Below are 57,671 nucleotides of genomic sequence, written 5' to 3'. Positions count from 1 at the left end.
TATTGCAACGCAGAAAGAAGCTTTCTGCGTTTTTTTTATGGACAAATGTGAAATAATACGTTTCTAATCAGGAAATATATTTCTGCGCCTTTTTGCTGTTAGGAATCCAGTTCGGAAGATCTGCCGATTTTGGTTTCCTTCCATAAAAGAAATCATCCAAATGAACAGCCAAGATTCTGAATAGAGCAGAATTTTTAATTCCAAAACGAATAAAGTTGTGCAGTAAATTATTGGGATGCGAGTATGGACAACAGGCCATGCATCGGCCACAATCTGTACCCGCTTTGCACCAATAGGTAAAGCAAGATTCTGAATTAATTTGCCACCTTTTTATTCCATTTACAAGTTTTGGATCGTCGAATGATATGGATTTGCTCGGACAAACCTCGGCGCATTTTTTACATTGTAAGCAGAAATCAAGCATCGAATTGTCTTTGCTTCTTTCGTCAGTATTCAATTCAAATTCTGTGGTAACCACTCCCAATCTTACTCGCGGTCCTTCTTTTGGAGTCATTAGTAATCCCATTCTTCCAATTTCTCCTAAACCTGCGTCGCGAGCAACCAAAGGGCAAACAATTTGGTAATTCCCATCGATATGAGCTCTGGCTGAAAATCCCATGCTTCTTAAGAATTGTGCCAATTGAACAGCAATTCGTCCAGCTTCTAAATACTGTTGTGCCGATTCCATTACAATGGAGGATTGTGGTGCTGCGGCCACCATTTCCTGACTCATTTCAACAGTAAAGGCAATGGCATGTGAATGATAACTCTCGATAGGATCACCATATTCTTCACCTCTACCTTTATGCGAATAGAAATGATAATCTTTCAATTCAGCAATTCCTACATTTAAAACTCCAAGCTTTTTGCTCCAATCCTTTATAAAATGACTTAATTCGTCTTTTGAAATATCTGATTTTTTTGGATTGATATTACCATCTACAGCTTGATGAAATTGATCTACCGTAAAAAAGCTGGCATTGGCAGCTTTGTATGCCAATTCATTAAAGAAAATGGATTTATCAGCAGTTAATCCGGGTTCTTTTCTAAACTCATTATCCAGTTTTAATTTGTCTGGGTTTTTGGAATAATATTCATTGAACCTATCTGTGTTTTCTTTTAATTCGTTTCGTGAAAACATGATATCTCTTTCGTCAATCTGTGCTTGTGGAAAATCATCGGTAATGTTTTTCTTATTGCCAAAAGGAATAAGAAACAGGATTCCGGTAATCAAAAGATCGGCTGTAAGAATGAGAGCTACAATTTCCCAGTTGTAATGCCATGTTATCAGGTAAATAGGAGGTAGGAGTAAAGCAAGTAAAATGGCTCTGAAACCAGCCCTTTTTTCTTTTTCCTGATAAAAAACAATGGATGCGTACAGTAAACCTGCCAACAGAATAATTGAAAAAATCAGACAGGTAAGAAGTGAAATTTGGTAAATTAGGTTCATTTGATTAGGCTTAGAACCGAAAGATAAAGGATTTTTTTAGGGAATCCATTTTGCAAATCTAATTTGGATTCTTTCTCGGCACTTAAACCTTAAATTGATTAATTATATGTTTATGCATTTTAAATCACAATTTAAAAAAGAGCAAAAAATTACCCGAACCAACAAGTGTTAATTCGGGTAATATTGTATAGTAATTTTAGGGTTAGAATGCAATTCCAAAATCAAATCTGATAATATCTTATTCTCCTCAATCCCTTTTATTTTCTAGCCTCTATCAGATTCAGCCCTGCTAATTTAGAAAAATTATTTTTGAATCCAACACATTTGGATAAATCTTTATTAAAAAGATTAAAATTTTAACATTTCAAGTTCTATTTACACTTTATATACAAAAGAGTTAATGTTCATTCCCGCACCAACAGATGCAAAAACAACATAGTCGCCAGGATTTAAACTGTGACCATTTAGAGTTCCTTTTGCAATTTGATCGTAAAGAACAGGAACGGTAGCTACAGAATTGTTGCCCATTTTTTGAAGAATAATTGGCATGATATCTTCAGGTACTTCTCTTTCTTTGTACAGCCTAAATAGTCTTTTTCCAATGGCTTCGTCCATTTTTTCGTTTGCCTGGTGTATCAGGATTTTCTTAATGTCTTTGATATCCAAACCTGCTTTATCGATACTTTCCTTTACAACTCCAGGAACGTTGGTAATTGCGTATTCGTATATTTTACGACCATACATTTTAATGAAATGACTGTTGCTGTTTCCTTCAAAATCTGCATTGTCCGAAATGTCAGTTCTTAAAAAATATGCCTGGTCTTTGGTGTCGGTTCTCATTGCATGCGATAGAATTCCAGTTTCTTCTTCCGATTCACAAGCTTCCAATATGGTAGCGCCAGCTCCATCCGAATAAATCATGCTATCTCTGTCATGTGGATCACAAACACGTGATAGTGTTTCTGCACCAATAACCAAGACTCTGTTGGCATCTCCCGATTTGATGTAATAGTTGGCTTGAATCATCAACTGGACCCAACCTGGACATCCAAACAGGATATCGTAAGCAATACATTTTGGATTTTCAATTTGCAAAAGGTTTTTCACTTTTGCAGCCAAACATGGAAGTTGACTGGTTAAGGTTGAATTTGGTTTTATATCACCATAATTGTGCGCAACCAAAATATAGTCAATGCTTTCTTTATCGATATTCGAAGAGTCTAGTGCATCTTTTGCAGCCAAATATGCCAAATCGGATGCTTGCTGCTCATCAGTTGCATACTTTCTTTCCTCAATTCCTGTAATTTCACGGAATTTTTCAATTATTTCCTCGTTTGGAGTTTCAATTTTTTGTCCGTTGGGTTCAAAAAAATCATGGTTCAAAAAGTGTGAATTTTTAACTTCGATACTTGGCAGATAACTACCTGAACCTACAATTTTAGAAAATCTCTTGGTACTCATTGTCATTGTTTTTGTTTCACAAAATGCACACAAAATTAGGGGTGCAAAATATCTCCTCAAGAAACAGATTCCTAAAGTCCGAAAGATTTGTAATAAAAGTATTTATCCCTAGGGATAATAAGTTTGGTGTGGGTGCTAAGATAAAGTTTTTTTTTGAACTGCATCTGCTAAACTTTTATTTAGAAAGCAATTTCAAATTTGATACAATAAAAAAAGGAGTGATCTAAAAATCACTCCTTTACTATTCTTTTCTGATTCTATTTAAGTAGATCTTCTTTTAAATTTTTATCAGCAGGTTTATTGCAAAGCCAAATGCCAAAAAGTGCCTTTTTAAAATCCAATCCATCAATTACCTTTTTAAGTTCTCCATTTTTGTAAATCAAGCTTCCTTCAGAAGGATTGTAAACAAACTCAAAGATATCTTTCTTCTCCACACCACTTAAAAAAACAGAGAGGAAATCATTTATTCTGGACTCAATTGGTTTGGTGTTGTTTTGGGTTGAATTTTTAAATCCATCTCTTGTGGCTTTCTCCATTTTTTCAGCAGTAATTAAGCCAGAAATAATTTCAAGGCGAATGCCCATGCTTTTGTCAGCATTAATGATTTGCGATGCATCACTGGTTTTATTTTCCAAATACAATCCCATTGCATACATATCCATCCAAAGTTTAACTCTGGTGCCAGCTCCATGCAAGTTCAATTTTGTTTCTTTTACCATTATTTCCGATGGCAATTCAACTCCGCCTACTTTTGTTTGTGCAAATGAGCCAAAACAGCTAAGTATAAGTAAAAGGGTAAATAATTTCTTCATATCAATTTGGGGTTTTAAGAATAAATCAGTTTGGCATAGCAGAGGTAAAAAGTTGCCACAATGTTAACCATATAGTTTAACCAAAGTGGATATTGTCTTTTATCTGCTTTTAAATCACCGTTCACAATATAGATAAAAGTAAACAGCACGCCAAAAGCCCACATCAGCAAAAAGGGCCAGTTAAAACTATCAACATCATGTGTTTTCCAGGTTTGAACAACTTGCGGAATCACTCCAATGCTGAGGATGATATTACCAAACCAGCCCAAGGACTCGAAAAAATCGAGCTTTTTTAAGATACTCTTCATTTATAATTAGTTCATTAATTTTTGAAAATCATCACCAGTAGGATTCTGGAAGACTTTTAAATTGAATTCAGGTACAATCGCAAAAATATGATCGAAAATATCTGCCTGAATGGCTTCATAGTTTGCCCAGGCCTGATCGTTAGAAAATACATATATCTCAATTGGTAAACCCTTTTCAGACGGCTGCAACTGACGCACAAGGAAAGTCATATCTTTATGAATCTTAGGGTGATTTTGAAGATATGCTTCAATATATTTCCGGAATGTTCCAACATTTGTAAGTCTTCTTTGGTTTACAGGAATCTCCCCTTCGGGATTAGATGATTGAATTTCTTCTTTCTTTTCTTTCATATAATCCTGAATCAAATTGATTTGTTCAAATTTATTGATGTCTTCTTCGGAAAGAAAGTGAATGGATTTAACATCGATATTTAAATGCCTTTTAATTCTTCTACCTCCCGATTCTTCCATTCCTTTCCAGTTGTTAAATGATTCGGAAACCAAGGCATATGTTGGAATTGTACTGATTGTTTTATCCCAGTTTTGAACTTTTACCGTATTTAAGCTGATATCAATTACAGTTCCATCGGCTCCTTTAGAAGGCATCGTAATCCAATCGCCAATATTCACCATTTTATTGGCCGATAGTTGAATGGAAGCTACGAAACCTAAGATCGTATCTTTAAAAATCAACAGGATAACCGCCGCAAATGCTCCCATTCCGGCAATAATTGTTAACGGATTTCTATCGAATAAAACAGCGATTATTGCGATGATTCCCAATGCATAAAAGAAAATTTTTACAATTTGGATATATCCCTTAATCGGTCGTGTTTTACTAACCGGCATTGTGTTGTAAATATCATTACTGGCACTTAGAAAAGTATCCAGAAGCATAATTGCAAGAACAACCATATAAACATATGCTCCATTTTCAATGATATTACTCCATAATTGATGATCGATTAAACTTGCACTAGAATAGATAATTATTGCTGGTGCAAAATGTGAGATCTTATTAAAAACTTTGCGTTCTAGTAAGATATCGTCCCAGTGTGTTTTGGTTTTTCTTACAACCCTGGTGATAAATGCAATTAAGATCTTTTTGGCAATATAATCAGATAACCAAGCTATAAGAATTACAACAACTGCTGCAATGACTGATTGTAGTAGAGCAGCCCAATATTCTGAAATACCTTCGTTAATTAGCCAGTTCTTTAATTGAACGCCTAATAGTTCTTTCATGGTCGAATTAAATTTGTGTGTGAATTAAAAATCTAAGATATCTATTTCGATGAGGAAAAGAAAAATGTGAATCTTTTATTATTAAAAATCTTGTAATTGATGACTTATACCCATCTGTTAATTATTCGTATTTTTATCACTTCAACTTAAACAATCATAAAATGAACCTAAAACCATTACTAGTTCTGATGTTTATTGCATTAAGTACTTTTTGCAATGCACAAAATAAATTTGAAAAATACTTCGAAAATAAAACCCTTCGAATTGATTATTTGATGGGGGGTGATGCAAATTCTCAAACGGTATTTTTAAAGGAGTTAAAAGAGGAACCTCATTGGGGAGGAAGTACCGTAAATTTGATAGACAAGTTTGGATATGGAACGTTTAGATTCAAATTGTATGATGCTGAATCAGGAGAGTTGATTTATTCTAAAGGCTTTAATTCTCTTTTCCAGGAATGGCAAACTACTGATGAAGCAAAGGAATTAAAAAAAGCATTTTACCAGGTGAATGTGATGCCATATCCTAAAAATATTGCTCGTTTTGTGTTGGAGTCAAGAAAGTGGGACGGTAGCATGGAGCAAATTTGGGAGTATACCATTGATCCTAAGAATTATTTTATTGGCAGAGAAAAGCCAGTGGCAGTTCCTTATACAAAGCTTATGGGGAAGGGAAGTCCTGATAAAAGCGTGGATATCGCTTTTATTGCTGAAGGGTATACTCTTGAAGAAATGGAAAAATTTAGGGCTGATGCAAAAAGAGTTGCAGGTTACCTATTGGATGTTCCTCCCTTTGATAAGTATGCAGAAAACTTCAATATTTATGCCTTGGAATCTGCATCGGAAGAATCAGGAACTGATGTTCCGGGAGAGAATATTTATAAGAATACAGCGGTAAATACTACATTTTATACCTTCGATGTACCTCGATACTTAACGACTTTTGATATTAAAGTACTACATGATATTAGTGCAAATGTACCTTACGATCAAATTTTTGTGTTGATTAATACCGATCGTTATGGAGGAGGTGGCTTCTACAATTATTATTCAAGTTGCTCGGCTGATCACCAGTTAAGCTATGAAGTATCAAGCCATGAATTTGGACATGGATTTGTTGGCTTGGGAGATGAGTATTACAACTCAAAGGTTGCTTACGATGGCTTTTACAACCTGGAGGTTGAGCCATGGGAACCAAACATCACAACTATGGTTGATTTTAACTCGAAATGGAAAGATATGTTGGATGAATCAACACCTGTGCCAACACCACGAACACCTGAATATGAAAAAACATTGGGAGTGTATGAAGGAGGAGGCTATATGTCTAAGGGAATTTATTCGCCAGTTCAGGATTGTAAAATGAAATCGAACAATGAGAAGCACTTTTGTCCTGTTTGTGAAAGAGCAGCCGAAAAGGTGATTCTATTCCATATTGGGAAATAATTTTAGAATTACGACAGATAAGATTCTAACTTACGTAAAAACATATAAAAAAATGCGCTTCGAATTGAGGCGCATTTTTTTGTTTGGGGTAAATTATTTCAAACTATTCAGTTTCTTGTTGCTTTTTAGCTATGCTGTAAAAAATTAACAGAGCCAATCCACCAAATAAGAAGATCATTGAAAAGTAAGAAACTTCTTCGTTTAATCTTGTGAATGCATCTAGAATATTTCCAATTAAAATTCCAGCTGCAAGTCCTATTAGTACAATACCATACTTTAAACTTTCAAGTGTACTACACTTTTTTTCTCCTTGCAACAAGCTTATATCCATTCCTTTTTCGATTAAAGCTTTGCGTTCTCTGTGTCGGTGTACTAAGAAAATAATTAATGGAATTACTCCAAAAAAACCTAATACTGCAACTAATCCTGTAAGATCCATAATATGTGATTTAAAGGTTAAACTTTTAATTAATTCATTATTTATAAACTAAAATCGCTTATTGATTTTTGCTTTCAACTTTATGACGCCACCTTTTTTAAATCGGTTACAAAATATTTTAAGAAAGTTTTAACGTGATAAATTATTTGGATGAAAATCATTAGTTTAACTTGCATGTGTTGAGTGTGAAAAAAGAAATATTGAACTTATTTTCTCTAGTCTGTAACCGAACCGAATACTTGTGCGTCTAAGTTACAGATGATTCAATTAAACCATTTAACTTTCGCTGTGAGCTTAATGCGAAACAGAGAAATATTAAATTGAAATGCCGATATATAATGAGTTAGGTATTAGGAACAAATAGCTTTTACGAATTAATAATCGGTATAAAAAGTTTAAATTTTGATTTTGAAGCAACATTTTTCGACAAAGAACTGTCTTTTTAATTGATGAGATTTTGTTGAGAGTTGAAAGTTTGATTTAATATGGCATTAAAAAGAGATAGCTATTATATTGCGAAAATAAAGGAAGGTGATCCTGGTGCATATGCTGTTCTTGTTGATAAATACAAGAAAATGGCTTTTAATGTGGCTTTGCAGTTAATGGGAAGTAGAGAAGATGCCGAAGAGGTTGCTCAAGATGCTTTCCTAAAGGCTTATCAAGCATTGGATACCTATAAAGGAGATGCCAAATTTTCAACTTGGGTGTATAGAATCATCTACAATACAGCAATATCTAGATTGAGAAAAAAAAAGCTTGATGTAAGCTCGATTGATGAAGATTATTCAGCATCTGTAAATATTAAATCGACTCAATCGGCATTGCAAGAACTTCGTTCAGATGAAAGGAAAAAGTACCTAACGAAGGCTTTGCAACAGATGAATGCTGAAGACAGGACATTATTAACTCTATTTTATCTGGAAGAAAATTCGGTAGAAGAAGTTTGTGAAGTTACCGGATTAAGCCAGTCAAACGTGAAAGTAAAGCTGCATCGTGCGAGAAAAAAATTGTATTCCCAATTGGAAACAATTTTACACGGAGAGCTAAAAACAATATTATAGATCTTTGAAACAAGAAAACCATGAACAAGCAAGAAGATATCTATAAAGACGAATTCATTAAAAAATTAATGAAGGATGTGGAGTTGGAAGAACCATCAGAGGGGTTTACCAACAAGGTAATGGATGATGTGATGCAAGATTGGTTGGCAAAGCCAATTGAAGTAAAACAAACAAGATCAAGAAAGCAATGGTTAGGAATTATTGGCTTAATAGTAGTATTGGCAATAATATTACTGGGAACCGATGTAAGAACCTTGGTTAGTGATTTGGAGCATCCATTTTTTACACAACTGGATAAATTATTTTTAACGCCAATTAATCAATTGTTGAATGGAGTTTTTGTTAGCTTGTCGAAGGTTCCTGTAATTGTTTACATTGTAGTAGTTGCCATGGCTTCTTTGGCAGCCTTTGATAAAATTATGAATAAATATATTCACTTTAGATAAGTTCAAACACAGCCGGTGCCAACCGGATTTTCAATAATTTTTTTGACGATAAGCTGCTCTTCATGCGAAGGGCAGTTTTTTTATGCGCAAAATTATTCAACACCAGCAATTAAAAAACCCATTCCGATTGGAATGGGTTCGTATATTTTTAATTAAAAAGGAAGATCGTCTTCTTCTGGAGCAGGTGGTACATCATCTGCAGTAAATTCCGGCATTTCAGGAATTGCTGCTTCAGCTTGTACTTTCTCAATTCTCCAAGCTTCCAAATTAGAGAAGTAGTTTACTCTTCCATCTTTTTCCCATTTGCGACCGCGAATGTTAAAAGAAACTTTAATTTCTTCATTCAAAGAAATTGGTTCCAAAAGGTCACATCTGTCTTGAGTTAATTGGAATTTAATGAAATCGTTCCATTCTGAATTTCTTTCATTTTCTACTTCAATTACAAACTCTCTTTTTTTAAAGCGATCGCTAATTTGTTGAGTGTCATCTTTAACGATTACTTTTCCGTTGATTTCAAAATTCATCTGTATCTAATTATCTTTTAGGAATTACTCTTTAATGATTACAACTTTTTCGATTTTGTCGCCAGCACGGATGTCATCAATCACATCAAGACCTTCAACAACTTTACCAAAACAAGTATGGTTTCTGTCTAAGTGAGAAGTGTTGTCACGGTTGTGGCAAATGAAAAATTGCGATCCACCTGTGTTTCTACCAGCGTGTGCCATAGAAAGAACTCCTCTGTCGTGATATTGGTTGTCTCCATCCAACTCACAGTCGATTGAATAACCTGGTCCGCCAGCACCAGTTCCATCAGGGCAACCACCTTGAATAACAAAGCTAGGAATTACACGGTGGAAATTTAGTCCGTCGTAAAATCCGGATTCCGATAGGTTTACAAAATTTTCAACAGTTTTTGGAGCGTCTTTCTCGTAGAATTCTACTTTCATCACTCCTTTTTCGGTATGAATTTCAGCGTACATGACTATTTATTTTATTGGTTATTATACAGTTTTATTAGTTTTCAAAAGGTGAAAACAAGATTTTAAATTTACAACATCGTCTTGGTAGTTGCAAAAGTATGCAAATCTAAAAAAAAGATATGGGCTTAAAAAATTGTCAACCTGAGATATGAATCCGTAAGTGGAAATGTAAGTCAAGTTTTTTTAGAAATAGTTGATGCCAATTACCATTCAAAATACGTCTTTAGAGCGTTTCACTTCTAATCCCGAATTTCGGGATTGAAAATGTGTTGGTATTATACCTGCACACTTTAATATTTAAATGGTATAAGAGCCAAAAAACCCCTTTCGATTTTCATCAAAAGGGGCTCTGTTTTTAATATATTGTCCTGAAACTACAGGTCAATTATTTTTTAGGTTCTGCTGGTGTTACAATTTCCAAAAGTTCAACTTCGAAAATCAAAGTTTCGTTTGGACCAATAGCTCCACCTGCACCACGAGGACCATAAGCCAATTTAGCAGGAATGAACAATTCGTACTTAGAACCAACAGGCATTAACTGAAGTGCTTCAGTCCAACCTTTAATTACGCGGTTTGCAGCAAAAGTAGCAGGCTTGTTGGTTTTGTAAGAAGAATCAAACTCTTTACCGTCGATAGTTGTTCCACGGTAGTGAACTTTTACCTGATCAGTAGCAGCTGGTTTTTCACCAGTTCCTTCTGAAATTACTCGGTATTGTAAGCCGCTAGCTGTAGTTACTACACCTTCTTTTTTAGCATTCTCAGATAAGAATTTTTCACCTTTAGCGATATTTTCTTCACCAACTTTTGCCTGAAGATCTCTCATGTAAGTGTTGATTACAGATCCGCTTTCACGCAATTCAATTTTCAAAGAATCTTCATCAATCACATCATAAATACCAGCAAGAATAGCTGCTTCGTTAAATTCAGTGATATTGCTCTTCTTAAGGTTTGTTCCGAAGTTAATACCAATAGCGTAACTAACAGAATCAATTTGATTATTTAAGGCAACATCCTTGTTCCCATTTTGGTTACAAGAAACAAGGGTCATAGCACCTAATCCAAGTGCAAGAGACAATGCTTTTAGTTTCATTTTGCGTTCTATTTTGGTTTATTATTATACGATTTCTAACAACTCAACTTCAAAAATAAGAGTTGTGTGAGGACCGATTAAGTTACCAGCACCTTGAGCACCGTAAGCCAAATCAGAAGGAACATATAATTTCCATTTCGATCCAACAGGCATTAATTGAAGAGCTTCAACCCATCCTGCAATCACACCATTCACTGGGAATGTAGCAGGCTCACCTCTGTTAACAGAGCTATCGAAAACTGTTCCATCAATCAAAGTACCATGGTAGTGACATTTTACGCTATCAGTACCTTTTGGTAAATCACCATTACCTTCTGTAATGATTTCATACTGAAGACCACTTTCAAGAGCAGTTACACCTTCTTTTTTAGCATTTTCAGCTAAGAATTTTTTTCCAGCTTCGATTGCTGCACCAGCTTGCTCTTCTTGAACTTTGGTAAAGAATTCTTGAAGGATTTGGTTTGCTTCTTCTGGAGAAAGTTCTGGCATTTTACCATTGAACGCAGCATCAAGTGCTTCCATGAATGGCTCAGTGCTAATGGTTTTTACTCCTGATGTAATTAGGTTGCTTGCGATGCTTAATCCAAGGCAATAAGATACCTTATCTTGTTCTTCTGTGTACTTCATTTTATATAATTATTTGTTATTTTCTTTTTGATTTATGATTAATGTGATCATAAAGATCGACTAAGGTAAGGCTTTTCCTTCACATATGCGAAACTGCACATGAATTTAAGTTTTTTTTACAGTTGTTCGTTTGCTTTTGCTGATTCAAAATCATCAATGCGGGTGGCACGAAGCATTTGTCTTTTACCTGGAGGTCCGGGAAGTCGTTTTACCTGAAAACCGGCAGCACGTAAGGCTCTTTTTACAATTCCCTTGGTACAATAGGTAGTTAGTATGGCTTCTGAATTGGCTGCATGATAGATTTTTTCAAAAATATCCTGGCTCCATAGGTCCGGTTGCACATCAGGTGCAAAGGCATCGAAGTATACCAAATCATATTTTGATGAAAACATGTATTCAATTAAATCTCCTTGCAATTTGCGCAATGTAAAGTTTTCATTGATTTGAACATCTGTATTCCACTCGCAGGAATGCAGCCTTTGAAACATTTCGCAAGATGCTTCATCAGATGGATCAGCATAATTCAGATCCTGAACCAATTCTTTTTCCAGGGGATAAAGTTCTATGGAATGGTAAATTACCTTTCTATTAAGCTTTTCTGCTTCCTTTACCGTTAAAAAACAATTTAATCCCGTTCCAAAACCAATTTCCAGAATGTGTAATGGATCCTGCTGTGAGAAATGAAATCCTGCGTTCAGGAAAATATGCATCGATTCCTGCCTGGCCCCATGGGTAGAGTGATAATGCTCATCCAAATCGGGCATATAGAATGTATGAGAACCATCCTCAGTTACTTTAAGCTCCCTTTTTAATTTTTTCATCCGTTTAATTTTTCATCTTTTAACGGGTTAATTACAATTGATGTTTGGCGCAATCTGCTTGGTAAAAGCCGAATCCAGAACTTTTGAAATGGTAATGGATAATCATTTTCAGGATGCTTGTGAAGCAATATCAAAAACCAGAAAAAGAGAATACTTCCCTTTAAAATACTTGACAATGTCACGCCCCACCATACGCCGGTTACCTGTACATATTCAGAGGATATCCAGCCCTGAAACAATGGCAATAAATCTAATAAAGTATAACTAAACAGAAATGCAAAAGGAATGCGAAGTACATTACCAATAATCCCCACAATAGCTGGAGGAATTGCTCGACCCACTCCATTGAATGCTCCTGTAGCTGTAATTTCAATGCTCATGAATACCTGAGAAAAACTCAGGATGATGAGGTAGACAATACCCAACTGAACAACCCCTTGCTCACTTTCTTTCATGAACAATCCAAAAATTGGTTCACCCAAAAACAAGAATAATGCAGTACTAATTAATCCTATAAAACCTGCAATGGCAAGGGTAATGAAAAATCCTTTTTGAATGCGATCCCATTTGCCCGCTCCATAGTTCTGACCGGTAAAAGTTCCAAGAGCTGTTGAGAAACCCAAAGCTGTCATCCAGGAAAGGGCTTCAATTTGTGCTCCTATGGATTGAACTGCAAATGGGACTTCATTTCCTTCTGCAATATTGTTTAGAACTCTTGCAAGAATCATGGCTAGAAATGCAAAACAAACCGACTGTAGTGCCACAGGCCCTCCAACTTTAAATATCGGTTGCAAGTATTGATGCTGCAATTTGCCAATGTAGTTTTTAACGGATAATGGATTTTGCCTGATGTACAGGTTGTAAATGAATATTATAAACACTGTGAACTGAGAACCAACTGTTGCAATGGCGGCTCCTTTGGCTCCCATAGCGGGAATATCGCCCCAGCCAAATATCAAAATCGGATCGAGAATGATGTTCATGATCAATCCAATTGTATTGACAATGAAAGGTGTTCGGGTGTTCCCAATTCCATTGTAAATTCCCGAGATGCTAATATTTGAGAAGGTAAATGGCATACCAAAAGCAACAAATCTTAGGTAGTCAACTGCAGTTTGATTTACAAAATCACTTTCGATATTGAAGGTGCTGATAATTGGATGGGCAAAAATCCATACAATGGCAGCAAATGCAGTTGACAACAGCAATGACAAACTAAAAGCATTCTTCACAAAAGATCTGGCATCATCCATGTTTTTTCTGCCAATGGATTGTGAGATACCAACTTCGGCTCCAATTTTGGTAATATACATTAAGGATGTACCAAACCAAACCAGGTATAGAGCCATTCCAACTGCACTAACCGTTTCCTTTCCAACATGCCCCAGCCAGGCCATATCCGTCATGTTATAGGCCATTTGCACAAACGAAGTAGCAATAATTGGAATTGCCAATTTTACAATTTGTGTAAAGATATTTCCTGAAGTAAGATCTTTGATTTTATTCACTTTCTGTTGACTTGCTTGTATAATTTGAAATTGGACGTAAAATTACAAAAATGACAGCGATTATTTTTTGATTGCCTCATGATTATTCAAATATTTGCAGAGGAAATATGGACGAGATTCGAAAGATAATTCACATTGATATGGATGCCTTTTTTGCTTCGGTGGAGCAAAGGGATAATCCTGAATTGCGCAATAAACCCATAGCTGTTGGAGGTGATGGAGATAGGGGAGTTGTTGCAGCTGCAAGTTACGAAGCACGGAAGTTTGGAGTGCGCTCTGCTATGCCTTCAAAAATTGCAAAAAAGCGCTGTCCACACTTGATTTTTGTTCGTGGGCGTCATGATCGTTACAAGGAGGTGTCCAATCAAATTATGAGCATTTTTTATGAGTATACCGATTTGGTTGAACCGCTTTCTATCGATGAGGCGTTTTTGGATGTTACCCACAACAAGAAGAATCTGCCTTCGGCTACATTAATTGCCCAGGAGATAAAAGCACGTATTAAAGAGGAGACTGATTTGACCGCTTCAGCGGGAATATCGGTAAATAAATTTCTGGCTAAAATTGCTTCGGATGTAAACAAGCCCGATGGATTGTTTGTGATTCCACCCAAGGATATCGAGAGTTTTATCAACGATTTGCAAATTGACAAATTTTATGGAGTTGGTAAGGTTACAGCTGATAAAATGCACAAAATTGGTATTTTTAGGGGAAAAGATTTAAAAGAGAGAAGTCTTTTGGATTTGAGCAGATTGTTTGGAAAGAATGGAGCCTATTATTACAATATTGCCAGGGGGATTGATGACAGACCTGTAAACCCAAATCGAATCAGGAAATCGGTTGGAACCGAACATACCTATCGAAATGATTTAATCGATACACAGGAGATTAAAAAAGACCTGAAGAAAACGACTGAATCGTTGGTTCGAAGATTGGAAAAAAGTGGATTTAGGGGCAGAACCTTAACTTTAAAACTAAAATATAGTAACTTCGAGCAGGAAACAAGAAGCAGAACGCTTTTGCCGGTACTTGAAGGTGAAGAAATGATTCAAAAACTTGCAGAAGAGCTCTTGGATCAGGAACAGCTGAAAACAAGCATTCGTCTAATCGGATTATCTGTTTCGAACAGAATTGACGAATCGGAACCTATGCAGCTTACAATTGATTTTTAATCGGGTCAATTCAATTGATTTTTATTGAAAATCATACCACAATAAACCATTTTATAAATGTATCAGAGAATATTTATTCTGATTGATGTTTAATACCATTCTTGCATGATATCATGTAAAGAGAGTATTATGCCAATTGTAGTATTAAATGTGAACTGATATTGTCGATTATTTGCAGATGATAATTGAATATTTATAATTTTACCGGTCAATAAAAGACTAAAGTGTATTTTATTTTTAACATGAGAAGAAATTTAATCAAATCACTCTTTATTGTTTTGATTGCTGCAGGCTTAAGTTCCTGTGCGGGCAGTTCGAAGCAAACTACCGATAAGGTAGAATCACATTACACTATTAATGCTGATCTGGATCAGATATCAGCAAAGGATACCAGCTTAACCAACCTGATCAATCTGTATAAACACCAGTTGGATGGGGAAATGAATACCATTATTTCGGTGGCCGAAATGGATATGGTAACGGGTAAACCAGAAGGTTTATTATCCAACTACCTTGTCGATGCCATGTTCGAAATTGGTAACGATTTTTGCAAAGAGAAGCAATTAAAGCATGGGGTTGATGTGGCTTTGTTGAATATGGGAGGAATTAGAACCTCATTATCGAAGGGAGAAATATCTACCGGAAGGGTATACGAGATGTTGCCTTTTAAGAACAAGTTGGTGATTGTTGGAATGGAAGGAAAACAGCTAATAGAATTGTTTCAACGCGTTGCTTACTTTGGTGGCGAAGGCATAAGTGGAGCGAAAATGGGCATTAAAGACAGAAAAGCGATAAACATTCTTGTGGATGGAATGCCAGTTGAGCCTACGAAAATATATCATGTAATGAGTGTTGACTACCTGGTTAATGGTGGTGGCGGATTTACTGCCTTCGAAAAGCGCAAAACATTTCGACATATGCACCGATTGTTGCGTTCGGAAATCATTAAACACATGAGCGAGAAGCACAAAAAAGGAGAAAAAGTATCGGCTAAACTAGATGGGAGGATTTACAATGTGGAATAGAAGAGAATTTATTACAAAATTGGGTTTAACCGGGGCATTTATAAGCAGTGGATTGTTTACCAAATCACTTTTTGCAGCTTCGAACAGCAAGCATAAAATTACCTTATTGCATACAAATGATTTGCATTCGCGCATTGAACCATTTCCAAAAAAAGATCCAAAATATGGTGGATTGGGAGGTTTTGCCCGACTAAATGCTTTGGTGAAAAAGGTAAGAAGAGAAGAGGAGCATGTCTTGCTATTGGATTGTGGTGATGTTTATCAGGGAACGCCATATTTTAACTTCTTTAAAGGAGAGGCAGAATACAAATTGATGTCGAAAATTGGTTACGATGCCGGTAATATTGGAAACCACGAGTTCGACAATGGTATTAAGGGGATTACTTCGCAGATAAAGAACCGTAATTTTCCTTTGCTAAATGCCAATTACGATTTTAGCGGTACCGATTTGGAAGGCAAAATTCCTCCTTATCAGATTTTCGAAAAGGGAGAACTTAAGATTGGTGTTTTTGGTCTTGGTGTTGATCTTACTGCTTATGTAGAACCTCAAAACCGCGAAACCATTACCTATATCGATCCGGTGGATGTAGCTAAGGATATGGTTCGAATCCTGAAAGACGAGAACAATTGCGATTTGGTAGTTTGTCTTTCGCACATGGGACATACCAGCAATATTGGTGAAGATTGCGATATGGAATTTGCCAAGCATACACGTGGTGTTGATGTGATTTTAGGCGGTCACTCACATACCTTATTGGAGAAACCAGAACGAGTGAACAACCTGGATGGGGAAGAGGTAATTATCAACCAGGTTGGTTGGGCCGGAATTGCCTTGGGAAGAATCGATTTTTATATCGATAAGAAAAAGCAAAGCAAATTGGCAAATTCACAATTAATGAGAGTAGAGGGGAATTTAGTCTAATACCGATTGGTATTTAATGTTGAAAATCATCGGGAGATTGATTATTTCACCCTTTTCCCTGTCGGGATTTTGTTCACATTAAACTCAATTTTCAATTGTGTTCACGAGCTTCGCTCCGCTACGGTTCCCTAAAAGGAAAAAATCAACTTGAAATGGTATAAAATTATTACTTTAGATACTTTGACTATCAGATCGTATGAAAAAATTTGAGTTAAATAAATCGAATTGGGCCGAAACAGAAGGTTGGCTATCCATTGCAGGAAATATTGTACTCTTTATTTTAAAATATTGGGCCGGATTGCTTACAGGATCCATTGCCATTATTGCGGATGCCTGGCATACCTTGTCTGATAGTTTAAGCTCTGTTATTGTATTAATAGGGGCGAAAATTTCTAAAAAACCTGCCGACGATGATCATCCTTTCGGACACGGCAGGGCCGATTTAATTAGTGCCTTTATCATTGGGATTCTATTGCTGTTGGTGGCTTTCGATTTTGTATTAGAATCCTATCATACCTTAAGAGATGGTGAATCGTCGCAGTTTGGAACCATTGCCATTGTGGTAATGATTATTTCCGTTGTGGTGAAGGAAGCCCTTGCGCAGTTTGCCTTTTACGGTGCTCGCAAAACCAATTCGAAAGTGCTAAAGGCCGATGGCTGGCACCATCGTAGCGATGCCATATCATCATTTGTGATTTTGGCCGGTATTTTTGTTGGGAAATATTTTTGGTGGATTGATGGTGCACTGGGGATGATTGTTGCCTTTATGATTGGCTATGCAGCCTACGAAATTATCAGGGATTCCATTCATTCCATATTGGGAGAAAGCCCCGATCAGAAATTACTGGACGACTTGAAGAAAACTTGCGAGGAGATCTATCCACATGCCATCGATCCGCATCATTTTCACGTCCACTCTTATGGCGACCATACCGAGGTTACCTTCCATATCAAGCTGCCACACGATATGTCCATAAAAACCGGGCACGATATTTCCACTGAAATCGAGAAGGAAATCAAAAGAAAATATGGATTTGCGGCTACCATTCATATTGAGCCTCGGGATCATGTTTAAATAGGATTCAATTGTATTCCTCATCCCCTGTCGGGACCTTCTCTTTGAGGAGAAGGAAAACAACAAACAGACCAGATTCCAAGAATTCAGCAGCGGCTAGCTCCCTCTCCTTGAGGAGAGGGTTGGGGTGAGGTCAGTCTGCACAAAAAAAGTAACTCTGAAGACTTTATCTTTAACCTCAGGCGATGCCTGAGGCTGTGTTAAACTGCCACTTCGTGGCGTGATTATCATTATAGGTGTTTCCTTCTAATCCCGAGAATCGGGAAGAAGAATAGGATGAGGTGAATCTCTTTGTGTCCTTTGTGAAACACCTTAGTGGTTTAACTTTTTACCCTTACTTCGCCACCTCTTTTTGTACAGCAAGCGCTTTTTCCTTCTTCGCTTTCGAGAAAAACACCGCAGTTACTGCACCACCAATTACCAATACTGCACCAATTAGCGAGTAAAGCGTCATGCTTTCGGGCTGTATCCAACTTACCTGCAAATAGGTAAGAACCGACATGGTGATGAGGGTAATAATTGGATTAAGCGTTACAATAATGCTAACCTTGTAGGCCTCGGTATACTTAAATGCAAGGGCGATAGATCCGTAAGCAACCAAGGTGTTGATACCAAGAAATACCACAATGGCCCAGGTTTTAAAATCCAATCCCTGGAAAGCAGAAAAATCGGCCATAGGCGTATAAATCAAAGCCGGAATACCATACAGTACCATATTCAGCACCTGTGCAGGATGTTGCTGCACCAGTTTCTTCTGCAAAACGGCATACAGTACCCATGTTACGGCAGCCAGCTCAACCCAGAAAAAGCCAAGGTTAAAAGCATCGGTATCGTGAATGAAAGTTTGCAATTGGGTGCGATAGAACAGGAACAAACCAAGGCCGGCAATTCCGAAACCGACCATCTGTTTTAGGTTCAGTTTTTCTTTAAAGAATAGAACTCCTGCCAGCGCCAGCATAATGGGGCCACTTTGTATAATAATTTGTGCATTGCTCGGACTGGTATAATTCAATCCTTTTAAGAAACCAATATAGTTTACGCCCAAGCCAATTGCTGCAATAATGAGCAAAAGAGGCGGGCGTTTGATGATGTTCAACTGCTTTCGGTCGGTTACCAGGTAGTAGATGAACAAGACCAAAAAGGCAAAAGAGAATCGGAACCATACAATGCTGATGGGATCGATATCCTTAAGGGCCACTTTAAGGAAAATGGGAAGAAAACCCCATAAAAATGCAGTGACCATAGCGTAAAGCACGCCCTTGTAATTACTTGCAGAAGCAATTGAGTTCATTGTTATTCTTATTTAGAATGAATAAAATCGAACAAATGTAGGTAAAAAAACGATTTGAACCACCTTTGTGTTTGTAGTTTATCCTATTTATCATTTAAAAAAACACATATCGTAAATAGTTTTACCACAAAGGTAAATGAAGGAAATCACGAAGTAACACAAAGCATTCCTTAGTGTTACTTTGTGCTCTTTGTGGTTAAATATGTTTGCGAGAAACTATGGCAACTGAAAGCTCACAAATCCCAATGCCTTCCATACCTCTACCACTTGATTCAGGCTTACTTCGAAGGATAGGTATTCTTTGTTATCAGAGTTCAATAACAGTTGATTGTTGTCGAAATCTTTCACCACGCGTTTGTACACAATACCATCATCGGTAGTCACCACAATATGGCTGGTGTTGTCCTTAATCAATTCCCAATCTTGCAAATACTCGCAAATAATGTACGACCCTGCAGGTACTGGCAGCATACTTTCTCCTTCAATTTGGAATGCACGGTAGGTTTTGTTTTCCGATAATTCGGCAAATGGCATTCTAAAGTTTGGCAGCTCGCTAATGAACTCAGCATCCGAGTAGCCATTTAAATATCCGGCTGCAGCTTTAACAGGAACCAGGGAAATCATTTCGTCGTTCTTCTCATCCACCAAAATGGGAAGAATTCTCAGGTTTTCTCCTTTTGTGTCTTGCTTCTTTTCCTTCTCTGCTTGCTCAATATCCGATTTCACCAACTCATCAAGATTGCGGTTGAAGTAATCGGAGTATTTTAAAAGTGTAGATATTTTGGGAGTACTTCTTCTTTGTTCGTAAGAGCTGATTGATGAGGCTCCAATTCCTATGCGAGCAGAAAGTCTGCTTTGCGATAGTCTTTTTCTAATTCGTAAATGTTTAAGGTTCTTATTTAGATTTTTCATGAAATTTCTGTGTGTAAATTTTGAGAACAGCAAAAGTAGTGCTTTGAAGCTTTCCTACAGCGATTTTATGGCATTAAAGCATTTAAAAATTGATATGATGAGCTTTAATCAGGACAAAAACTTGTATTTTGTGTAGGCAAAAATTTAAACACACACTATGAACACAATAAAAGTAAATTCACCATTTGATGGCAGTTTGATCAAGGAGATTCCTTTGCTCAACAGTCAAGAGGTGGAAGAGAAAATAGCAAATGCATACGCTCTTTTTCAGGATAAATCGAGATGGTTAAAACCTTATGAACGTATTGCGATTTTGGAGAAAACCAAGGCCATTATGCAAACGCGAGTAGAGGAATTGACCAAAATAGCCGCTGCCGAGGGAGGTAAGCCATATCAGGATAGCAAGGTTGAGATTTTGCGAGCTATAAATGGAGTGCAGCTTGCAATAGAGCATATTGGGCAAATGAAAGGTGAGCAGATCCCTATGGGAACTACTGCGGCATCGATAAACCGTTGGGGATTTACCATGCGCGAACCCATTGGTGTGGTTTTGAGTATTAGTGCATTTAATCATCCGTTGAATCTTGCGGTTCACCAGGTAATTCCGGCTTTTGCAGTAGGTTGTCCTGTGTTAATTAAACCTGCCACAAGTACACCAATGTCGGCAATCGAATTGGTGAACATGATGAAGGAAGCAGGTTTGCCAGCTGATTGGGCCGAGGTAGTGGTTTGCGACAGAAACAATGCAGAAAATTTGGTGAAGGATGAGCGAGTGAATTATCTGTCTTTTATTGGTTCTGCAGAGGTGGGTTGGAGCTTGCGTTCGAAATTGGCTGCAGGAACACGATGTGCCTTGGAGCATGGAGGATCGGCACCTGTTATTGTAGAATCGGATGCCAATATGGAGGAGGCGATTCCAGCTTTGGCCAAAGGTGGATTTTATCATGCAGGCCAGGTTTGTGTGTCGGTACAGCGCGTTTTTGTTCAGGAAAGAGTTGTAGATCAGTTCTGCGATCAATTGGTTAATATTGCTAAAAACTTGAAAGTGGGAGATCCTTTGGATCCTCAAACAGAAGTAGGACCACTAATCGAAACTTACGAGGTTGACCGTGTTGACCAGTGGGTAAAAGAGGCAGTAGCTGATGGAGCCAAATTGTTATGCGGAGGGAATAAGATTTCCGATACTTGCTATGAACCAACGGTGTTGCTGAATGCTTGTCAAACTTCTAAAGTATCGAAATTGGAGGTGTTCGGACCTGTAATTTGTGTTTACAGCTATAATGACATGCAAGAGGCAATTGATTTGTCGAATTCATTGCCATTGGCATTTCAGTCGGCAGTATTTACCTCTGATATCGATAAAGCTTTGAATGCGGTAAATCAGTTCAATGCTGCAACGGTAACCGTTAATGATCATACTGCTTTTCGTGTGGATTGGATGCCATTTGGAGGAAGAGATGCTTCAGGAATTGGGGTTGGTGGAATTCCTTATTCAATGCACGAAATGACAAGAGAAAAATTGATGGTAATCAAATCAAGTAAGATTTAGGAGTGTGGGTTAAATCGCATTTTGAAATTATTTAAAGATTTAATGCGTTAATCAATTTTCCTACCAGTTAGTAATAGTTTATGGAGAATATTATGATGGTATCTTTCATCATAACATGTACTATTCCGAGTTTGATAATTTAAAAGTAATCTCTGAGAACTAAGATTATTGTATGTTTTGGAGAAAATGAATTCTAAGGTTAAATTAGTGTTAATCCATCATTATATGTTGAGTAATGAGTGAAAACACCTAGGTAAATTGGGTGAAAAAGTGCGTAAGCAAATACATCTCCTAATTAAATTATACTATCTTTGTGTGTTATTGGATAAACTGATAAAAGTCATTATATTAATGACACCTTATCTGATTTATTGAAATAAGATTAAAATTTGTACTATGGCAAATAAACCTGTAACCATTAAGGACATTGCAGAAAAATTAAACATTTCTGTTTCAACTGTATCCCGAGCTTTAAAAAACAATCCTGAAATCAGTTTGCAAACAAGAGAGGCTGTTCAGAAATTGGCTAAAGAGTTGAAGTACCAACCAAATCCATTGGCTGTTGCTTTAAAAACTCAAAAGTCGAATACTATTGGGGTTGTTGTGCCACAGATTGTAAGTTCTTTTTACGCATCGGTTGTAAAAGGAATTGAACAGGTTGCTGACGAATTTGGATACCAGGTATTCGTGAGTTCTTCGAATGAAAAAATGGAAAAAGAAGAGAAGAACGTAAACGGATTTCTAAATATGAGAATGGATGGAATTATCCTTTCTTTATCACGTGCGACAAATACATACGATCATATTCATAAAATTCAGGATATGGGCGTGCCGATGGTGCTTTTCGATAGAACATCAAAGGAACTTGAGGTTTCAAAAGTTGTGGCCGATGATGCTGCAGCAGCTCATGCAGCAGTAACTCACCTTATTGAAGGGGGAGCCAAGAGAATTGCATTTTTAACAGGTCCCGAATATATGCTTTTTGGTAGAAACCGTATGAGAGGTTACAAAAAGGCTTTGAAAGAGAAGGGCATGGAAATAGATGAAACTTTGATTTCAAGATGTGATTTTACAGTTGAAGATGCCAAGAATGCTTCATTGGAGCTTTTAAAGCGTTCGAACCGACCAGATGCTTTCTTTGCAATTAACGATGAATTGGCAATTGGAGCAATGACTGCGGCAAAAGAATTGGGTCTTAAGATTCCGGAAGAAGTTGCTGTTGTAGGATTTTCAAATAGCCGTCGTTCACGTTATATGGAGCCATCTATGTCGACTATGGATCAAAATCCTAAGCAAGTTGGGCGAGAGGCTGCAAAGCTTTTGTTTGACCAAATGGAAGATAAGCCAGGAGCTAAGGATGTGAAAGAAGTTGTAGTTCATGCTGACTTGTTGGTAAGAACATCCAGTGAGAGATAAAATACAGTAAATGATATAAAAAAAAATCCTGCCAATTGGCAGGATTTTTTGTTTTATATATTCTGAGGTTTTAAAAATCTTTCTCTTGTTGCTTTACCAATTCTTTGGTTGATAATAAACCGCAGGCTGCGAAAATGTCCAAACCTCTTGATCTACGAATTGTAGTTGTAATTCCCTTTTTATTCAATTGATCTTTGAAAAATTCAATGGTTTGATCATCGGATCCATCCAAAGGAGTGTTTGGAATAGGATGGAAGCGAATCAAGTTGATTCGGCATTTGATACCATCCAAAATTCTACAAAGTTCCTTTACATGTTGCGCAGTATCGTTAATCCCCTTGAACATGATGTACTCGAATGAAACTCTTCTTTGTCTGCCAAAATCGAATTCCTTAATGATTTTTAGTACATCCTTAATGGGGTAAACATTTTGTACTGGCATTAATTTCTTTCTCTCATCGTCGAAGGGAGAGTGCAAACTAACTGCAAGATGACATTCGCTATTATCCAGAAACTCAACCATTCCTGGAATGATACCAATGGTGGATACGGTAATTCTTCTTGGGCTCATCGCCATGCCGTAATCCGATGTTAATATTTCAAGAGACTTTAGAACTTCAGGAACATTATCAAGAGGTTCGCCCATGCCCATGTATACGATATTGGTAAGCTTCTCTCTTTCTGGTAGGCTTCGAATTTGATTAATGATTTCACCACTCGACAATTGTCCTTGGAATCCTTGTTTACCTGTCATGCAAAACAAACATCCCATTTTACATCCAACCTGCGATGATACACATAAAGTGTTTCTGTCGTTATCCGGAATATAAGCCGTTTCAATAAATTTATTCTCGTGGTTGGTTGGGTAAAGGTATTTTTTTGTGCCATCAACCGACTCTTGTACTTTGGTTGATGCAGTTGTACCAAAGTCGTACTTTTCCTTTAAGGCAGTTCTTGCCTTTAAAGATAAGTTGGTCATCTGATCGATTTCCGTTACATCTTTTTTGTACAACCAATCGGCAATTTGTTTGGCAGTAAACTTTGGCAGCCCCAAATCTTTAACTACTTGAGTTAATTCATTCAAACTTTTTCCTAATAGAATCTCTTTCCCCATTCTTCAGTATTAATCAGATTAAAAGTAGATCTCAGCCACAATTTTATTGTATTCAACTCCTCGGTTGATTAGCAAATCGCGAACTTCAACTACCATTTCAGGGCTACCACATAAAAAGAATCTACATTTTTTTGGGAGCTCTGGAATATCCTGCAAATATCGGGTTAATCTTCCACTATACAAACCATCACCAGATTCTTGTGAGCAACAGCGAATATAATTTTCACCCATTTCTGGTAGGAATTCATTTTCAAAGTAGAATGAATGAGAATGTCTGCCACCATGAATAAGTGTTTTGTTTTCTTTTAATCCTGATCGGAACATAGATGAAAAGGGGGCAATTCCTGTTCCTGATGCAATCCACCATGCAGGAGATGAGTCATCAATAAAATCACCATCGGGATCAGTAACAAATAGTTCTGTTCCAGGTTTTATCTCACTTAGTCTTGGGGTAAGCCATCCATCATCTTTCAGGTTATACAGGATGTTTACTTCATCATCCTGAATGCCACTTGCAATGGTGTATAACCTGGGAGTTACGCTTAAATCGGTTGTCAAACCAAGGTATTGTCCTGCTTTAAAATCTTTAATTTTCTTGAATTTTAATACATAAACGCCTGGCGATATTTCATTGTTTTCAAGAATACTAGTAGTGTGAAGTTTGTTCTTTTGATCTGTATTTGAATTCATATGTTACATTTTGAGAGGGCAAATATAGTAATTAATTTATAAAGATTCTAAATAGTGAAATTGATTTTACAAGTCATAGCCATTGACTGTAACTAAGTTTGCTTCATAAGCGTCATAATATAGTATTTGAATTTACGCATTCATCCTAAAAAATATATAAGAAATGAAAACAAAAATTAGATTTATGCAATTGGTGGTATTGGGTTTAGCCCTGCTTTCTTCGGTGAATTTATTCTCACAAACCATATATGCAGAAGAACACAAGGTGTTCGATGGTATTGATAAACTTGAGGTAAAAGGTTCTTTTTGTGATGTCGAAATTATAGGTAGTGATAGGAGAGATGTAAAGTTCGATGGTGAAATTAAAGGGTCATCATTCAGAAATAAGAAGTTTGAGATAAAATATGATGTATCTGGAGATAAACTGATGGTTTGGATTGATTCACCATTTTCATTTAGTGGAAGAATTGAATCTAAATTGCAGTTTAAGGTTCCGGCTGATATTAAAGTGCAGGTAAAAAATTCATCGGGCGATGTTTATTGTGAAGGCCTTGTTGCTAAATACACTTCCATACATGCTAGTTCGGGAGATATTGGTATGCAAAATATAAAAGGCGATTTAGAATTGGAGACTTCTTCTGGTGAAATTTCCGTAAAAAATCACATCGGTAATTTGGACATGAAGTCTACTTCGGGTGACCAGGAAATTAAGGAGGTAATTGGGAATATCTCAACGCAGGCTTCTTCAGGAGACTTGGAGTTTAAATACATTGAAGGAGATATTTCTTCGAGAACTACTTCGGGAGATATTGAAATTGATAATCTTATTGGAAGATTAAAGAATGTATCGAGCTCAGGTAGTATGGAGATTGATAACTCAAAAGTGTACCTGCATTTAACTGCTAGTTCCGGCGATATTGAAGGGAATAATTTGTTATTGGTTGGAGAAGCATTCTTTTATACTACTTCAGGTAATATTGATTTGAAGTTAAGAAATGATCCTGACCAATTGAGTTTTGATTTGTTGGCATCGTCGGGAAATTTAAGAGCTGGTAATAGAAAAGCAGACAAGAAGCTTTATTTGAGAAATGGGGAGATTTGGATACATGGAAAGAGTAGCTCGGGAGATCAATCTTATTATTAAAGTATTTAAAGAGGACAATTAGTCCTCTTTTTTTGTTCGTTTGCGAACATTAGATGTGATGCTATCGGACACTTTTGCTGTGAGGAATTTAATAGATATTTTCTTAAGTGTCACATATACAGGGTAAAGGGGTTTTTGGCCCGCAGCTTGTAATTACCTATGCGAAATCATTTATAATGGTTTCCCAAAAATTGGGAGTGGTGTCCCGGGATTTTGGTTTTAATAGCATAATTAATTGGTTTTCTTTGATTAAGGGTCCTTTTTAAGGCCCTTTTTCTTTTTTATATCCCTAATCGTTTATTTCCCTGGATTTTTTGAGAGTATTAGAATCAAAAATGAATACTTTTAAAAAAAATTATAAAAGAGTTGTTTGTTTGTAAAAATAAATTGTAATTTTACCCTCAGATTACAAATCAATAATAGAAGGAAAACGTTTGAGACCACAATTTCTATATGAAAAGAACCTGCAAGGGGTAGCTAATTCTGTAAAAAGAAAACAGGAACAGTATCGTAAAATTGTTCGTCACCTATATTATAATGGTGCCGCATCAATTGCCGAAATTGTTAAAGCTGTTAAAATAAGTCAACCATTGGTAGCATCATTGGTAGATGATTTAATGAGCTATGGAATGTTGTTGGATAAAGGTGTTGGAGAATCAATAGGAGGTCGTCGTCCAAATTTATTTTGTCTAAACTCCGAATATCAATATGTAATTGGTGTAGATATCAATTTGCATACTTTGAATTTGGCTGTGTTTGATTTATCGAACAAACAAATATTTAGGGAAGAGATAAAGTATTTTGATCTGGAGAATAGTGAAGATTACTTAAATTCTTTGGTAGATAAGATTGAGTCAATGATTTCCCAATTGGGAATATCAAGAGAAAAATTTCTAGCTGTGGGAATTTCAATTCCAGGTTTGGTTGATGCCAAGCAAGGATTAAGCCATACACATCTTTCGGTAGCTGAAAATGGTTTGGCTCGTGTTTTAGGAGATAGGCTAGGCATAAATGTGTTGCTAGACAATGATGCCCGAACTATGGCCTTGGGAGAGAAAGCGTTTGGTAAAGCAATTGACAAGGAAAATGTACTGTGCTTAAATTTAAGTAATGGTATTGGTCTTGGAATGATTTTGAATGGTGAACTTCATTCTGGTAAAAACGGTTTTGCAGGGGAGTTTGGTCATATTTTAATTGATCCGGAAGGCAAGCTTTGTTATTGTGGCAAAATTGGATGCCTTGAGACTTTAACTTCAGGAAAGATATTGGTAAAAAATATCAGAGAAGCTGTTGATAAGGGGCAGCCTACACTTTTAGCGAATTACAAAAAAGAAAATAAAAAAATTGATCTAAGAGCTGTGGTGGAAGCCATATTGCAGGGAGATCAGTTTGCAATAGATCAGTTGAACCAAATGTGTGAGTATTTGGGAAAAGGACTGGTTACTCTGATTCACTTGTTGAATCCGGAAATGGTAATTATTGGAGGAAAAATTGCACATGCCGGGAAGTTTGTGATTGATCCGGTTACCATGTCGATGAATAAATATGCCATGAGTAGAATTAGTTCTGAAACAGAATTGGTTTGTTCCGATTTGCTGGATGATTCAGCATTAATGGGAACAATGGCAAATGTGATGAGAAGTGTTTTAAGTTTAGATTAATAGAGAAATTATTGATTCCCGCATGGTTAAACTTTGGTTTAATATTCAATTGTAGTAGTAGTGTTCTGCGGGAATCAATTTCTTTTTATCAATGACTTAAGAATAAATATAAAAAATACAGATGGAACGAACTTGTAAGTTTTAATAGTAGCTATACGGATAGCTTACCAATTAAAATTACTTGAAGTTTCGTGTGATAATCGATACAAAAGAAAAAACTCATGAAACCAACATTATTAGTATTAGCAGCAGGAATGGGAAGTCGATATGGCGGATTGAAACAGATGGATCCGATTGGACCATCAAATGAGACCATTATAGATTATTCTATTCACGATGCAATAAAGGCAGGATTTGGAAAAATTGTATTCGTAATTCGCGAGAGTTTCGAAAAAGAATTTAAGGAATTATTCAATGCAAAGCTAGCTGGTAAGATTGATGTGGATTACGTGAATCAGGAATTATTCAAAGTTCCGGAAGGAGCAAGCTATAATCCTGAAAGAGAAAAGCCATGGGGAACCGGGCATGCTATTTTAATGGCAAAGGATTGTATTAAAGAACCTTTTGCTGTAATCAATGCCGATGATTATTATGGAGTGGAAGCTTTTCAAACCATTGCCGATTACTTGAGAAATTCAATTAGTGATCAGGAAAACTGCATGGTTGGTTATCAATTGGCGAATACAATTTCTGAGAATGGTTCGGTATCAAGAGGAGTTTGTGCTACCAATGAAAACGATCATTTGGAAACTGTAGTAGAAAGAACACATATCGAGAAGCTACCGGAAAATATTGCTTATCTGGAAGATGAGAAATGGTATCCACTTCCTGCAGATGCAACTGTATCTATGAATTTCTGGGGATTTACTCCTAAGCTTTTCGATCATTTGGATAGTCAGTTTAAAACTTTCCTTCAAGAGAAAGGTGATCAGTTGAAGTCTGAATTCTTTATTCCTTCGGTAGTAGCTGAAATTATTGAAGAAGGAGATACTCAGATTAAAGTATTGAAGTCGAATGCTCAATGGTTTGGAGTGACTTATAAAGAAGACAAGGAAAAGGCACAGAATGCAATTAATAAGTTGATTGAGAAAGGTGTTTATCCTTCAAAACTTTGGGAATAGTATTGTAAGTACATGGTTTCTGCGATGTGAGATATAACTAGTTGGAGAGAAACCATAAGCGCTAAATTATAGAAAATCATTAATTGAAAATAAATTTATTGTTATGGTGAGTACACAAACAACAGACTCTGGAACAAAGAAATTCATGATCCCACTGATTGTGGTTGGGGTGATGTTTTTTGCAATTGGTTTTGCCTTAGGAATTAATAGTTATATCGTTCCTTTATTGAATAAAACATTAGGAATCTCATCTGCAGAATCATATTTGGTTATTGCAGCAACTTTTTCTGCATTCTTAATATTTGGTTATCCAGCATCATTGGTAATTGGGAAAATCGGATATAAGAAAACAATGGCATTGTCGTTTTTGATGTTTGCTCTTGGATTCTATTTGTTTATTCCATCTGCACAAATGGAAAGTCTTCCATTGTTTTTGGTAGCTTCATTTATTAGTGGAATGGGAAATACTTTCTTACAGGCATCTGTAAATCCGTACATCACCATTTTGGGCCCAATGGAAAGTGCTGCAAAAAGAATGAGTTATATGGGGGTTGCCAATAAATTGGCTTGGCCTATTGCTCCTTTATTCCTGGCATTGGTAATTGGTAAAGAAGTAAAGGATGTTGCTCTTACCGATATTAATGTTCCTTTCTATATCATTATTGCGATTTTCATTTTATTGGGTGTATTGGCCTTGGTAGCTAAACTTCCTGAGGTTAAAGCTGCCGGAGAAGATGAAGATTCTGCTGAAGAATGTCCATATGCTGCGAATAAAACATCAGTATGGCAGTTTCCACACTTGCTTTTAGGAGTATTTGCTTTGTTCCTGTATGTAGGAGTTGAAACAGTATCTCTTGGAACCTTGGTTGATTATGCAGAGAGTTTGGGTTTAGCAAATCCTGAATATTATGCGTGGATTGCTCCGGTAGGAATGGTGATTGGTTATATCTGTGGTATCATCTTTATCCCTAAATATCTTAGTCAGGCTGCTGCACTTAAAATTTGTGCGATTGCTGCTTTGTTTGGATCTCTAATGGTTGTGTTAGTTCCTGCAGAATGGTCTATTTTCTTCATTGTATTTATGGCATTGGGATGTTCGTTGATGTGGCCTGCTCTTTGGCCTTTAGCTATGACCGACTTGGGTAAGTTTACTAAAGCAGGATCATCTTTAATGGTAATTGCAATTGTTGGTGGTGCTATTATTCCTACTCTTTATGGATTCGTGAAAGATGCTGTAGGAGGACAAAATGCATATTGGATTTGTGTGCCATGTTTCCTATACATTTTATACTACGGGATAAAAGGACATAAAGTAAGAACGAAATAAATTGAAAATAGGTGTTGTATTAAAATACACCATTTAAAGATAAATTATGAAGGATAAATTGTTTGATGTTGCTTCGAAATTCGTATTGGAAGGAAAGATCGAGGATATTAAGCCATTAGGTGAAGGATTTATTAATGATACTTTTCTGATTACTACAGAGGGAGAAGAATCACCAAATTATATACTACAAAGAAAGAATACCAACATTTTTAAGGATGTTCCCGGAATGATGGGGAATATTCAAAAAGTAACGGCTCATCTGAAAGCAAAAATTAAAGCTGCAGGTGGAGATACTAGTCGCGAAGCTATGACGATTAATGTTACTGAAGAAGGGCTTCCTTATTTTGCAGATGAGAATAATGACTATTGGACGATATGCATGTTCATTAAGGACAATATTACCTATGAAGCTGCTGATAGTCCAGAATTGGCATTTGCAGGAGGAAAAGGAATTGGAAAATTCCAGGCGATGTTGGCCGATATGAAAGAACCTTTGGTTGATATTCTTCCAGGATTTCACAATATCAGATTCCGTTTTAAGCAATGGGATGAAGTATTGGCGAATGATCCTGTAGGTAGAAAAAAAGATTTACAGAAGGAAATTGAATGGGTTGAGTCGCGTCGTGAGGAGATGTTGAAGTTTTGGGAGTTGGTTGAAAATGGAACCATTCCTACCCGTGTAACTCACAACGATACTAAAATCAACAACATTCTTTTCGATCAGGATGGAAATGATTTATGCGTTATCGATTTGGATACTGTTTTGAATAGTACAGTATTGAATGATTATGGTGATGCAATGAGATCATATACAAACACTGGTTTGGAGGATGATGAGAACCTTGATAATGTAAGCATGGATATGGAAATTTTCACAGCTTATACAAAAGGTTATTTGGGAGAAACAATTTCATTCCTAACGGAAAAAGAGTTGGAATACCTTGCTTTCTCGGCCAAGTACATTACTTACGAACAGGTGTTAAGATTCCTTATGGATTATATAGATGGAGACAATTATTACAAAGTGAAATCACCGGAACACAATCTAATTCGAACTCATGCTCAGTATAAGTTGCTTACAAGCATGGAAGAACAGTTTGAAGAGATGAACCAGGTGGTGAATCAGTATTGTCAGGAATTGTCTGCCTAAAATTGTGTGTAATAATAGCTAACTCATAGATAACAAGCCGTTTTCTCCTTGTGTGGTGGAGATTCAGCCGAAAAAGATTTATTAGAGAGAAATGGAAAAAAGATTTGAATCAAGAGTAGAGCAAGCATTCTATGAATTATCAGGAATGCAGGAAATGACAGCCCAAATTCCATATGTTACGGTTGATAATTTCCCAAAATTAGGATTGATGACCTCGCTGCGCTTTTTAGAATGGGCGGAGCAAAACCCTAATGGAGTAATTAGTTTGCCTACGGGTAAAACTCCTGAATATTTTATCAAATACACGCAGTTTTTGTTGGAAAACTGGGACAATGAGAAAGGAATTGAAATTCGTTCTCAATACGGGTTAGGCGAAATGGCTAAGCCTGATTTGAGTGGATTACAATTTGTTCAAATCGATGAGTTTTACCCGATTGATCCTCGTCAGCACAATAGTTTTTACAACTATGTGATGAAATATTATATCGAAGGATTTGGATTGAAGGAAGAGAATGCTTTGTTAATTAATTCAGAGGAAATTCCTTTGGTTGATAATAAATCATTCCTTGAGGTATTCCCGGATTACAATATCGATTTGTCGCTTCGTTACCGTGAAGCAACAAGTGAAGTAGAGAAAATGCAGCAAGATTCAATCTTCATGATTGACAATTGGTGTACACAATACGAGCAGAAGATTCGTGAAAAAGGTGGAATTGGTTTCTTCCTGGGAGGAATTGGTCCTGATGGTCACATTGCATTTAATACGCGTGGTTCGGATCACTATTCAACTACACGATTAACCAAAACCAACTTCGAAACACAAGCTGTTGCTGCTGGTGATTTGGGAGGAATCGAAGTATCGAGAAACCGATTGGTGATTACCATTGGTTTGGATACAATTACTCACGATAAAGATGCTGTTTCAATTATTTTTGCAGCTGGTGAAGCTAAGGCAGATATTGTAAAAGGTTCATTGGAAAGTAAGCCTGATGCTGTTTATCCTGCTTCTGTACTTCAACGTCAGAAAAATGGTCGTTTTTACCTGACAACCGGAGCTGCATGTAAGCTTGCCGATTCTGTAAATCAATACTACAAAGAGGGTGAGTGGACACAAACAAAAACTGAGAAAGCAGTAATCGATTTGTGTCAGAAACTTAATAAATATGGACATCACCTAACGCTTGAAGATTTAAAAGCTGATCCATATACCAGTCAAATACCTAATTTAAGTGAGGATACGGTACAGTTGGTTATCGATGCAATCCAAAATAAGCTTGAAAAAGGAATGAAAGCTGATAATGATGAGGTGGTTTATCATACAGGTCCGCATCATGATGATATCGCATTAGGTATTATGCCTTACATTAACCGTCAGGTACGTTCTGCTAGCAACGAAATTCACTTTTCGGTTTTGACTTCTGGTTTTACTGCAGTTACCAATGGATTTATCATTGGCGTTTTAAAAGAGTGTCAGAACTTTATTTCAAATGATGAAGTTCAAATGTTGGAATATCCTGATTTCTTTGAGGTAGGATATGATAAGAAATGGGACAAAGACGTTTCTCACTTCTTGAACTCAGTTGCTGAGCGTAACGAGAATGGCAAACGTAGAGGTTTGTGTCACCGTGTGATCAGATCGATCGTAGGAATTTGGAAAGTACAGGATAAGTTCCATTTAAATAAAGTAATTGCAAGTGTAATTGGCGAGCTGGAAAGTTCTTACGATGGTGGAAAGAATTCACCAGAAGTTCAGAAAATGAAGGGTATGGTTCGTGAGTTCGAAGAAGAATTGGTATGGGGACACTTCGGGGTTCCGGTAAACAATGTTCACCACTTGCGTTTAGGTTTCTATAAGGGAGATATTTTTACTGAACTTCCTGAAAAGAACAGAGATATGCTTCCGGTTTTGGAAGAATTTAGAAAATACAAGCCAACTACCATCAGTTTGGCTATGGATCCGGAAGGAAGTGGTCCTGATACTCACTACAAAGTATTGCAAGCAATTGCAGGAGCTGTTAAGGAGTGGGGAGAAGAAGAGGATCTTTCTAAATTAAGAATTATTGGATACAGAAATGTTTGGTTCAAGTATCATCCGGCAGATGCAGATTATATTGTGCCAGTATCCTTAAACTCTCTTGATGTATTGGAGAATTCATTTACCGAATGTTACATGAGTCAGGTAAATGCATCATTCCCAAGTTATGAGTACGATGGCAAGTTTAATGAGCTGACTCAAAAAGTTTGGGTACAGCAATTAAAGCAAATTCAACTCTTGTTGGGTAAAAACTTCTTCTACGAAAATGATCACCCATTGGTAAGAGCAACTCACGGATTGGTTTACATGAAAGAAATGACCGCCGAGGAGTTTGTTACGATGGCTAAAGATTTGGAAAAAGCTGTAGAAGAAAATCCGTTTTAGTACCACACACAAATACCATAGGATCGGAGGGTTTAGGCCCTTCGGTCCATTTTTTTTTATTAGGAGCCAATATCTAACTTAGGTTAATAGGTTCTTATTCATTGAAAGATGTTTTTGGGGAAAAGAAAATTGAATCGAAACTGGATTGTATCGTGGATTTTGCACAAATTTACCAGACGAAAATATTGAAGCAGGTTTTAAGTGGATTCCTTGGGTGAAACAAATTTAGAGCAGCCAGACTTTCATATTCCTTCAACTTTTGGAGTTCTTTGCCTGGAATAATTAATTGGCCCATTGGCCGAAAGAAAATATAAATAACACAATGACAGAAATAGCAATTGGAATCGACATTGGTGGGACAAATACAGTATTTGGATGTATTGACTCTAAAGGGAATACTATAGCTGAGGGAAATATTCCGACCCAAACAAAAGAGCACTTTGAGGATTATATTGAGGATTTGATTGCGGAGATAAACTCTTCGCTTGAGAATACCGAAACGGAAGTGCGTATTGTTGGTGTTGGAATTGGGGCTCCGAATGGTAGTTATAGAACCGGAACAATCGAGAATGCTGCTAACCTAAGATGGAAAGGTACACTGCCAATTGCTAAAATGGTAAATGAGAAATTAAATGTTCCGGTAAAAGTTACCAATGATGCCAATGCTGCTGCATTAGGAGAAAGAATTTTTGGTGGCGCCAAAAATATGTCTGATTTCATGGTGATTACTTTGGGAACAGGATTAGGTAGTGGAATTGTTGTTAATGGCGATTTACTATATGGATATGAAGGTTTCGCTGGAGAAGTAGGACATATCATTGTTCGCCCGGGAGGTAGAGATTGTGCTTGTGGTAGAAAAGGATGTTTGGAAACTTACGTATCAGCAACAGGTGTAAAAAGATCTGTATACAAATTATTGGCAAAGCATTTAGGGGAAAGTACTTTGCGTGATATTCCTTTTAATAACCTGAATGCAAAAATGGTTGCTGAAGCGGCTAGTGAGGGTGATTCTGTAGCATTGGAAACATTTAAATACACTGGAAAAATGCTTGGGGAAGCTTTGGCCAATGTGGCATCAGTAACAGCTCCAGAGGCTATTTTCTTGTTTGGAGGACTTGCTAAGGCAGGTGACTTGCTATTCGATCCGGTGAAAGAAGCTATGGATGAGAATATGTTGTTCCTATACAAGGACAAGGTGAAGTTGTTGCCTTCTCAATTGGGCGATGATGCTGCAATATTGGGAGCGGCAGCCTTAATTTGGAACGATGAGAAGATCGTATCATGATTTGAATCAACAAAAAACAATCAAAATACACAACGATGACTAAACTAAAACCTTTACTATTTGTACTTTTTATTGCTTTAGTATTCACATCTTGTAAAGAGCCGGTTCCAATGGATTTAGCGAAAGAAAATCTGATTCCGAAACCTGTAAAATTGGAAGCAACAGGAAGCTCTTTTGAGTGGAACAAGCATACTCAAATTCATATCCAAACAGGAAATGAGGAAGCTAAGAAAATTGCAAATCATTTGGTGGAACTGATTGCACCTGCAACAGGATTTCAACCCAAAATTAAAGAATTAAAAACGCCACTGGGCAGCCGAGGCATATCCTTAATGCTTGATGACAAATTTGAAAAGCTAGGCAAAGAAGGATACAATTTGACAATTGATCCTCGTAAAATTTCTTTACAAGCCTATAAAGCAGAAGGATTGTATAGAGGAATTCAGACCATACGTCAATTGTTGCCTGCTAAAATTGAATCTAAAAAGAAACAAGAAGGCCCTTGGTTAATTGCAAGCGGAAACATCGAAGATTATCCACAATATGGATATCGTGGTGCCATGTTGGATGTGGTTCGTCATTTTTTTGATGTTGATGAAGTGAAGCAATACATCGATTACCTGGCAGCTTATAAAATGAATGTTTTACACCTGCATTTGACAGATGATCAGGGCTGGAGATTGGAAATTAAATCATGGCCTAAGCTTACCGAAATTGGTGGAAAAACAGAAGTAGGTGGAGGCGAAGGTGGTTTCTATACGCAAGAGCAATACAAAGAGATTGTGCAGTATGCAGCTGATCGATTTATTACCATTGTACCTGAAATTGACATGCCTGGACATACCAATGCTGCTTTGGCTTCGTATGCAGAACTAAATGCTGACGGAAAGGCTCGCAAAGCATATACCGGAACTCGTGTTGGTTTTAGTACTTTGGCAACCAATAAAGAAATTACTTACAAATTTATTGATGATGTAATTCGTGAATTGGCTGCTTTAACTCCTGGTGAGTACATCCATATTGGAGGTGATGAATCACATGCAACCAAGAAGAAAGATTACATCAAGTTTATCGAGAGAGTACAAAAGATTGTACTTGCTCACAATAAAAAAGTAATGGGTTGGGCAGATATTGCCGCTGCTGAGCTTGATAAAAGTGCTGTTGCACAATTCTGGCAAACCAAGCCTAAGAACGCTTTAAAAGCCGTTGAACAGGACGTTAAAATACTAATGTCGCCAGCAACTCGTGCGTATATGGATATGCAGTATGACTCAATCTCGCCACTAGGATTGCATTGGGCAGGATACCTTGAGGTGGATAAAGCTTACAATTGGACTTTAGAAGGAAATGTGGAAGGAATCGATAAAGAGGATATTATCGGTATAGAAGCTCCTCTTTGGGCCGAAACCATCGAAACGATGGATGACATTGAATATCTAACTTTCCCTCGTTTATTGGGCTATGCTGAATTGGGTTGGTCACCTGATCAAAACAATTCCTGGGATGAATACAAAGTTCGATTGGGAAAACAAAAAACAAGATTCGAGTTTCAGGAGATCAATTACTATCAATCGAAATTGGTGCCTTGGGCCGAAGAGAAACAAGCGGAGATGAAAGAATAGTTTGTTTTAAAATATGATTTTTAAACCCAAAGTGAGGATGCTCAATCTGACCTTTGGGTTTTTTTGTGTAAAACTTGCTGCCTGTGATTTATTCAATATTCCTGGATTAAAAATCCAAAGTTCAAAAACAGTGAATTACAAATATACAGGAGCAAGATTACATTAATATTTGTAAGGCTATCCCTGATTTTTAATCAGGGATTATGGAGTTTAGAATTTTCAATTCTTAGGTTTAGTATGATAAAAAATCTGAACTCTAAATTTGTGAGTTACAAATTCAAGGGAGTTACCTATTTTGTTTAGGATTTAGATGTGATTTTAGAATAAAAAAAACGTGCTTACGTTTTTTATTTTCGTAAGCACGTTTTTTATGTCCTTTGCTAATTCGAGTTAAATAGCAGGAGCCTTTCCCGGTTTAGGAACTTCTTTTGGGATATCTACCGAGCCAATCGTGTAGGTTTTTGGGCCCAAATACAAATCAGAATTCATCATCTCATCCCAGGTAACCTCTTTGCCTGTATAGGCCGAAATTCTACCCATGATTCCTGTTAGGGTAGATTCTGCAATTTGAAATGCTTCGTTAATTGCCTGGTTGGTTCGAATAGAAGTTACCAAATCGATATGCTCCTGATCGAAAGGATTGGTTTGCAATCGGCTGATGTTTTTGCCTGTTCCTTTCTTTGGATAATCGAATGTCCATTTAATGCTTCCATCTAAATCAAAAATGCTATTCTCGCAATTGGTATATCCCTTGGTGCCCTGAATTCTGTCGGAAACCGAATTGGAGCAATCGTTAATTTGACGGCACATGCTGTGATAATGTATGTCCTTATCGTAAACAAAATCCACACTAAACATGTCGTACTGATCGCCCGTTATTCGTTGATGGCGGGCTCCAAAACCAAGGGCTTTTTCAGGATGTTTGCCAACAAACCAATTTACGGTATCCAGGTTGTGAACATGCTGTTCTACAATGTGATCGCCCGAAAGCCAGCACCAGTTTACCCAATTGCGAATCATATTTTCGAGTTCTGACCAATCAGCTCTTGGGTTGCGATGCCAAAGTTTCCCAACATTGTAGTAACTATTTGCCGATACAATCTCTCCAATTGCACCATTATTTACCTGCTTAAAGGTTTCGATATAGTCTTGCTGATGACGCTTTATGGTACCAGTTATTACCGATAATCCAAGCATTTTTGCTTTCTCTGCCGAAACCATTACCGATCGCACGCCAACCGGATCAACGGCGATAGGCTTTTCCATGAAAACATGTTTTTGTGCCTTAACACAAGCCTCGAAATGTTGCGGCCTGAAGTGAGGCGGAGTTGCCAAAATCACGATATCCAAATCACATTCCATCAGTTTTTCGAAAGAATTTATGCCAACAAAGCATTGGTCAGGCGACACTTCAACACCCTTCTTTTCTTTTATTTGCTTTCTGCAAGCATCAACACGATCCTGAAAAACATCTGCCAAGGCTGCAATTTCCAGGTTTGGACCTGCATTTAAGAAATTAATGGCAGCGCCGGTTCCACGATATCCACAACCAACCACTCCGGCTTTTAAAAGCGGACCGTCAGGAGCTGTTGGTAGCATAGGAGGAAAATCATACTCCCTTGGCTTGCCTCCATTGCAAGAGGTGAAAAGACTATTAAAACCAACAGCACCAATTATACCTGCAGCTGCTGCATTACGGATAAATTTTCTGCGACTTTGTTCGTATGATTTATTCATGACTCTTGCTTTGTTTATTAGGAAATTCACAAACTACTCTGAATCCAACATCGGTACAATCTGAATACCACCATATGCTTTTCGGAATTTGTGGATCTGTTATCATCCAGGCCTCATGCTGTGTGTGATCGATTTTATTATATGGTAGATCTTCTGCTTTGCTATTGAATGATCCACCCATGATAACATGTTCTGTTTTGCCATTGATATTGATCTCATCAGAACAAAATTCTTTTACGTTGCCAAGCATGTTGACTAGTCCAAAAGGGTTAGGTTTTACCTGATTTGGCAAAGATGTTTTCTCATTGCTGTTCCCGGACCAAATTACATATTCATTGATTTTTTCATCGGGAGATCGGAATAGGTTCACAGGAAACTTGCGTTCCTTATAGTCTTTTATCTTGCCTCCAAAGAAAAAATCTTCATTGCTATTGGCTTTGCAGGCATGAATCCACTCTTGTTTTGTTGGCAAGCGATAAGTTTTGCCGGTTTTTTGCGAAAGCCATTTGCAATAGGTGTTAGCAGCATGCCATGTCATGGTAATGGCGGGCCTTTGTCCCATTCCCCAGCCTTGCGATGGATCGCCAAAAGGAGGAGTTGCACCGCTAATGGCATCAACATCTGCATTACTTTCAGTAAGCCTTCCTTCCGATTCTGTTTCCTCAAGGAATGTTTTGTACTCATTCCACGATACCTCAATTTTCCCCATAAAGAAAGTCGCAATCCTGTCTGATTTGGGAATGGCAATCATTTCAAATGCTACATCTGTACCAGGGATTTGTTCTGTAAAATCTTCAAACTTGGTAATGATTGTTGCCACTTTAAATGCCTCTGCTATTTTATCTTTTTGCAAGAATGCTTTGTTGGCTTTGTGCATTTTTTCGCCACCATGTCCAACATCTAAATGGCAGTTGATACAATCCAGTTTGTCTTTGTTGTTCTTGTAATATAAATGCGCCTTATCACCCTTTTTCGAAAGATGAAGAGGAAACAAGTTGTCATGACAGTTGATACAGGATTCATTGTAAGTGAATTTCTTGGCATGTTTTACTTTCGATTTTTCTTCCCAATCGATTTTTGAGTGGTCGGTAAAGTAAAAAGAATACAAATCTTTAGATGCAGCTTTGATCTTCTGAGGCCAATAATTCATATGATCTTTTGGAGGAAGATGACAGTCAACACAGTGCACCACTACACCGCTTTTGTTATTGTAATGACTTGCTTGTTTCCAACTGTTATCGGCATGGGTATGAACATGACAGGAAACACAATACTCATCGGTTGATGTGTACTGATCTATTCCTTTTAAACTTGCCGTAAATGCAAACGCAAAAAGAAATACTGCCAGAATAAATAAAGGGAATTTGTGTTTTTTTAATATGGTCATTGCTAATTTTCAATGATATTGTCGGTTGTTGAATTATTTTGTTGCTTGTATTGCTTTGGAGTTAAACCATACTCTTTTTTAAAGCACTTCGAAAAATATTTGGGATCGTTAAAGCCAATCTGAAATGCAATTTCGGAAATGGTAAAGTTGTGTTTTACAAGCAAAGGAATTGCCTTTTTTAATCGGAAAGTTCGCATGAAGTCAACCAAAGTTTTATCGGTAAGTGACTGAAATTTCCTGTAAATATTAGAGTAACTCATGTTTAAGGGTTCGGCCAAATCTTCAAGACGAAAATCTGGATTATCGAAGTTTCGTTCCATTTCCACGATTACGGATTCTATAAATTTCTCATCAGGTGATTTAACTTCAATTTCCTTACTTTCAGTTAATATTTCGGCTCTGTATTGCTCAATTAATCTTAGTTGAGCTTCCAAAATGTTATTCACTTTAAGCAAAAGCTCTTTTACATTAAAAGGCTTGTTAAGGTATTCTATGGCACCAAATTGTAATCCTTCCAATTTCGATGCGGTTGCATTTTTAGTTGTAAGCAAAATAATTGGGATATGTCGGGTACTTCTTTTTTCTTTTAAATGTTTGCAAAGCGTAACACCATCCATAATTGGCATCATTACATCACTAAGAATAATGTCAATTTTAAGAGTAGTTGCCTTGTCTAATGCCTCCTGTCCATTTTGAGCAGTAATTACATTATAATGAGCTTTAAAACTATCCTCTAAGAACATTAACATTTCAAAATTGTCTTCAACAATAAGCAATGTCCTTTTGTTCTCATCAGTAATGGTTTCGGTATGCTCAGTATTTGTAGCAAGAATACTGCTTGTATTTTCAATTTTAGTTTCTACAATATCTTGTATAATGATTTCATCACTGCTGAAATGTTCTTTTCCCATTGGCAAAGCTATGGTAAATGTGGTTCCTTTGTTAATTTCAGATTCAACCTTTATCTCACCTTTGTGCAGAAGAATTAGTTCTTTGGTAAGTGCCAAACCAATTCCTGTTCCTCCTACTCTTTTTCCATCTTTTGATTGATAGAACAGGTTAAAAATATTCTCTAAATCATGCTGTGGAATTCCAATGCCGGTATCGATAACTTTTAGGAATATTTTATTGGCATTCGTTTCTTCTTTAATTGCTAGTGTGATTTTTCCATCGCGTGGTGTGAACTTAAAAGCATTGGTCAGAAGATTATAAATAATGTGTTCCAGTTTTTGATGATCGTACCATAGCATGATATTCTTTGATTCGCATTCCAGGCTTAAATCAATTTGTTTAAAACGGGCCTGTTCCATAAAGGATAGTGCAACTTTATTCAAATGATTTACCACATTGTTTTCACTTGCACGAATCTTTAGTTTTCCCATTTCCTTGTTTCGAATGGTCATTAGTTCCATTGCAATTCTGGAAAGTCGGGTTGCATTGTTTTTAATCACTTGTAAACGTTGCGATAGTAATAGATTTCCTTCTGCTCGCTCAATCATATTATCAATAGGAGACAGTATGAGAGTTAAAGGGGTTTGAATTTCGTGCGACATCTTTGCAAAGAAATTCATTTTCATTGCATAAAGTTCCTTGTTCTTTTCATTTTGAATCTCTTCCAACAATAGCTTTTGTTTTAGGCCTACCCACATAATGTAGTATCGGATAATGAAAAAACTAATTACAAAAAGAAGAAAAGCATAAATTGTATAGGCCCACCACCTTTTCCAGAGAGGAGGAAGAATTTTAATATCGATTGATTTAGCAGCAATGTTCCAGTCGTTGGGTTTTGTGCCGGCTTTTACTTCAAAGGTATAGTCTCCATAAGGAATATTAGTGTAAGTGGCTACTCTGTTTTCCCTTGTGGTGATCCAATTGTCGTTAAATCCCTTTAGACGATAAGTATAAGAATAGTTAGGGCCAAGGTGATCATTAATCACCGAAAATTGAAACGAGAATGAAGTTTGATTGTGATTAAGTTGCAATGTTTTGGTTTGCTCTATTCCATTGGCAACTTGTTCAGGAATAATTTCATCAGCATGTCGGTTCACAATCTCTATATGATTGATATACAGATTTAGGTCTTTTTTTTGCGTCTGCATGCTGTTGGGGTTAAAGTAGTTGACCCCCTCGATTCCCCCAAAGTAAATGATTCCGTCAGAATCTTGAAAAGCACTTCCTGTAAGGAATTTACCTTTAATAATGCCATTTTTCCAGGTGTAAAAATATTCTTCGCTCGATTGTAAATCAAGGTGAGAAATTCCGTTGTTCTTAGAAAGCCAAATGTTATGCTTGTCGCTTGAGATAATTGCAACGCAGCCATGTATTTGATCAGAAGAGAAATCTTTAAGAGGAACCACTTCTTTTTTGTGTATATCGAACTGCACCAATTTGGAGTAACCATTAATCAGGTACAAGAATCCATTTTGATTGGCTATACCATGGAATACACTGCTTTCAGCTATATTGTTTGATGGTGATAATTTATAAGTAATGAATCTGGAGTCTTGCAGACTAGATGACTCATCCATTAAACAAATGCCACCATTAAACATTCCTATCCAGAATTGTCCGGTTTCGTCTTCAATAAAGAATTCGGCAATACTTCCTTGTAAATCCTGGTTGTTATGCTGGAAATAAGCGATTTGTTTTTGTTTGTCATTAAAAACAAAGATTCCGATGTTACTACCTATCCAAACTCTATTTTTTTTATCGATGTAAATGGAGCGAACATCGGTTCCAACTTGACCATATTGGTTCGCAGTTTTTATTCGGATAAATTGATTGGTGTTTTTATTAAAAAAAGCCAGACCATTTAAATAAGTTCCTATCCATAAATTACCATTTTGATCTTCTGCAATGGCTTGGATGTAGTTTCCTGGAATTCCATGAGATGAATTCGTATTTGCAATGTATTGGTAAGTGGGGTCTCCCTGTGTATTAATTTTACTTAAGCCTTCTCCATCTGTTCCTAACCATAAATTACCATCTTTGGTTTTTAGTACCGATAAAATTCTGGTTGGCGATCCATCTACACTACCACAATGATAACCAACCGTATTCGATTCTGTAGGAATGATATTTATATTGCCGTAATTGGTAAACACCCAAATGTCTTTGTTATTGGTTTCACCAACTCCAATTACCGTTTTGCTTTGTAAGGAGAAAGGGTTGGTTTTTTGCTGTGTATAGCGCTTAACCTGTTTGCTTTTTGGGTTAATTTTATAAAGTCCTCCACCATCGGTCCCCATCCAAATAAAGCCATTGCTATCCTTAAAAATACGAATAATCATATTGGAAGGAACAAAATTAAGTTTCAGGTCTTTTTCTTTGTAGTCTTCATATCTTTTCGTCTTGGTGTCGTAATGAAAGAAACCATATAATTCCGTACCAATCCATAGGTTATTGTAGTTATCGGTACTAAGTACAATGGTATTAAAAGGATTGTTAAAAGGTCCTTTGATTTCCTGCAAATCTCTGGTTTTAATATTGCCTTTAAATATTCTTCCTTTGTTTGTGCCAAACCACACATTATTTCTGTTATCCTGAGAAATGGAGGTGATATTCTCGTTGGATTGAATGTTGAATTGGATTACCTTTTTGGTTCTGGTGGATTGACCAATCACCATTCCATTTTTTGATCCCATCCAAACAATTGTATCTCCAATATTTGTTGATTCCAACTGAAAATCTTCGCTGGGATTATGCACTGTTGAAGCATAATCTTGAAATTTACCTGATGGCAATAATTTTGAGATATCTCCCTTTCGAGACACGGCCCAAATGTTCTGGTTTTTCTGCTTTAACAATTTAAACAGAGAGCTTGAATGAGCTTTTTTACTAAATATTTTAGATTGAGGAATCAGCTTGAAATCGTAGCCATCATATTTTAAAAGGCCATCATATGATTCAATATAAAGATAGCCTTTTGAATCTTCAACTACATTGGTGGCATTGGTTTGTTGTCCATTGTACTTTGCTTGCAGATGAATAAAGTTGGTAGTTTCGTTAGCAAATGATGCGATGGATGTTAGGAATAACACCAATACTAAACTAATAGAATTGTATTTATTGATTCGGCACATAGTCAATCTTTCTCGTTCTTCAGGAATTATCAAAAATACGTATCCTAGTAAAGCCTGTCAAACTATATTACACACTTTTTTTACAGACTTTAAAAAAGTATTACAATGTACATCAAAAATAAAACCCTTGATAATTCAAATGCTTAAATAATAGGCAAATGCCGAAAAATCCCTCACTATTGCTTAAAATATCTACTAAAACATTGTCGAGGGGAAATATTAACCTTCTGTTTCTTGATTAAGGATTTCTCCAATGCTTCTGTATGGCCTTTAAATAGTAATCTTTTCTATCTATTACTACTTAAAGTCAAGGATGAAAAAAATTAGCAAATAGCCAGCTTTTTAAAATCTCCACCTTATCGCAGAATATTTACCCAAGAATCAAGTTAGCATTTTTCAAATTTGGGTTGATTCAATGTTGGAAGCATAATTATTAGCTAAAGACATTAAGCGAACGAATAATCCGATTACTAACTAATCAAAGAAAAATTAAGGCTTGAATCGTTTAAAAATAAAATAGGCGAGAGCCATTTATATAACCAAAAAACCTAATATTTTATGAAAACAACAAAACATGAAAGAAGTAATTATCGGAAATTTTTAAAAGTGAATCTCGACCGGATTTCATTTTTATTATTTGTGGTGGTTGCAATTGCTTTTACTGGCTGTGACAAAGATGAAACAGCAAGTTTGCCTGAGACAAAAACAGGAGAAGTTTCTGATATAACAGGAGAGGATGCTGTTGTGAGCGGAATAGTTACATCAAACGGAGGATCAAAAATTCTTGCTATGGGAATTTGTTGGGTTGCTGGAGATACTGAGCCAACTGTAGAAGACAATTTTACAGCAGCTGGTGAATTTACCAAAGATGGTATTTTAGAGGCAGATTGGGATTATTCAATTACTCTAAAGGGCTTGTCTATTAAAACGGATTATAAAGCCAGAGCCTATGCATCTAACGAAGCTGGTACCGCTTATGGAGAAACTATTTCTTTCACTTCTAAAGCTGGGAAAATTTATCATCCTCTTACAGTGGATATGATTGAAACATATACACAGGAAGGATCAGAAGGTCCTAAAGAATCTCTTGTTGATGGCAGTTTGGATACTTACTGGCATTCAGCTTGGTCAAGTGGTGTAGAACCTCTTCCTCATCATATTCAAATTACGTTTACTGAGGCTAAAAATATCGGAGGATTTGAGTTTGCAACAAGAGACAAGTATGCAAGAGGTAATAATCCAGCACAATTCGATGTGCAAACAAGTACAAATGGAACTGATTTTACCACTGTTTGGTCTTCTGAAAGATTAGATGATGTTAAGCTAAATCCTGAAATTAATAAAGTTTCATTGGATAAGAATTACTCTTCAAAATATTTTAGGATTCGAATTCTGGATACAAAAACACCTGGCCAAAACTCTACTTGTATGGCTGTGTTAAAAGTTTTTGAAGACGGAATGCTACCTTATTAATAGGAAGTTGATTTAGAACAAGTGAGAACAACACGGATAATAGTTTAATTATCTAATAAAGATTTTAAGATAATAATTATGAAATATTTGCAACAAATCGATTTTTATCGAAATAATATAAAAAATAGAATAAGGAGCAATACTGCGGGCATTCAAAAAACGATAGGCTTGTTTATTTGTATGCTGTTTTTTACAGCTATTGCTAGTGCTCAGTCTTTGGAAGTAAGAGGGAAAGTATTAGATGCAGAGACTAAGGAATCCTTACCGGGAGTTAGTATCATTGTTAAAGGGACAAGCCAAGGAGCTTCAACTAACCTCGATGGTGATTATACATTGAAAATAGATCAAGATAATGCTGTTTTGATTTTTTCATTTATTGGTTATGAATCAGTGGAAGTACCAGTGAATGGCAGATCTACAATTAATGTTAATTTAAATACTTCCACAAGTGATTTGGATGAGGTTATGGTTGTGGCATACGGTACAACAAAAAAATCAAACTTAACAGGTTCAGCAGTAGCATTGGATAGTGATGACCTAAAAGATGTTTTTGTATCGAATGTAAGTTCTATGCTTCAAGGAAAAGTTGCTGGTGTAAACGCATCGTCTCGTAGTGGTAGACCTGGCGCGAGTACAGAGATTACAATTCGTGGAAAAGGCTCTTTGTCGGGAACAACCGCTCCTCTGTGGGTAGTTGATGGCATTATAATGGGTAATTCTGACCCTGGATTTAGTCCTGCAGATATAGAGAGTATGACTATATTGAAGGATGCTTCAGCAACAGCTTTGTACGGATCTCTTGCAGCTAATGGTGTAATTCTATTGCAAACCAAGAGAGCGAAAAAAGGTGAGTCCAATATAAATGTAAATGCCACTTACGGATTTACGACATTTAATACCGGAAATTTCTCCGTGATGAATTCTCAGGAATTATATGATTATCAAAAAACTTGGAACCCTGATGTAACTGAGGATGTATTAAATACTGATACGGATTGGATGGATATTGCTACCCAAACAGGAAAGGCACAAGAGTACAATGTGAATTATTCTGGTGGTAATGAAAAGATTATGGCTTATTTGTCTGGTACCTATTATAATGAAACAGGAGCTTTAAAAGGCTACGAATACGAACGCTATTCGGCTATTGCAAACCTTGATATTAATGCAACAGATCGCCTTAAGATAAAGCTAAACTTATCTGGTGATTATAAAACAACAGATAACCAGCAACATTCTACTTATGCTATGTTTACTTACATGCCATGGGATGAAGCTTACTTGCCTGATGGCTCTGTTTTAGATCCAAGAGTGGATAGTGGAAAAGAATATTTAAGTGCAAATGATAAAGTTTGGTATGGTAGAGATGAAAACAACTACCTATATGATTTGCAATACAATTATGGAAATTCGCGCAGCAACAATCTTCGCGCAAATATTGGCTTTGATTATAAAATTAATGATTGGTTGACTTTTTCTTCCATGAATAACATTGCCATTAATAACGGACACTCTGAATGGTATACAGATCCTCGTTCTATAAGTGGACAAGCAGATAAGGGAACTTTATATGAAAGTTATAGTTTTAGCCGTACTCGTTTCACCAACCAAATGCTTCGTTTTAATAAGACTATTGGTCTGCATGTATTAAATGCGTTTGTAGCTTGGGAATATACGGATTATCATTCAGACGACGCCAACGCTAAAGGTAAGGGTATTGCTGCAGGTCTTACTGCACTTAATACTACAGCTGAAGCGGCTAGTGTAGGTGGAAGAAAATGGGAAAGTGCCAAACAGAGTATGCTTGTGAATTTACAATATGCCTATGATGATCGTTACTTGGCTACCGCTTCATTTAGCAGACAAGGTTCAAGTAGTTTCGGTCCTAACAAACAATATGGTAATTTCTGGTCAGCTAGTTTGGGTTGGAATGCACATAGCGAAGAATTCCTGCAAGGGGTAGAATGGTTAAACACATTAAAATGGTCTGCCAGTATGGGGCAGGTAGGTAATGCACCAGGAGGATTTCAATATCTTGGCTACTATGCTTTTGTAGATCAGTATAATGGAAGTAGTGCTGCTACACCTTATCAAAAAGGGAATCCTGATATTAGTTGGGAAAAAGTAACCAGCTACAATACAGCGATTAATACAAGATTATTCGATCGTATTAGCATTAACTTAGACTTGTATTATAAGAATAGTGATAACTTGTTAACTTATGTTCCGCTTCCTGCTTTAACTGGATATAACGGCATATGGATGAATGTTGGACGAGTTACCAATAAAGGATATGAGCTGTCAGTTTCTCCTGAAATTATTAAAACTTCCAGATTTAAGTGGGATATGACTTTGAATCTTGCCTACAATAAAAATAGAGTTGAGGAAATATACGACGATAAAGCATATACACGTGGTAATACCAGAATCGAAAAAGGTTATGATATGGATGCGCAATATCAACGTATATGGTATGGTGCAAATCCAGCCAATGGTGAACCTCTTTGGGAAAAGGTTACAGAAAACGAAGATGGTACCAAAACAGTTGGTTTAACTTCTGACTATACTGAAGCTACATTGCAGTTTACCGGAACCAAAGGTACTCCAACTTATACCGGAGGAATCCTTAATAAATTTACTTTCGATAATTTCACTTTATCGGCAAACATTAGTTTTGTTGAGGGGATTCATAGATACAACAGTAACAGAGAATTGTTTGACAGTGATGGTTCTTATGCCTCTTTTAATAGCATGAATTTGCATGATGGTTGGAATCGTTGGGAAAAGCCAGGAGATGTTGCGACTCATCCAAAATCATTTAATGGTGGGGTTAATGCCAATAAAAATTCATCACGCTATTTAGAAGATGCTAGTTATATCCGTTTACGGAATGTAACCTTGGCATACAACCTTCCTAAAAATGTATTAAGCCTACTTAAGCTTTCTAATGCTTCAGTTTTTGTAAGTGGTGATAATTTGATTACACTAACAGATTGGTCAGGTATGGATCCTGAAATTGGAGCTACAGGTCATGATAACACTCATGGTGCTTTATACCCTATGTCAAAGAAAATTATGCTAGGTGTAAAAGTTGGCTTTTAATAGGTGAAAATTATTAATATATAAAAAGATAAAAATGAAAAATATATATTCTTTTATTGCGATTCTATTAGCGCTTTCTATAAGCTCTTGTGATATCGAAAGAGAACCATTTCAGGACTTGTCAGATGATAAAGTATTTGCGGATGAATTAGGTATCGAAGCTGCAGCTTTAGGTACATATGCACTATTGAAAAAAAATGAATTTATGCGTCCTTACCATTTCCATGGCGAATTTGGAGGTGACAATATTGCATTAAGTGGGTCAACAACTGATCATTTATTCTATATGTACAATTATCAACATACACCAACCAATGGTCACCTGAATAGTTTGTGGTCTGGGTGCTATAAAGGTATTGTAAATGCAAATAAAGTAATCGATAAAGCAGAAAGAGGTACGCCTCGTTTGAATCACGTTATTGGTGAAATGTATTATTTACGAGCTTTCTTTTATTTTAATTTAGTAAATATCTGGGGCCGACCTTATGCTCAAAATCCAAGCCAAAATTTGGGTGTGCCAATTATTTTAGATGCTGAGCCTGATGCAGATAATTTACCTCCTCGTGCAACAGTTAAGGAGGTTTATGATCAAATTTTGAGTGATTTAACAAGTGCAGCAACTTTAATGAGCGAATTTAAAAGAATTGATGCAGAATATAATATTTATGCATCAGAACAAGCTGCCAATGCTTTATTATCGAGAGTATATTTATATATGGAAGATAATGTAAAAGCAGAAGAATATGCAACCAAAGTAATTGATTCAAAGAACTTTTCTTTATTAACTGGTTCTGATTATGAAACCTTCCCAACTATGGTGCCAGAAAAGAATTCTGAGATTATATTTGCGTGTAGAGCATTAAAAGATGAAGATGATTATGGTTGGTATGCTTTTGGTGGTATGTATGCTACAATTGACGGTGTAGGTTGGGGTGAAATGTATGCTTCTGAGTCATATAGAAATTTATTGGATCAAAATCCTTCGGATAGAAGACATAAATTTATTGATCCTCAATATGAAGATGGTGACGAATATGAGATTACTTACTCTTACGATAAATCATCACCGGTTGGTTCTAAAATGTTTCAAATGTATGCCGTTACAAATAATGGTGGCACTTGGGAATATGATTACAATGGTACAAAAACTGTTTCGGCTGAAATAGTAAATGGAAATACTAAGTATTTTATTACAGAAGGTGAAAATATTAGTGGAAAGACTTATGTGAGGTTAACTAAGAAAATGCCTGTAAGACAAGGGTATCCTAAATATTTTGTGATAAAATGTTCAAATCAGGAAGGTCAACCACAATTGTTCTCCCCAGTAATTTCACGTTTGGCAGAGATGTATTTGAATCGTGCTGAAGCTCGTGCCAAAACTGGAAATACATCAGGTGCGTTAGAAGATGTAAATGTTATTAGAGAACGTGCAAATATTGATACTTATAGTGATGTTCCAACTGGGAAAACCTTATTGGAAGTTGTACTTGAGGAGCGTCGATTAGAACTTGCTTATGAAGCTCATCGTCGTTATGATATTTTCAGAAATGGTTTAACATTGGATCGTAGATATCCGGGAACACATGATAGAGGTGCAAATCCTTTATTAACTGTTCCGGCAACAAGTCCTCGTGTTGTTGATTTTATTCCGGAAGCTCAGATTTTGGCGCAGCCAAATTTGGTGCAAAACCCTTAATTCAGTAAAAATTCTTCACGTTCAGGCTTAGTAATAGCCTGAACGTGAAGAATGTATTAATGTCCTAAGACGGTAACTGTTTTGTTTGTGTAGTAAACTTCTTTAGATACCTAGTGACTTGACCGAGGCATTTTATAGGTTTTGAAATTCATATAATTATCAAAATAATGAGAACTTTGATTAAAACTAAACAAATAGCGACTCTACTTTTTCTTCTCATGGCCTTCTTAATGGCACCATCTTGCTCATCAGATGAAATTGATGTAGTTGAGGAAAAAGAAGAACCAGAAACTCCTCCTGAGGATCCAACTACTAAGTTAATTGTATCAGTGCCTTGTGAAGGCAATAGTTGGGTTGTTGATAAACCAAAAACTACAGAAAATGTTGTTGTATCAGGAGGTATTAAGAATTGGACGAATTCAAGCGATAAGATTAGAACCTATTTTTACGCAAAAGAAAAAGGAGATATTGAACTTGGTGTTCTTGCTAAATTTGCAGGAGCAACAACACTAAAAGTAACGCTTGGAGATGAAACAAAACAAGTGGATTTTTCAGCATCAAGCAGTAATAAAAAACACTATGTTGGCTCTTTTAAAATTGATGAAATTGGTTATCATTTTGTAGAGTTGGAAGGTGTTACCAATGAAACTGGAACTTTTGGTGATATTTCTGATATTCTATTGGGTGATTCGTCTTGGAAAGATGAGATTACTTTTGTGGATTCAGAATGGTTTTATTGGGGAAGAAGGGGACCTTCTGTTCACTTAAACTATGAAGAACCAGCCAATAAAAACATTACATGGTTTTACAATGAGTTGACCGTACCTGTAGGAAAAGATCCAATCGGTTCATATTTTATGGCCAATGGTTTTTCATCCGGTTATTTTGGTATGCAAGTCAATTCAGAAACCGAAAGACGTATTCTGTTTTCGGTATGGAGTGCATACGATACCCAAGATCCAAATCAGATTCCTGCAGAATATACAGTAGAACCTCTTGGTTATGGAAAAGGTGTCACTGTTGGTGAGTTTGGGAATGAGGGATCGGGAGCTCAGAGTTATTGGGTTTATGATTGGAAACCTGGTACAACCTATAAGTTTTTATTGAAAGGAGAATCCAATGCAGACAATTCAATTGATTATACAGCTTATTTCTTTGCGCCTGAAATTGGCGACTGGAAATTGATTGCCAGTTTTAGAAGACCTTTTCCTACCGGTGAACACCTTACAAGATTGCATTCGTTTTTAGAGAATTTCGATACCAAAATGGGTGATGAAATCAGACAAGTAACTTATACCAACCAATGGGTTTATGATACGCAGGGAAGCTGGACTGAAATGACTAATGCTACATTTACAACCGATAATACTGGAAGTCAGGGGGTAAGGTTAGATTATGATGGAGGAAAAGAAGGGGATCATTTTTTCCTTAGAAATTGTGGCTTTTTCAGTGATAATGAAACACCTAATACCTCTTTTTCGAGAACAGCTAACGGAACAGCACCTGCTATTGACTTTTCGAAATTAGAAGTTCCTGAAATTAAAACGCAAACATTAATTGATAGAACTGGCTGGTCTGTGATAGATTATAGTACTCAGGAAGACCAAGGAGGAGAAGGAGAAACTGGCCGGGCTGCAGATGTGCTTGATGGAGATGTAGACACTTACTGGCATTCTTGCTGGTCTGGAGGTTGTTCTGCAACAGCTCCGCATCACATTACTGTTGATATGGGACAATCTAATACTGTAAATGGTTTTAGTTTCTCTCAAAGGCAAAATCTTTCCAGAACAGTTCAGGATTTGGAAATCCAAATTAGTGTTGACAATACTAACTGGGAGAGCTTGGGCGATTTTGTTCTGCAAAAGAATACCAGTCAGCAACTCATCGAACTGAGCACAGCAAAATCTTTTCGATATTTTAAGTTTATAGCTAAAGTATCGCATGATGGAACTAATAATGCTGCTATGGCAGAAATTGCGACCTATACATTAGACTAAGTGTGAAATGAATGTTCACTAGTAGATTCTAATGAAAATTAATTTTAACGTGCTAATAAATAATGAAAACATTCTACCCATTAAAAACCATCTTTTATTTTCTCTTCCTGCTAATTCTTTTTTTAGGATGTTCGAAAGATGAGACTTCTCCAATTGAAGAGCCATTACCTGAAGAGGAAACTTTTAATTATAGCTCTTCTGCTAAATACAATCTGAACGTTGTGTATTTTCTTCCTACCGATGTAAAAGAAAGAAAAGATTCTCATCGTCGTTTAAGTGAAATTCTATTACACGGTCAAGCGTTTTACAGAAAGTATATGAAAGAATACGGTTTTGGTGATAAGACATTTAATATGTTGGTTGATCAGGAAAAGGAACGTGTGAAAGTTATTTATATACAAGGTAAATACGCAACTGCAAACTATCCTTACGAGGGTGGAGGAGCAAAAGTAATTGAAGAGGTTGATGAATATTTTGAGGCCAATCCAGATGAAAAAAGTAGTGATCATACGCTTATACTTACTCCTGTTGAAGATCATGACAATCCAGATGTTCCCTTTTATGGTTGGGGACGTTACTGCTTTGCCTTAGACTATACAGAGATGGATGTCCAGTTTTTTGGAGAGGATAGCAAAAGAGGAAATGATGCTACGAAGTATATTGGAGGTTTATTGCATGAGCTTGGGCATGGCCTTAATCTTCCTCATAACAAAGAGAAGGTATCAGAGGCTAGTCTTAGCTCCAAGGGAACTTCTCTAATGGGTTCCGGGAATTATACTTATGGAAAAACACCCACATTTTTAACAGAAGCTAGTTGTGCTATTCTTAATAACTGTCAGGTTGTTAGTGATTTTGAGAATTCATTTTATACTTCTGCAACTCTTACTGTTGGCAGCATTTTAGCATCTTATGAAGATGGTAAGCTCAAATTATCCGGAACTTTTAATACGGATAAGGATGTTAATTACGTTTGTTTTTATTGTGATCCTGCGACTGATAATGCCGATTATGACGCAGTTAGTTGGGCTTTGCCAGTAGGTAACGATAATTCTTTTGAGGTGAGTATGCCTATAAGTGAATTCCATCAAAAGGGGAATACACCATATGTGTTACGATTATTATTTAATCATGTTAATGGTGAGATATCTAAGTTTTCCTATTCGTTTACTTTTAAAAATGATGAGCCAATTATAGAGTTTGGTGATAAAGAAAATTTTGACCGAAGCAAATGGCAGGTTATTGATTTTAGTTCTGAAGAAAACAATGAGTTTGCAAGTCATGTTTTAGATGGTGATGCCAATACATTTTGGCACTCCAGATGGTCTTCAAATGCAACTTCTTATCCACATTATCTTACTGTAGATATGAATGAAGTACATGAAGTAAGCGGTTTTTCTTTTCTTCAGAGAGATGGAATGCGAAAGGTGAAAGAGATTGAAATATTGGTTAGTGCGGACAATAATCAGTGGCAAAGTATGGGTAATTTTCAGTTGAAGGAAATCAATACTCTTCATCATTTGACGCTCAATAAAAAAACAGAATTTAGGTATTTTAAGATTATCATGAACTCGGCTTTCGATGGACAGCAATTTGCAGCATTGGCTGAGATTATGTGTTTTTGATAATAAGGTTGTAAATAAGAAGCTTATTGTATTTAATAAGCAACTAAGGAAAGAAAACTGTCCAAAAGTGACATTAATTCAATTATTGGCTATTTGAGAAAAAAATCTACCTCTTAGCGTAATATGTCTACTTTTTAGATAGAGATATTTGTCATTTTTGGTCTATAGAAATAGATGGTGTATCAGGTTTAGCAATTGAAAACCATTTTAGAGAGATTTATTCTTATAGTAGTAATTGATTTTATTTACTTGTTAAGTATTTTATTGAAATAGTTATAGTTAGTGATTATCAATAAGCAGGAGACGGTAGTTTTGAAATTAAACAGGCGTTTACATAAATTTGGTAGAAAAGGCTTTTAGAATCCATGCCGTCTTCGCTTATGATTTTTCAAATTAAATGCCTTTACTCATACGAGTAGTAAAGAATTCGAGTATAGGCAATACACTTTGTGCTCGCATTATTAATGGGAATGAGTAGTGAGGGCACAAAGTTTAAATAAATATAAAATGTTAAAACAATATTTAAATCTACTGATTTTAGGAAGCTGCATTGTGGCTTTAATGTGTGCATGTAGTAAAAGTGGTGGAGGCAAAGAGGTCAAAGAAACTTCAGTGAACTATACCCTTAATGTACCGGTTGCCGGTAACTCATGGGTTATTAATCAAACCAATCTGAACAGTCAAATGATTACAGAGGATGGTGTGAGTAACTGGAATAATAAAGAATCAGTAATAAGAACTTGGTTTTGGGTAGAGCAAGCAGGGGAAATTCAATTAGGAGTTAGAGCAAAAAATACAAGTGCCGTATCAGAAGTTGAGTTTTCATTCAATAATGAAAGTAAAGAAATCAAACTTTCGAATTCGAGCTTTTCAAAATTAGATATTGGAAGCTTTACTGTTGCGGAACCAGGCTATTATCATGTGGATGTAAAAGGAGTTGAAAAATCAGGAACTACCTTCGGTACTTTTACAGATATTTTAATTGGAGGTGAAGTTAGCTCGAAGCCTGTAATTTGTGTAAAGGATGATTTTTATTGGGGCAGAAGAGGACCTTCAGTTCATCTGGCCTATAAGGTTCCGGATAATATAGAAAATGTTGAATGGTTTTATAATGAAGTTACTGTACCAGCTGGTCAGGACGTAGTGGGATCTTATTATATGGCCAATGGTTTTGCCGAGGGATACTTTGGCATACAGGTAAATTCAGAAACCGAAAGAAGAATATTATTTTCAGTTTGGAGTCCATACCAAACTGATGACCCTAACAGTATTCCTGAAGAATACAGAATTAAATTATTGAAGAAAGGTGAGGGAGTAACTACTGGTAAATTTGGAAATGAAGGATCAGGTGGACAGAGTTACAAAGTTTACAATTGGAAAGCCGATAATCCTTATAAATTTTTATTGAAAGGTGTGCCTTCGGATAACAATTGTACCGACTATACAGCATGGTTTTATGCTCCTGAAAAAGGAGAGTGGGAATTGATTGCAAGTTTTAGAAGACCTAAAACAAGCACTTACTTGAAAAGGCCTCATTCATTTTTAGAGAACTTTATTACTGAAATGGGACCTTTCGACAGAAAAGCTTATTACACCAATCAATGGGTAGTTGATAAAAATGGTGCATGGTTTGAATTGAACGAGGCTAAATTTACTGCAGATGCTACTGCAAGAAAAGATGCAAGAAGAGATTATGCAGGGGGAGAAGAGAATGGAAAGTTCTATTTAAGAAACTGTGGATTTTTTAGCGATAGAGTGGCATTCGATACAGATTTTATCAGACCGAAAACACAAACACAACCAAATATAGATTTCACCAAATTACCTTAATTAAAAGGAGGATTATATTTCCTCTTTTTAATTAAGCTTTTGTTAATCAAAGTATAAGTAAAAAGATTAAATTTAGTCAAGAAAACTAAATTGATAAACAGACTATTAAAACATTCAATAATGGCAACGAACAGAAGATCATTTTTAAGTAACCTGGCTTTAGGAGCTGGAGTTATTGCAGCTGCACCTTTAGCATCGTGTGCAGGAACAAAAGAGGAAAGTAACTTACCGCATATAAAGGAACTAGCGGGAAAGCTACCAAAAATGAGTTTTAACATGTGTGGATATGCTGCACCTAAGCTTGAAACGGTAAGAGTAGGTTTTGTTGGAATTGGAGATAGAGGTTCGGGAGCTGTAAAGCGAATGACATATATAGAAGGTGTTGAAATTACTGCAGTTTGTGACATTCGTCAAGCTGCTGTTGATGGTGCACAAAAAATACTTTCGGATGCAGGTTTGCCAAAAGCCAAAGAGTATGTGAATGGTGATTTGGGCTTTAAAGAGCTTTGTGATAGTGGTGATGTTGATTTGGTATACATCGCAACTCCCTGGGAATGGCATGTGCCTGTTGCAATTGCTGCAATGGAAGGCGACAAGCATACAGCTGTTGAAGTATCTACGGCTAAAACTCTGGATGAGTGCTGGCAGATGGTAGAAACCTCAGAAAGAACACGCAAGCACTGTGTGATTTTGGAAAACTGTTGTTATGACTTTTTCGAAATGTTGACCATCAGCATGGCACAACAAGGAGTGTTTGGAGATTTGATTCATGGCGAAGGTGCTTATATTCATGATCTTGATTATTGGCACTTTAACAAGCCAAAGGATGATAAAATGAGTGATGGTGCCTACACTAAAATGTGGCGTTTACACGAAAATAAGCGTAAAGCAAATGTGTACCCAACTCATGGTTTAGGACCTATTTGCCAGGCTATGGATATCAACCGTGGAGATAAAATGGATTATCTTACAGCCATGATGTCGGATGATTTTACATTGAAGCACAGAATTAAAGAGATGGCTCAGGAAGATCCATTCTTCGAGCAATTTGTTGGCTGGGAAATGCGTGGTAATATGGACATGCAAATGATTCGTACCAATAAGGGAAGAACCATCATGATTCAGCACGATATCAGCTCTCCTCGTCCTTACTCAAGAATTCACATGTTGAGTGGAACCAAATGCTTTGCACAAAAGTGGCCAAAACAACACATCGCATTTGGACACAATGTAATTGATCAGGCTCAGTTTAAAGAGTTGGAAGAGAAATATACTCCTGAAATCATTCGCCGAGTAGGTGAAATGGCCAAGCAAGTTGGTGGTCATGGAGGAATGGATTTCGTGATGGATTGGAGATTGATAGATTGTTTGCGTAACGGATTGCCAGTAGATATGGATGTGTACGATGCTGCTGCATGGAGTTGTATCACACCATTAAGCGAGTGGTCTATTGCAAACAAATCTCGTCCTATTGATATTCCTGATTTCACCCGTGGAGCGTGGAAAACAAACAAACCAATTGATTTGAGCATGGAAGGTGCAGGAAGCACAAGTGTTCGAAATCTGAAAAAGGCAGATTCAAAAGGTCAGTTGAATGTTCATTAATTAAAAAAGAATAAGATGCGTAGAAAAACATTTTTGGGCTTATTTCTGTTGGTAACATCAACCTTAATTATACAAGCACAAGAAAGACAGAATATTTGGAATGATTTGGAGAATCCAAAAATGTTTGATCAGAATAAGGAGGCAGCTCATGCCTCCTTTATTCCGTTTAAAACCATTGGTGCTGCACTAACTAAGAAAAAGCAACAATCGGTTTATTACAAAAGCTTGAATGGAGTTTGGAAGTTTAATTGGGTAAGAAAACCTGCTGATCGACCAGTAAACTTTTACCAAACTTCATATGATGATTCTAAATGGAAGGATATCAAAGTTCCATCAAATTGGGAGTTGGAAGGCTATGGTTACCCAATTTATGTGAATCATCAATACGAATTTGCCGATTACAAAGCTCCCCTTTCGGACGAATTGGAATTTACAGAAAAGATCTATCCAAAACACCCGGGAAAAGTTCCTCATGATTACAATCCGGTTGGATCTTATCGCAGAACATTTACCTTGCCTGAAGCTTGGGATGGAAGGCAAATCTTCATT

At 36.6% G+C, this 57,671-nt stretch carries 44 protein-coding genes (1 of these 44 only partly in view); 25 read left to right on the top strand and 19 right to left on the bottom strand.

The genetic code is table 11. From position 1 onward, the window contains the following. Positions 1 to 67: 67 nt before the first annotated feature. The 5 genes from NQ163_RS08325 to NQ163_RS08305 all read right to left on the bottom strand — a co-directional run bounded on the left by NQ163_RS08325 (position 68) and on the right by NQ163_RS08305 (position 5,276). On the bottom strand, positions 68 to 1,450 hold the full coding sequence (locus tag NQ163_RS08325) for a 4Fe-4S dicluster domain-containing protein (RefSeq protein ID WP_268189861.1): 1,383 nt from the start codon (positions 1,448 to 1,450) through the stop codon (positions 68 to 70). Between the two features lie 375 nt (positions 1,451 to 1,825). Then, positions 1,826 to 2,911: a 3-oxoacyl-ACP synthase III family protein gene (locus tag NQ163_RS08320; protein WP_268189860.1), complete on the bottom strand. Its 1,086-nt coding sequence runs from the start codon at positions 2,909 to 2,911 to the stop codon at positions 1,826 to 1,828. A gap of 257 nt (positions 2,912 to 3,168) precedes the next feature. Then, positions 3,169 to 3,723 (bottom strand): chalcone isomerase family protein, encoded by a 555-nt coding sequence (locus NQ163_RS08315; protein ID WP_268189859.1) that lies wholly within the window; start codon positions 3,721 to 3,723, stop codon positions 3,169 to 3,171. Positions 3,724 to 3,737: 14 nt separating this feature from the next. Then, complete coding sequence (locus NQ163_RS08310) at positions 3,738 to 4,031, bottom strand: PQ-loop repeat-containing protein (protein ID WP_120240630.1); 294 nt, start codon at positions 4,029 to 4,031, stop codon at positions 3,738 to 3,740. 6 nt (positions 4,032 to 4,037) lie between these two features. Continuing rightward, a complete protein-coding gene (locus tag NQ163_RS08305; protein WP_268189858.1) occupies positions 4,038 to 5,276 on the bottom strand; it encodes a mechanosensitive ion channel family protein in 1,239 nt (412 codons plus the stop codon). 161 nt (positions 5,277 to 5,437) lie between these two features. Between NQ163_RS08305 and NQ163_RS08300 the strand changes: the two genes are divergently transcribed. Beyond that, the gene (locus NQ163_RS08300) at positions 5,438 to 6,721 is read left to right on the top strand and encodes a M64 family metallopeptidase (RefSeq protein ID WP_268189857.1); all 1,284 of its coding nucleotides are present in this window, start codon (positions 5,438 to 5,440) and stop codon (positions 6,719 to 6,721) included. A gap of 103 nt (positions 6,722 to 6,824) precedes the next feature. Here NQ163_RS08300 and NQ163_RS08295 read toward each other — a convergent pair whose 3' ends face one another. Then, positions 6,825 to 7,160 carry a DUF6249 domain-containing protein gene (locus NQ163_RS08295; protein WP_268189855.1) on the bottom strand — a complete coding sequence of 112 codons (336 nt, stop codon included), beginning with the start codon at positions 7,158 to 7,160 and terminating at the stop codon, positions 6,825 to 6,827. A gap of 485 nt (positions 7,161 to 7,645) precedes the next feature. On the opposite strand from NQ163_RS08295, the gene NQ163_RS08290 reads away from it, so the two are divergent. Both NQ163_RS08290 and NQ163_RS08285 read left to right on the top strand, forming a co-directional pair. Beyond that, a complete protein-coding gene (locus NQ163_RS08290) occupies positions 7,646 to 8,221 on the top strand; it encodes an RNA polymerase sigma factor (protein ID WP_120240626.1) in 576 nt (191 codons plus the stop codon). Positions 8,222 to 8,241: 20 nt separating this feature from the next. Further along, the gene (locus NQ163_RS08285; RefSeq protein ID WP_268189853.1) at positions 8,242 to 8,667 is read left to right on the top strand and encodes a hypothetical protein; all 426 of its coding nucleotides are present in this window, start codon (positions 8,242 to 8,244) and stop codon (positions 8,665 to 8,667) included. A gap of 152 nt (positions 8,668 to 8,819) precedes the next feature. On the opposite strand, the gene NQ163_RS08280 is transcribed toward NQ163_RS08285, so the two are convergent. From NQ163_RS08280 to NQ163_RS08255, 6 genes are all read right to left on the bottom strand, one after another. Further along, on the bottom strand, positions 8,820 to 9,191 hold the full coding sequence (locus NQ163_RS08280; protein ID WP_110360567.1) for a DUF3127 domain-containing protein: 372 nt from the start codon (positions 9,189 to 9,191) through the stop codon (positions 8,820 to 8,822). Positions 9,192 to 9,215: 24 nt separating this feature from the next. Further along, positions 9,216 to 9,650, bottom strand: a complete 435-nt coding sequence (locus NQ163_RS08275; RefSeq protein ID WP_120240624.1) for a peptidylprolyl isomerase — start codon at positions 9,648 to 9,650, stop codon at positions 9,216 to 9,218. Positions 9,651 to 10,035: 385 nt separating this feature from the next. Beyond that, positions 10,036 to 10,740, bottom strand: a complete 705-nt coding sequence (locus tag NQ163_RS08270) for an FKBP-type peptidyl-prolyl cis-trans isomerase (protein ID WP_268189851.1) — start codon at positions 10,738 to 10,740, stop codon at positions 10,036 to 10,038. 24 nt (positions 10,741 to 10,764) lie between these two features. After that, a complete protein-coding gene (locus NQ163_RS08265) occupies positions 10,765 to 11,367 on the bottom strand; it encodes an FKBP-type peptidyl-prolyl cis-trans isomerase (protein WP_120240622.1) in 603 nt (200 codons plus the stop codon). Between the two features lie 116 nt (positions 11,368 to 11,483). After that, positions 11,484 to 12,188: a tRNA (5-methylaminomethyl-2-thiouridine)(34)-methyltransferase MnmD gene (gene mnmD / locus NQ163_RS08260; protein ID WP_268189850.1), complete on the bottom strand. Its 705-nt coding sequence runs from the start codon at positions 12,186 to 12,188 to the stop codon at positions 11,484 to 11,486. Beyond that, positions 12,185 to 13,696 (bottom strand): MATE family efflux transporter, encoded by a 1,512-nt coding sequence (locus NQ163_RS08255; RefSeq protein WP_268189848.1) that lies wholly within the window; start codon positions 13,694 to 13,696, stop codon positions 12,185 to 12,187. The genes mnmD and NQ163_RS08255 overlap by 4 nt, the downstream gene beginning before the upstream one ends. 107 nt (positions 13,697 to 13,803) lie before the next feature. Here NQ163_RS08255 and dinB point away from each other — a divergent pair, with 107 nt between their 5' ends. From dinB to NQ163_RS08235, 4 genes are all read left to right on the top strand, one after another. Continuing rightward, positions 13,804 to 14,868, top strand: coding sequence for a DNA polymerase IV (gene dinB, locus NQ163_RS08250; RefSeq protein ID WP_268189847.1), 1,065 nt, complete (start codon positions 13,804 to 13,806; stop codon positions 14,866 to 14,868). A gap of 242 nt (positions 14,869 to 15,110) precedes the next feature. Continuing rightward, positions 15,111 to 15,893: a 5'-nucleotidase C-terminal domain-containing protein gene (locus tag NQ163_RS08245; RefSeq protein ID WP_268189846.1), complete on the top strand. Its 783-nt coding sequence runs from the start codon at positions 15,111 to 15,113 to the stop codon at positions 15,891 to 15,893. Next, entirely contained in the window at positions 15,868 to 16,815 is a 948-nt protein-coding gene (locus NQ163_RS08240; protein ID WP_268189845.1) for a bifunctional metallophosphatase/5'-nucleotidase, read from the top strand. The genes NQ163_RS08245 and NQ163_RS08240 overlap by 26 nt, the downstream gene beginning before the upstream one ends. A 196-nt stretch (positions 16,816 to 17,011) precedes the next feature. Then, positions 17,012 to 17,890 (top strand): cation diffusion facilitator family transporter, encoded by an 879-nt coding sequence (locus tag NQ163_RS08235; protein WP_268189844.1) that lies wholly within the window; start codon positions 17,012 to 17,014, stop codon positions 17,888 to 17,890. Positions 17,891 to 18,224: 334 nt separating this feature from the next. On the opposite strand, the gene NQ163_RS08230 is transcribed toward NQ163_RS08235, so the two are convergent. Both NQ163_RS08230 and NQ163_RS08225 read right to left on the bottom strand, forming a co-directional pair. After that, entirely contained in the window at positions 18,225 to 19,181 is a 957-nt protein-coding gene (locus NQ163_RS08230; protein WP_268189843.1) for a DMT family transporter, read from the bottom strand. Between the two features lie 216 nt (positions 19,182 to 19,397). Continuing rightward, positions 19,398 to 20,093, bottom strand: coding sequence for an XRE family transcriptional regulator (locus tag NQ163_RS08225; RefSeq protein ID WP_268189842.1), 696 nt, complete (start codon positions 20,091 to 20,093; stop codon positions 19,398 to 19,400). Positions 20,094 to 20,250: 157 nt separating this feature from the next. Here NQ163_RS08225 and NQ163_RS08220 point away from each other — a divergent pair, with 157 nt between their 5' ends. Further along, a complete protein-coding gene (locus NQ163_RS08220; protein WP_268189841.1) occupies positions 20,251 to 21,642 on the top strand; it encodes an aldehyde dehydrogenase family protein in 1,392 nt (463 codons plus the stop codon). Positions 21,643 to 22,038: 396 nt separating this feature from the next. Next, complete coding sequence (locus NQ163_RS08215) at positions 22,039 to 23,058, top strand: LacI family DNA-binding transcriptional regulator (RefSeq protein WP_268189840.1); 1,020 nt, start codon at positions 22,039 to 22,041, stop codon at positions 23,056 to 23,058. Positions 23,059 to 23,128: 70 nt separating this feature from the next. Here the strand turns inward: NQ163_RS08215 and rlmN are convergent, their stop codons facing one another. Beyond that, the gene (rlmN, locus tag NQ163_RS08210) at positions 23,129 to 24,172 is read right to left on the bottom strand and encodes a 23S rRNA (adenine(2503)-C(2))-methyltransferase RlmN (RefSeq protein WP_268189839.1); all 1,044 of its coding nucleotides are present in this window, start codon (positions 24,170 to 24,172) and stop codon (positions 23,129 to 23,131) included. An 18-nt stretch (positions 24,173 to 24,190) separates the two neighbouring features. Beyond that, positions 24,191 to 24,862, bottom strand: coding sequence for a ferredoxin--NADP reductase (locus NQ163_RS08205; RefSeq protein ID WP_268189838.1), 672 nt, complete (start codon positions 24,860 to 24,862; stop codon positions 24,191 to 24,193). A gap of 163 nt (positions 24,863 to 25,025) precedes the next feature. On the opposite strand from NQ163_RS08205, the gene NQ163_RS08200 reads away from it, so the two are divergent. The 8 genes from NQ163_RS08200 to NQ163_RS08165 all read left to right on the top strand — a co-directional run bounded on the left by NQ163_RS08200 (position 25,026) and on the right by NQ163_RS08165 (position 36,591). Then, positions 25,026 to 26,006: a DUF4097 family beta strand repeat-containing protein gene (locus tag NQ163_RS08200; RefSeq protein ID WP_268189837.1), complete on the top strand. Its 981-nt coding sequence runs from the start codon at positions 25,026 to 25,028 to the stop codon at positions 26,004 to 26,006. Positions 26,007 to 26,440: 434 nt separating this feature from the next. Further along, positions 26,441 to 27,667 carry an ROK family protein gene (locus NQ163_RS08195; RefSeq protein ID WP_268189836.1) on the top strand — a complete coding sequence of 409 codons (1,227 nt, stop codon included), beginning with the start codon at positions 26,441 to 26,443 and terminating at the stop codon, positions 27,665 to 27,667. A 221-nt stretch (positions 27,668 to 27,888) separates the two neighbouring features. Beyond that, entirely contained in the window at positions 27,889 to 28,788 is a 900-nt protein-coding gene (locus NQ163_RS08190) for a nucleotidyltransferase family protein (protein WP_268189835.1), read from the top strand. Positions 28,789 to 28,891: 103 nt separating this feature from the next. After that, entirely contained in the window at positions 28,892 to 30,115 is a 1,224-nt protein-coding gene (gene gluP / locus NQ163_RS08185) for a glucose/galactose MFS transporter (protein ID WP_211334503.1), read from the top strand. 46 nt (positions 30,116 to 30,161) lie between these two features. Continuing rightward, entirely contained in the window at positions 30,162 to 31,265 is a 1,104-nt protein-coding gene (locus NQ163_RS08180; RefSeq protein ID WP_120240603.1) for a phosphotransferase enzyme family protein, read from the top strand. A gap of 91 nt (positions 31,266 to 31,356) precedes the next feature. Beyond that, positions 31,357 to 33,684 carry a glucosamine-6-phosphate isomerase gene (locus tag NQ163_RS08175; RefSeq protein WP_268189833.1) on the top strand — a complete coding sequence of 776 codons (2,328 nt, stop codon included), beginning with the start codon at positions 31,357 to 31,359 and terminating at the stop codon, positions 33,682 to 33,684. A 322-nt stretch (positions 33,685 to 34,006) separates the two neighbouring features. Beyond that, entirely contained in the window at positions 34,007 to 34,969 is a 963-nt protein-coding gene (locus tag NQ163_RS08170; RefSeq protein WP_268189831.1) for an ROK family protein, read from the top strand. 35 nt (positions 34,970 to 35,004) lie between these two features. Beyond that, positions 35,005 to 36,591 carry a beta-N-acetylhexosaminidase gene (locus tag NQ163_RS08165; protein ID WP_268189830.1) on the top strand — a complete coding sequence of 529 codons (1,587 nt, stop codon included), beginning with the start codon at positions 35,005 to 35,007 and terminating at the stop codon, positions 36,589 to 36,591. A gap of 390 nt (positions 36,592 to 36,981) precedes the next feature. Here the strand turns inward: NQ163_RS08165 and NQ163_RS08160 are convergent, their stop codons facing one another. From NQ163_RS08160 to NQ163_RS08150, 3 genes are read right to left on the bottom strand one after another with little or no spacing between them, the layout of a single operon-like run. Continuing rightward, complete coding sequence (locus NQ163_RS08160; RefSeq protein ID WP_268189829.1) at positions 36,982 to 38,328, bottom strand: Gfo/Idh/MocA family protein; 1,347 nt, start codon at positions 38,326 to 38,328, stop codon at positions 36,982 to 36,984. Then, positions 38,321 to 39,715 carry a NapC/NirT family cytochrome c gene (locus NQ163_RS08155; RefSeq protein WP_268189828.1) on the bottom strand — a complete coding sequence of 465 codons (1,395 nt, stop codon included), beginning with the start codon at positions 39,713 to 39,715 and terminating at the stop codon, positions 38,321 to 38,323. The genes NQ163_RS08160 and NQ163_RS08155 overlap by 8 nt, the downstream gene beginning before the upstream one ends. Positions 39,716 to 39,717: 2 nt before the next feature. Beyond that, positions 39,718 to 43,797 (bottom strand): hybrid sensor histidine kinase/response regulator transcription factor, encoded by a 4,080-nt coding sequence (locus tag NQ163_RS08150; RefSeq protein ID WP_268189826.1) that lies wholly within the window; start codon positions 43,795 to 43,797, stop codon positions 39,718 to 39,720. A gap of 558 nt (positions 43,798 to 44,355) precedes the next feature. Here NQ163_RS08150 and NQ163_RS08145 point away from each other — a divergent pair. The 8 genes from NQ163_RS08145 to NQ163_RS08110 all read left to right on the top strand — a co-directional run. Next, on the top strand, positions 44,356 to 45,270 hold the full coding sequence (locus tag NQ163_RS08145; RefSeq protein ID WP_268189825.1) for a discoidin domain-containing protein: 915 nt from the start codon (positions 44,356 to 44,358) through the stop codon (positions 45,268 to 45,270). Positions 45,271 to 45,348: 78 nt separating this feature from the next. Continuing rightward, entirely contained in the window at positions 45,349 to 48,372 is a 3,024-nt protein-coding gene (locus tag NQ163_RS08140; protein WP_268189824.1) for a SusC/RagA family TonB-linked outer membrane protein, read from the top strand. Positions 48,373 to 48,406: 34 nt separating this feature from the next. Then, positions 48,407 to 50,068 carry a RagB/SusD family nutrient uptake outer membrane protein gene (locus NQ163_RS08135; RefSeq protein WP_268189823.1) on the top strand — a complete coding sequence of 554 codons (1,662 nt, stop codon included), beginning with the start codon at positions 48,407 to 48,409 and terminating at the stop codon, positions 50,066 to 50,068. Between the two features lie 230 nt (positions 50,069 to 50,298). Beyond that, positions 50,299 to 52,065 (top strand): DUF3472 domain-containing protein, encoded by a 1,767-nt coding sequence (locus NQ163_RS08130; RefSeq protein ID WP_268189822.1) that lies wholly within the window; start codon positions 50,299 to 50,301, stop codon positions 52,063 to 52,065. Between the two features lie 62 nt (positions 52,066 to 52,127). After that, positions 52,128 to 53,687: a discoidin domain-containing protein gene (locus NQ163_RS08125; protein ID WP_268189821.1), complete on the top strand. Its 1,560-nt coding sequence runs from the start codon at positions 52,128 to 52,130 to the stop codon at positions 53,685 to 53,687. Positions 53,688 to 54,194: 507 nt separating this feature from the next. After that, the gene (locus tag NQ163_RS08120) at positions 54,195 to 55,517 is read left to right on the top strand and encodes a DUF3472 domain-containing protein (RefSeq protein WP_268189820.1); all 1,323 of its coding nucleotides are present in this window, start codon (positions 54,195 to 54,197) and stop codon (positions 55,515 to 55,517) included. Between the two features lie 120 nt (positions 55,518 to 55,637). Beyond that, positions 55,638 to 57,122 (top strand): Gfo/Idh/MocA family protein, encoded by a 1,485-nt coding sequence (locus NQ163_RS08115; protein ID WP_268189819.1) that lies wholly within the window; start codon positions 55,638 to 55,640, stop codon positions 57,120 to 57,122. A gap of 15 nt (positions 57,123 to 57,137) precedes the next feature. After that, positions 57,138 to 57,671 carry the start of a glycoside hydrolase family 2 TIM barrel-domain containing protein gene (locus tag NQ163_RS08110; protein WP_268189818.1) on the top strand. 2,646 nt of this gene lie beyond the right edge of the window, so the window shows 534 of its 3,180 coding nt (coding positions 1–534); it begins with the start codon at positions 57,138 to 57,140; its stop codon lies beyond the right edge, outside the window.

Origin of the sequence: Marinifilum sp. D737 (assembly GCF_026672275.1) — a bacterium.
Classification (GTDB): Bacteria; Bacteroidota; Bacteroidia; order Bacteroidales; family Marinifilaceae; genus Marinifilum.
This window is presented reverse-complemented; position numbering and strand designations above follow the sequence as displayed.

Bases quoted from the DNA above. Each gene is read 5' to 3' on its own strand.
- NQ163_RS08325 (WP_268189861.1), bottom strand. From the start codon at position 1,450: ATGAACCTAATTTACCAAATTTCACTTCTTACCTGTCTGATTTTTTCA.
- NQ163_RS08320 (WP_268189860.1), bottom strand. From the start codon at position 2,911: ATGAGTACCAAGAGATTTTCTAAAATTGTAGGTTCAGGTAGTTATCTG.
- NQ163_RS08315 (WP_268189859.1), bottom strand. From the start codon at position 3,723: ATGAAGAAATTATTTACCCTTTTACTTATACTTAGCTGTTTTGGCTCA.
- NQ163_RS08310 (WP_120240630.1), bottom strand. From the start codon at position 4,031: ATGAAGAGTATCTTAAAAAAGCTCGATTTTTTCGAGTCCTTGGGCTGG.
- NQ163_RS08305 (WP_268189858.1), bottom strand. From the start codon at position 5,276: ATGAAAGAACTATTAGGCGTTCAATTAAAGAACTGGCTAATTAACGAA.
- NQ163_RS08300 (WP_268189857.1), top strand. From the start codon at position 5,438: ATGAACCTAAAACCATTACTAGTTCTGATGTTTATTGCATTAAGTACT.
- NQ163_RS08295 (WP_268189855.1), bottom strand. From the start codon at position 7,160: ATGGATCTTACAGGATTAGTTGCAGTATTAGGTTTTTTTGGAGTAATT.
- NQ163_RS08290 (WP_120240626.1), top strand. From the start codon at position 7,646: ATGGCATTAAAAAGAGATAGCTATTATATTGCGAAAATAAAGGAAGGT.
- NQ163_RS08285 (WP_268189853.1), top strand. From the start codon at position 8,242: ATGAACAAGCAAGAAGATATCTATAAAGACGAATTCATTAAAAAATTA.
- NQ163_RS08280 (WP_110360567.1), bottom strand. From the start codon at position 9,191: ATGAATTTTGAAATCAACGGAAAAGTAATCGTTAAAGATGACACTCAA.
- NQ163_RS08275 (WP_120240624.1), bottom strand. From the start codon at position 9,650: ATGTACGCTGAAATTCATACCGAAAAAGGAGTGATGAAAGTAGAATTC.
- NQ163_RS08270 (WP_268189851.1), bottom strand. From the start codon at position 10,740: ATGAAACTAAAAGCATTGTCTCTTGCACTTGGATTAGGTGCTATGACC.
- NQ163_RS08265 (WP_120240622.1), bottom strand. From the start codon at position 11,367: ATGAAGTACACAGAAGAACAAGATAAGGTATCTTATTGCCTTGGATTA.
- mnmD (WP_268189850.1), bottom strand. From the start codon at position 12,188: ATGAAAAAATTAAAAAGGGAGCTTAAAGTAACTGAGGATGGTTCTCAT.
- dinB (WP_268189847.1), top strand. From the start codon at position 13,804: ATGGACGAGATTCGAAAGATAATTCACATTGATATGGATGCCTTTTTT.
- NQ163_RS08245 (WP_268189846.1), top strand. From the start codon at position 15,111: ATGAGAAGAAATTTAATCAAATCACTCTTTATTGTTTTGATTGCTGCA.
- NQ163_RS08240 (WP_268189845.1), top strand. From the start codon at position 15,868: ATGGGAGGATTTACAATGTGGAATAGAAGAGAATTTATTACAAAATTG.
- NQ163_RS08235 (WP_268189844.1), top strand. From the start codon at position 17,012: ATGAAAAAATTTGAGTTAAATAAATCGAATTGGGCCGAAACAGAAGGT.
- NQ163_RS08230 (WP_268189843.1), bottom strand. From the start codon at position 19,181: ATGAACTCAATTGCTTCTGCAAGTAATTACAAGGGCGTGCTTTACGCT.
- NQ163_RS08225 (WP_268189842.1), bottom strand. From the start codon at position 20,093: ATGAAAAATCTAAATAAGAACCTTAAACATTTACGAATTAGAAAAAGA.
- NQ163_RS08220 (WP_268189841.1), top strand. From the start codon at position 20,251: ATGAACACAATAAAAGTAAATTCACCATTTGATGGCAGTTTGATCAAG.
- NQ163_RS08215 (WP_268189840.1), top strand. From the start codon at position 22,039: ATGGCAAATAAACCTGTAACCATTAAGGACATTGCAGAAAAATTAAAC.
- rlmN (WP_268189839.1), bottom strand. From the start codon at position 24,172: ATGGGGAAAGAGATTCTATTAGGAAAAAGTTTGAATGAATTAACTCAA.
- NQ163_RS08205 (WP_268189838.1), bottom strand. From the start codon at position 24,862: ATGAATTCAAATACAGATCAAAAGAACAAACTTCACACTACTAGTATT.
- NQ163_RS08200 (WP_268189837.1), top strand. From the start codon at position 25,026: ATGAAAACAAAAATTAGATTTATGCAATTGGTGGTATTGGGTTTAGCC.
- NQ163_RS08190 (WP_268189835.1), top strand. From the start codon at position 27,889: ATGAAACCAACATTATTAGTATTAGCAGCAGGAATGGGAAGTCGATAT.
- gluP (WP_211334503.1), top strand. From the start codon at position 28,892: ATGGTGAGTACACAAACAACAGACTCTGGAACAAAGAAATTCATGATC.
- NQ163_RS08180 (WP_120240603.1), top strand. From the start codon at position 30,162: ATGAAGGATAAATTGTTTGATGTTGCTTCGAAATTCGTATTGGAAGGA.
- NQ163_RS08175 (WP_268189833.1), top strand. From the start codon at position 31,357: ATGGAAAAAAGATTTGAATCAAGAGTAGAGCAAGCATTCTATGAATTA.
- NQ163_RS08170 (WP_268189831.1), top strand. From the start codon at position 34,007: ATGACAGAAATAGCAATTGGAATCGACATTGGTGGGACAAATACAGTA.
- NQ163_RS08165 (WP_268189830.1), top strand. From the start codon at position 35,005: ATGACTAAACTAAAACCTTTACTATTTGTACTTTTTATTGCTTTAGTA.
- NQ163_RS08160 (WP_268189829.1), bottom strand. From the start codon at position 38,328: ATGAATAAATCATACGAACAAAGTCGCAGAAAATTTATCCGTAATGCA.
- NQ163_RS08155 (WP_268189828.1), bottom strand. From the start codon at position 39,715: ATGACCATATTAAAAAAACACAAATTCCCTTTATTTATTCTGGCAGTA.
- NQ163_RS08150 (WP_268189826.1), bottom strand. From the start codon at position 43,797: ATGTGCCGAATCAATAAATACAATTCTATTAGTTTAGTATTGGTGTTA.
- NQ163_RS08145 (WP_268189825.1), top strand. From the start codon at position 44,356: ATGAAAACAACAAAACATGAAAGAAGTAATTATCGGAAATTTTTAAAA.
- NQ163_RS08140 (WP_268189824.1), top strand. From the start codon at position 45,349: ATGAAATATTTGCAACAAATCGATTTTTATCGAAATAATATAAAAAAT.
- NQ163_RS08135 (WP_268189823.1), top strand. From the start codon at position 48,407: ATGAAAAATATATATTCTTTTATTGCGATTCTATTAGCGCTTTCTATA.
- NQ163_RS08130 (WP_268189822.1), top strand. From the start codon at position 50,299: ATGGCACCATCTTGCTCATCAGATGAAATTGATGTAGTTGAGGAAAAA.
- NQ163_RS08125 (WP_268189821.1), top strand. From the start codon at position 52,128: ATGAAAACATTCTACCCATTAAAAACCATCTTTTATTTTCTCTTCCTG.
- NQ163_RS08120 (WP_268189820.1), top strand. From the start codon at position 54,195: ATGTTAAAACAATATTTAAATCTACTGATTTTAGGAAGCTGCATTGTG.
- NQ163_RS08115 (WP_268189819.1), top strand. From the start codon at position 55,638: ATGGCAACGAACAGAAGATCATTTTTAAGTAACCTGGCTTTAGGAGCT.